The following is a 41,509-nucleotide window of genomic DNA, read 5'->3' as shown; positions in this document are numbered from 1 at the left end:
GCACCCGGCCGCCGCTGCCCGCCGGCAGCGCGCCTCCCGCCGGCCCGCCCACGCCGCCGCATTCCGCAGGCCCGCCTGGGACGCCGTACCCCGGGGGACCTCCCGGGGCGGTCTACGCGGGGCCGGCGTCGCCGGGCGGCGGGAACGGTGAGCCGCGGCAACGGCTGCACCCGCTCAGCCCGCTGCTGCACGGCGCCAAGTCGCTCGTAGTGGTGATCGCGGGCCTGTCCTGGTCGACGCTGTCGCGGGTCGGCTTCGGCTGGTTCGCCGCCATGGTGGTGGTGCTGGCGCTCGGCGCGACAGTGCTGTCGGTGATCAGCTGGTACAACACCGGCTACCACGTGGTGGGCCGCGAACTGCGCGTGCACGAAGGGCTGCTCTGGCGGCGTACCCGGGCCATCCCGTTGGAGCGGTTGCAGGCCGTGGAGGTGGTGCGGCCGCTGCTCGCCCAGCTCACCGGCCTGGCCGAGCTGCGCCTGGAGGTGGTCGGCGGGGGCAAGACCGAGGCGCCGCTGGCGTACCTCGCAGTGGCCGATGCGGCCCGCCTGCGCGAGCGGCTGCTGGCGCTCGCCGGGCGGACGACCCCGCCGCCTCCGCCCGGCGTTCCCGCGCTCCCGGCGGGACCCGGGACGCCGGCGGCCGCGCCGGGCCGGCCGCTGCACGCGGTGCGCAACCAGAACCTGCTGGTCAGTCAGTTGCTCACCCCGCAGGCGTTCCTGCTCCCGTTCGGCCTGGCGTTCGTCGTGGTGCAGTTCGTCACCGCCGGGTCGTGGTCCTTCGTCGCGGTGGCGAGCACGCTGACCGCGATGGCCGGTGTGCTGCTGCAACCGATCCGCCGGGTCCTCGACGACTGGAACTTCCGGCTGGCCCGCGACGGCGGCACCCTGCGGGTGCACAACGGCCTGCTGGAGACGCGCGCGCAGACCGTGCCGCTGGACCGGGTCCAGACCGTGCGGGCGACCTGGCCGCTGCTGTGGCGGGTCAACGACTGGCTGCGGCTGCGGTTGGAGGTGGCCGGCTACTCCGCGGCGGAGGCCGACGACCGCAACCGGCCGGACCGGCTGCTACCGGTCGGCGACCTGCCGACCGCCACGATGATCGTCGCCGAGGTGCTGCCGGGCGTACGCCTGGACGCGCTGACGCTGAGCCCACCACCGCCCCGGACGCGCTGGCTGCACCCGCTCGGGCGCGGCGCGCTCGGGGCGGGCCTGTTCGACCGGGTCTTCGCCACCCGGTCCGGACTGCTCACCCGGCAGTTGGCGATCGTGCCGTACGCGCGGATCCAGAGCGTGCGGGTGGTGCAGGGCCCGGTGCAGCGCCGCCTGGGCCTGGCGACCGTGTACGCGGACACCGCCGGCGGCTCGGGCGCGGCAGCCCAGGACCGCGACCTCACCGAGGCGTGGACCCTGGCAGCCGAGCTGACCACCCGAGCAACCAAAGCCCGCCGCACCCCCTAACCCCCACCCACCCGCTCTGGTGATCATAAAAGTGGTTATTGCCCCGACACGCCGAGCCGACGGGTAACAACTTCATGATCGACGGGGCGGGGCAGGGGTCCGTCAGTGGTCGGCGGGTATCGCTTGTTGGTCGTCTGGTGTGGGGTGCCTGTCGGCGGATGGTTCGGGGGCTACCGGCTGCCCTGGTGGTTTGTCGGCGGCCCCCGCTCGGCGGGCCCGCAGCGCCGCCCAGCCGCGTTCGGCCAGGCCGACGACCAGGTAGGTCAGCCCGACGTACGTCCAGCCCACCAGCACGTCGATCACGTAGTGCTCACCGGAGTAGACCAGGGTGAAGGTCATCGCCAGCGGGTACGCGAGCAGCAGCGGCCACCAGCGGCGACGGGTGGTGCTCAGGAAGAACAGCACCACGAACAGCGCCCACGCCGTGTGCAGCGACGGCATCGCGGCGACCGGGTTCGAGGCGATCTGGCCGGCGTTGAGCACGTTGCCGGCGCCGTGCATGCCGAACGCCTTCCAACCCCGCGTGGAGATCCGGGCGACCTCGGTGAGCAGGCCGTTCTGCGCGGCCCACCAGGGCGGGGCGGCGGGGTAGATGAAGTAGGTGGCCAGGCCGGCGGCGCAGAGGAAACCCCAGCGCCGCATGTAGGCGGCCCAGCGGTGCCGGTCACGCAGCCACAGCACCGCGGCGGCGGTCAGCGCCACCACGAAGTGCGAGAAGTACACCCAGCTCGCCGCGACGTCCCACCAGTGCACCTGCGGGCGGTACAGGTGCTCCTGCAACCAGATGGTGGGCACCTCCCCGCCGGTGGCCCAGCCGAACATGAACCGGTCGGCGACGATCAGCTCCATGGCGTGCGGGGTGGCCCCGTTGTCGGCGAACCCGCGCGAGAGGTTGTAGACGACGAACAGCAGCACCACCGGCACCCAGTCCCGGGCGAAGCGCAGATGGCTGCGCCACGGGCGGTCGCTGTTCCAGGCGATGGTCCCGAGCCAGATCCACACGAAGGCGTAGGCCGGGTCGGTGGGCAGCCCGATCGCCAGCCAGGCGGCGACGAAGGCGACCGCCCAGACCGTCATGGCGACGATGCGCCGACGGCCACCGTCCGGGGACGCGGGCGGGTCGGTCCGGGCGGGGGGTTGGGGGTCAGTCACGACGGCCATCGCGGTCAAGGTTAACGACGGGTCCGGCATCGACCGACGGGGACCACCCGCCGAAGCCGTGCGCGTGTGGGCGGCGGCCGGTGTGCGGATCGCCGGGCGCGTGCTCGACGGGCTCGGCGAGCACCTAGGCTGACGACCATGCAGGAGCAGCCCGAGCCGGCCTTCGCGCCGGGTCTGACCGCCCAGGTCGAACTGACCGTCACCGACGCGGACACCGCCCAGGCGGTCGGTTCGGGGGACGTACCGGTGCTGGGCACACCCCGGGTGCTCGCACTCGCCGAGGCGGCCACCGTCGCGGCCACGGCGGCCACGCTGCCGCCCGGGTCGACGACTGTGGGCACCCGGGTCGAGTTGGAGCACCTCGCGCCGACGGTGGTCGGGCGCACGGTACGGGCTCAGGCCCTGCTCGCGACGGTCGACGGTCGCCGGTTGTCGTTCGAGGTCACCGTCGCGGACGGCGACCAGACGGTGGCCCGGGGCCGGGTCGACCGGATCCTGGTGGACCGGCAGCGCTTCGTCGACCGGGCCGGGCGGTCGTCGTGAGCGCCGGGTTCACCGAGGTCGCCGACCGGGTGTACGTGCTGCCCGAGCCCCTGCTGCGGGTCAACGTCACCCTTGTCGTCGGCGACGACGAGGCGCTGCTGGTGGACACGCTCTCGTCGGCAAGGCAGGCCACCGAGCTGGCCGCCGCCGTCGGGCGGGTCACCGACCGTCCGCTGACGCTCGTCAACACCCACCACCACTACGACCACTGCTTCGGCAACGCCGTCCTGGCCGGCGATCCACCCCGCCCGGTGTACGCGCACGAGCGGGCCGCCGCGGCCCTGCGCGACGAGCCGGAGCGGCTGCGCCGGGAGGCGTACGAGGAGGTGCGCACGGAGCACCCGGAGCTGGCAGCCGAGCTGGCCGACACCCCGTTGCTCGCTCCGACGCACACGGTGCACACCGAGACCGAGCTCGACCTGGGTGGCCGGCGGGTGCTGCTGCGGCACCCGGGGCGCGGGCACACCGACGCCGACGTGGTGGTGCACGTGCCCGACGCGGACGTGCTCGTCGCCGGCGACCTGGTGGAGCAGAGCGGCCCGCCCGCCTTCGAGGACTCGTACCCCCTGCAGTGGCCGGACGCCGTCGCGGACCTGCTGCGGCTGACGACCCCGCGCACGGTGGTCGTGCCGGGCCACGGCGACCCGGTGGACATCGGGTTCGTCCGCGCCCAGCACGCCGACCTGGCGCGACTGGCCTGGCTGATCCGCGCCGCGCACACCGGCGACGCGCCACCGGAGCGGGTGGCCGCCGAGGCACCCTTCGGCGCCCGCGCCGCCCTGATCGCCGCCCGCCGCGGCTACACCGAACTAAACGGAACGCCCTAACCCGACCCCCCGACCCCCCAACCTCGCCGATCTTGCACTTCCTGCCGCGACATAAAGGGCAAGAGGGGGCCAACCGCCGACCGAAAATGCAAGATCGGCGGGGCAGGCAGGGCGGGGCATGGGGTAGGGCGGGGCTAGGGCCAGGGCGAGGGGCAGGGCCGGGGGTCAGGGTTTGAAGCGGCGGTCTACCTCGGTGCGGGTGGGCATGGCTGTGGCGCCGCCTGGGGACTCGCAGACTAGGCCCGCCACGCGCAGCGCGAAGGCCACCCGTTCGACCCAGCCCGCCGGCTCGTCGGGCTCGCCGTCGAGGAGCAGGTCGGCGATCAGCGCGGCCATGACCGAGTCGCCGGCGCCGGTGGCGTCGACGGCGTTGACCTTGGGGGCCGGCACGCGTACCGGATCCGCGCCGGCGGCGGCCAGCACCGCGCCCGCCGCACCGAGCGTCACCACCACGGTGGTCGCGCCCAGCTCACGCAGGTACGCGGCCACTCCCTCGACCGGTTCGTGCGGGTAGAGCAGTTCGGCGTCGGCGGTGCTCAGCTTGACCAGGTGCGCGCCCGCGGCGAACTCGGCCACCACCTCGCGCAGCCCGTCCAGCGCGGCGGGACCGTCGAGCAGGCGGGGGCGTACGTTCGGGTCGAAGACGCGCAGTCCGGGGGCGAGCGACCAGGCGCGGCGCGCGGCGGCCAGGGTGCGCGGTTTTGCCAGCACGATCGAGCCGCAGTAGAGCACGTCCGCGCCCTCCAGCAGCGCCAGGTCAAGATCGTCGGGGCCGAACAGGCTGTAGGAGGGCGGTTCGCCGTAGAAGCGGAAGTCGGGCTCCGGCCCGGCGTAGGTGACCACCGCGAGCGTGGTCGGCGTCGGTGCCGTGACAGCACCGGCGAGACCGACGCCGACATCGGTCAGGAAGCCACGGATCCGCCCGCCCAGCACGTCGTCGCCGAGCGAGCCGACGAACTGCGCCGCGCCGCCGAGCCGGGTCACCCCGACGGCGACGTTGAGCGGTCCACCGCCGATCGCCTGCCGGTAGACCCGTTCCCCGTCGCGCTCGGTGTCGAGCAGGTCGACGAGCGCCTCGCCGAACACCACCGCGTACCCCATCGAAGTCCCTTCGTCGTCAGCCGGCAGCGCGCCGGCGTGCCCACGCCGGGCCGCCGCGGGCGATCGGGCGGACCTGGTCGGCTGGGATCAGGCTGGCACAACGAACGCCCTGCTGGGCGGCGAAGAGGCGGTACGGCCTCAGCCCGGGTGGTGGATCGGCCCGTCGAGCGCGGACAGGGGCCGACCGCTGCCGCCCCAGCGGGCGGCGACGATCTGCGCGGCGACGCTCACGGCGGTCTCCTCGGGCGTACGACCGCCGAGGTCCAGCCCGATCGGTGAGGCGAGCCGGTCGAGCTGCTCCGGGGTGAGCCCGGCCTCGCGCAGCAGCTTGTGCCGCTCGTCGTGGGTGCGCCGCGACCCCATCGCCCCGACGTACGCCAGTGGTTGGCGCAGGGCCAGCGCCAGCAGCGGCACGTCGAACTTCGGGTCGTGGGTGAGCACGCAGACGACTGTGCGCCCGTCGATCCGGCCGGCGTCGACCTCGGCCCGCAGGTAGCGGTGCGGCCACTGCACCACCACCTCGTGCGCGTCCGGGAAGCGCCGGTCGGTGGCGAAGACGGCCCGGGCGTCACAGACGGTCACCCGGTAGCCGAGGAACGCGCCGATCCGGGCCACCGCGGCCGCGAAGTCGATCGCCCCGAAGACGATCATCCGGGGCGCGGTGGCGTACGCGGCCACGAAGAGGCTGAGCCCGGCGCCGCGGCGCTGCCCCTGGTAGCCTACCGGAGCACGCCGCTGTGCCCGGCGGCGAGCAGTCCGAGCGCGTCGTCGGTAGCGGCGTCGTCCAGCCGGTCGTCGCCGAGCGAACCGGTCACCTGCCCACCGGTCAGCACCAGCCGTCGGCCCAGTCGCCCGGCCGGGTCGGTCGGGGCCGCGCCCGGGGGGTCGCCGGCGTCGGCCGCCACGCAGGTGACGACCGCGGCCGGTTCGCCGGCCCGCCGCGCGGCGGCGACCGCGTCCACCTGCGCGCGGGCGTCGCCGTCGACCCGCTCCACGAACACGTCGAGCATCCCGCCGCAGGTCAGGCCCACGGCGTACGCCTCGTCGTCGCTGACGCCGTAGTGGACCAGCTCGGGTACGCCGGTGGCGAGCACGTGGCGGGCACGCTCGTAGAGGTCGGCCTCGACGCAGCCGCCGGAGACGCTGCCGGTGACCGTGCCGTCGGCGGCCACGAGCATGGCGGCGCCGGGCGGCTGTGGCGCCGATCGCCAGGTGGCGACGACTGTGGCCAGGGCGACCGGCTCGCGGGCGCGGCAGCGGCGGTGCAGGTCGTCGAACACGTCGGGCACGCGCTGCCGCCTCCTTCGTCCCGTCGCCGGCCGGTCCCGCCGTACGGCCCGGCACGGCGACGTGCGCCGCCCCGACGCGGGAGATCCACCCGGACGGCAGTCGTCGCCGTGGGGATGCAGACCATCACTATAGGAGAGAACCCGCCGATCCGATCCGGAGACGGGTGAGCCGACGACGGCACGGTCGACCGCGCCAGCCGCGATTCGCACATCGAGGATCGACTATTGCGCAGGCGGTCGGCGACGTGGTGGGATGGCGCATACCGGGCGGTGCGAGGGCTGCCGCGCCGCCGGTTGCCGGGTTGGTTCGACGCGAGGGCACCGGTCCAGGACAGGACCGTTGATGGCGTGTGTCCGCTGGCCGCACTTCGGCCGGGGCACGTCACAGTGATCGCCGCATCCGCCCCCGCGGCGCTGCGACGACACCACAACCCCACCCGATTGCGGCGGGGCGGCTCGGGCGGCACGCCTCGCGAGTCAGGAGAACCCGTGAACCGTTCCCGTACGGCCGCGTTACTCACCGCGGCCCTTACCTTCGCGCTGGGCGCCGTAGCGCTTGCGGCCAGTCCGCAACCGGCGGCCGCGCACGGCGCGGCGATGACGCCGGGCGCCCGGACCTACCTCTGCTGGCAGGACGGCCTCAGCCAGACCGGTGAGATCAGGCCGAACAACCCCGCGTGCGCCGCCGCGGTGGCGCAGAGCGGGACGAACTCGCTCTACAACTGGTTCAGCGTGCTGCGCTCGGACGCCGGTGGCCGTACCACCGGCTTCATTCCGGACGGGCAGCTGTGCAGTGGTGGCAACACCGGCTACCGGGGCTACGACCTGCCCCGCACCGACTGGCCGCTGACCCACCTGACCTCCGGCGCGCGGCTGGACTTCCGGTACAGCAACTGGGCGCACCACCCGGGCACCTTCTACTTCTACGTCACCAAGGACAGCTGGAGCCCGACCCGGGCGCTGGCCTGGAGTGACCTGGAGGAGCAGCCGTTCCTGACGGTGACCAACCCGCCGCAGCGCGGCAGCGTCGGCACCAATGACGGTCACTACTACTTCAGCGGCAACCTGCCGTCGGGTAAGAGCGGCCGGCACATCATCTACTCCCGCTGGGTGCGCTCGGACTCGCAGGAGAACTTCTTCGGCTGCTCCGACGTGGCCTTCGACGGCGGCAACGGCCAGGTGACCGGTGTGGGTCCGGGCGGGTCGAACCCGACCACTCCGCCGCCCACCACGCCGCCGCCGACCACCCCGCCGCCCACCACGCCGCCGCCGACCACCCCGCCGCCCACGACGCCGCCGCCGACCACCCCGCCGCCGACCACGCCGCCGCCGTCGACAGGTGACTGCATGGCCGTCTACAAGGTGACCAGCGCCTGGCAGGGCGGCTTCCAGGGCGAGATCACGATCATGAACCACGGCAGTACGCCGTTCGCCGGCTGGACCGCGAGCTGGACCTGGCCCAACGGGCAGGCGATCAATCAGATCTGGAGCGCCACCCAGACGACGTCCGGCGCCTCGGTGACGGCGACGAACGTCTCGTACAACGGCACTGTCGCACCGGAGGGCACCACCACGTTCGGCTTCCTGGCCAGCAGCACAGGAACGAACGGCATCCCGACGGTGACCTGCGCCCGCCGCTGAGGTTCCCTGAAATGATCAAGAGGTTTGCGTCACCCGGAGTCACTCGGGTGACGCAAACCTCTTGATCGACGGGGTGGGGGTCGCCGGTCAGCGGACCATGGAGCCGACCACCGGCTTCGTCAGCAGAGCCGACTGGTTGCGCTGGATGCCCGGGTCGAGCGTCTTGGCCACGAAGATGGCGTGCCAGATGCAGAAGATCAGCACCGTCCACACCTTGCGGGAGTGGTCGGCCTCCTCCCGCTTGTGCTCGTCGAGCAGCCGCAGGGCGTACGACAGGTCGAGCAGGTCACCCGCGCCCGAGGTGCTCAGCACGTGCCGGGCCCACTCGTACATCTCCCCGCGCAGCCACACTCGGGTGGGCGTCGGGAAGCCCAGCTTCTTGCGGTTGACGATCGCCGGCGGCACGACACCCTGCAACGCCTGACGCATCGCGTACTTGGTGGCGTCGGAGCGCGGCGGCAGCTTGAGGTCCACCGGGATCTTCGCCGCGACGTCGAAGACCTCGCGGTCGAGGAACGGCACCCGCACCTCCAGCGAGTGCGACATCGAGATCCGGTCGGCCTTGACCAGGATGTCGCCGCGCAGCCAGGTGTAGAGGTCGACGTACTGCATCTTGGTGACGTCGTCCAGCTCGGTGCACTCGGCGTAGATCGGGGCGGTCACGTCCGTGTAGCGCACCGAGGGGTCGTAGCGCCGCAGCAGGTGCTGCTTCTCCTCCTCGGTGAACATCCGGGCGTTGCCGTAGTAGCGCTCCTCGATCGGGGTCGTGCCACGCTCCAGGAAGCTCTTGCCCTTGACCCCCTGCGGGATCGCCTTGGAGACCGCGCGCAGGCCCTTCTGCACGCCGCCGGGCAGGCCGTTGACGGTGCCGAGCGACAGCGGCTCCCGGTAGATCGTGTAACCGCCGAAGAACTCGTCGGCCCCCTCGCCGGAGAGCACCACAGTGACGTGCTCGGCGGCCTTCTTCGCCACGAAGTACAGCGGCACCAGCGCCGGGTCCGCCACCGGGTCGTCCAGGTGCCAGACGATCTTCGGCAGCGCGTCGATCATGTCCTGCGGACCGATCTTGGTGGGGATGGTGGTGACGTCCAGGTGCCGGGCCGACTCCTGCGCGACGTCGATCTCCGAATATCCCGGCACGTCGTAGCCGACGGTGAAGGTCAGGATGTTCGGGTTGAACTCGCGGGCCAGCGCGACGACAGCCGTCGAGTCGATGCCGCTGGACAGGAACGAGCCCACCGGCACGTCGGAGCGCATGTGCATGCGTACGCTCTCGCGCAACGTCTCCCGGATCTCGTGGTAGAGCTTCTGCTCGTCGTCGACCGGCGCGGGCCGGAACACCGGCCGGTACCACCGGCGCACGTCGATCCGCCCGCCCGGGGACCAGGTCAGGTACTCCCCCGAACCGATGCGGCTGATGCCCTTGTGCAGGGTGCCGGGCTCGGGAACGTACTGCAGCGTCAGGTAGTGGCTCAGGTTCGCCGCGTCGACACCCGCGTCGCCCTGGTAGCTGCTGTGCGCGAACGGCAGCAGCGCCTTCTTCTCCGACGCCAGGTAGAGGCCGTCGGCGGTCTCCAGGTAGTGCAGCGGCTTGATGCCGAAGTAGTCGCGGGCGCCGAACGCGCGCCGCTCCTGCCGGTCCCAGATGACGAAGGCGAACATGCCGCGCAGGCGGGTGAGCACCTGCTCGCCCCAGTAGTGGTAGCCGGCGACGATCACCTCGCCGTCACCGGCGGTCGCGAACTGCGCGCCGAAGTTCCGGACGAGCTCGTCGCGCAGCTCGATGTAGTTGTAGATCTCACCATTGAAGGTGAGCAGATAACGGCCGTTCGCGTAGGGCAGCGGCTCGTGACTCGACGCGACGTCGATGATGGCGAGCCGCTTGTGGGCGAACACGCCGTCCGCGTACCGGCCGGAGGCGTCACCGACCACCTCGACCCCTGTCTCGTCGGGGCCGCGGTGGTGCAGGCATTCCAATGCTCCGGCGATGTGGTCGCGGTGCGCGGCGGCGTTGCCGTTCGCGCTGAAGAAGGCCAGGAGTCCGCACATGGTGGTCATCTTTCCACGCGGTCCGTCGGGCCGTCGCAGCCGTCCGTCGATCCGGAGCGCTCCCGGCCCCCACCAACACGAACCGGGCACGCGGTACCGTCGGGACCAGCAACGAAGCGGAAGGGAGCGGCGCAATGACCGAGGAAAGCACCGACGGTACGCCGACAGACGGCACGGAATCGCACGATCCGGACTTTCCGGAGGCGTTCCTGTCCTTCATGCGGCAGGGCTGGCGAGACACCGAACTCCCGGTCACGCCCCGTCCCGAGGCGCCCAACTACGCCAAGCGCCGCGCCGCGCTCTCGGCCGCCTTCCCCGGCGAGACACTTGTCATCCCGACCGGCGGCGAGAAGGTCCGCGCCAACGACACCGCCTACCCGTTCCGGCCGGGCAGCGACTTCGCCTACCTGACCGGCGACCACGACCCGGACAGCGTGCTGGTGCTGCGCCCGAACGGCTCGGGGCACGACGCGACGCTGTACATGCGGCCCCGCTCATCCCGCGAGACCGACGAGTTCTTCCGCAGCCGGCACGGCGAGCTGTGGGTCGGCCGGCGACACACCCTCGGTGAGAAGTCCACCGAGCTGGGCCTGCCCACCGCCGACCTGACCGGCCTGGAGGCGGCGCTCGCCGACCTGGCGCCCGGTCGCACCCGGGTGCTGCGCGGCTTCGACGCCCAGGTCGACGCGGCCGTCCGCCCGTACGACGGGGTCCGCGCCGACGGGCAGCCGCCCCGCGACCGGGAGCTGGCGATCGCCATCTCGGAGCAGAAGCTGGTCAAGGACGAGTGGGAGATCGGCCAGCTTCAGGACGCCATCGACGCCACGGTGCGCGGCTTCGAGGACGTGGCCCGCATCCTCCCCGCCGACCGCGCCGTCTCGGAGCGCCTGCTGGAGGGCATCTTCGCGCTGCGCGCCCGCCACGACGGCAACGACGTCGGGTACGGCTCGATCGTCGGCGCCGGCGAGCACGCCACGATCCTGCACTGGGTGCACAACCACGGCGCCACCCGTCCGGGTGACCTGCTGTTGATGGACATGGGCGTCGAGGGACGCAACCTCTACACGGCCGACGTGACCCGGGTGCTGCCGGTCAACGGCCGGTTCACCGCCCTGCAACGGCAGGTCTACGACATCGTGTACGCCTCGCAGCAGGCCGGCATCGACGCCATCCGCCCCGGCGTCAAGTTCAAGGACGTCCACCTGACCTGCATGCGGGTGCTCGCCGAGGGCCTGTCCGACCTGGGCCTGCTGCCGGTGAGCGTGGACGAGGCCATGGACGAGAAGTCCTCGGTCTACCGGCGCTGGACGCTGCACGGCTTCGGTCACATGCTCGGCATCGACGTGCACGACTGCTCGAACGCCCGCAAGGAGACCTACCGCGACGGGGCCCTGGGCGAGGGCTACGTGCTCACCGTCGAACCGGGCCTGTACTTCCAGCCGGAGGACGAGCTGGTCCCCGCCGAACTGCGCGGCATCGGCATCCGCATCGAGGACGACGTCCTGGTCACCGCGACAGGTGCGGTGAACCTGTCGGCCGGCCTGCCGCGTACCGCCGACGAGGTGGAGACCTGGCTGGCTCAGCAGCGCGAAGCAGGCCCCCGCCTGCCCGCCTGACCCCAGGTCCCACTCCCACCCCCGACCCCGGAGGTCGCCGCCTCGGCCTCGGCCCGGACCTTGCCCCGGACAGGGCAGGTCCGGGCCGTCCCTTGCCCGGCTCGTCCCGGCGCTTTGATCCACTCGACTTCCGTGCTGTCGGGGTGTCCGAGGCGCCCGGACAGCGCGTCTTCCTGGAACCCGAGTCGATCACGCCCAGCGACACCGAGGCGCCCCACGCCGGATGGCGAGGGGCGCCTCGTGGTGTTTGGGCTGCTCACGCCCCTTCCTGTCCTGCCGGACCGTTATGGGCTCCTGCCCTAACCTGAGGCGTATGCGGGGTTTTCTCAGATACGTCCGCCTCGCGAAGATAGTTCTCATACGGTGGGCATCAGAGGCTGCAACCGATTTGTGGCTGGTCGTGGCGCTGCGGGCGGTGCGACCCCGTCTGGTAGTAGGAAGGGCGGAAGGCTCTGATGTCCAACGACGTAACGAGTACCGACGGCGGGGCCTCGACGGCTCCGCCGACACGACGACGACGGGCCCTGTGGGTTGCCGGCGTCGCCGGCCTGACCGGGGTGGTCGGCCTGGCCGCCCTCGGTGGCGTGGCCGCCCGGGACGACAAGCCCACCTCCGACCGGGTGTCCGATGCCCAGCCGTCGACCAACCGGCAGAACGTCAGCGACGCTGGCGCGAACGCCGACGGCGGCACGGAGAACGGCGGCAAGGAGAGCGGCACCGACGACGAGTGGAGTGGCGACGACTGGAGTGGTTTCGACTACCGCTCCGGTAAGGACGACAAGCGGGACGAGAAGGACCGCACCAGGCAGGTGCCCTGCGACTCGGACAAGTTGATCCAGGCGATCACCTTCGCCAACAACGGCGACGGCGGTGTGCTGGAGCTGGCCAAGGGCTGCACGTACACCCTGTCCCGCAACCAGGACGGCAACGGCCTCCCGGTGATCACCGAGAACATCACTCTCAAGGGCGAGCACACGACAATTGGTCGTGAGGCCACCGCCGACTACTTCCGCATCCTGAACGTCGGCGCGGGTGGGCAACTCACCCTCAAGGGCCTGAGCATCAAGGGTGGGCAGACCATCCAGCGGGCGATGACCGTGGAGCCGGCGACGGTCTGGGGGCCGTACTCGACCTCGGTGCGGACCACCGCGGCGACGGCCAAGCCGGCGGCCACCACTGCAGCGGCCACCACTGCAGCGGGCACCACTGCAGCGGGCAGCGCGGCCCAGCCGGCAACGGCGGCGGCAGCGAAGCCGGCGGCGTCCACCGACCCGGCCACCGCGGCAGCGGCGGCCAAGCCGACCGCCGCCAAGGCGGCCACGACCAAGGCGGCAGCGGCCAAGGCAGCGACTGTCAAGGTGGCGGCGGCCAAGCAGGCTGCGACTGCCAAGCCGGAAGCAGGCAAGGCGGCGGACCCGACGGCAGCGGCCAAGGCGGCAGCGGACGCCAAGCAGGCAGCGGCGACCGCCAAGGCGGCCACGTCGACGAAGGTAACCGCCGCCAAGCCGGCAGCAGCTACCGCGGCCAAGCCGGCAGCAGCCAAGGCTCCGACGACGGCGGCCGGAGCGGCGGTTGTGCCGCTGGTGGAGGAGCCTGGATTCAACGACGGCGCCGGGGTGCTCGTACAGCCTGGGGGCCGGGCGGAGATCCTGGACAGTGAGCTGCTCTACAACCAGTCCGGCGGCAACGGCGGCGGGTTGGCGAACTTCGGCAGCGCCCGGCTCAGCAAGAGCACCGTCGCGCACAACACCGCCTTCTTCTTCGGCGGGGGCATCTTCAACGCCGGTGTGCTCCAGGTCGACGAGTCGAAGATCAAGGACAACACCGGGATCATCGGCGGCGGCGGCATCGCCAACGGCGCGGCCGAGATCTTCACCGAGTCCGTCGACGGCGGTGCGGTCTGGGTCTACAAGAGCGAGGTCACCGACAACGAGACGCTCGGCTTCGGCGGCGGCGTCCTGGACGTCGAGGGCACCACGACCCTGCACGACACGAAGGTCACCGGCAACACGGCGCTCCTGGACGGCGGCGGCGTTGCCGTGGCCGACAGTCAGCTCACCCTCAAGCACGCCACGGTGGCCAGGAACAGCGCTGGCCGCCAGGGTGGTGGGGTGGCGGTCGTCTCCGACAGCACCGCGACGATCGAGGACACCGCCATCGCGGACAACACCGCTGGGTCCGGCGGGGCCGGACTCTTCAACGAGGACAGCCGCACGACGCTGCGCGACAGCGAGGTCGTCGGCAACCGGGCCATCGGTCCGTTCGCCCGCGGCGGCGGCATCCTCAACGCCGAGGGGAGCGAGGTCAGGCTCTACCGGACGACGGTGGCGCACAACTTCTCCACCCTTGAGCCGGGGGGCATCTTCAACAGCCTCGGCGGCACCGTCCTGCTGGACGACGAGTCCGCGGTCACTGCCAACCGCCCGACGAACTGTTTCAACGTTCGGGACTGCTTCGCCTGATCGGTGGGGCTGAACCACATAGAGGGCACGCCTCTCCGAGCCGGTCACGGCACGGAGGGGCGTACCCATTTGGGCTGCTCACAGGCCCGACGGCCCGGCTTGGGGACGGCGTACCCGCCCGGGGTGTCCCGGCCACCAAACGCGCGAACGTGAACCTAATGTGGGGTTGTTTCGGATACGCCCCCGAGGCGAGGAACATTCTCATACGGTGGTTTTGGGAGCTACAACCGATTTGTAGCAGGGGACGCCCGCCGGAGGGCGGCGACCCTGTCTGGTACGAGGAGAGGGCAGAGAGCTCCGATGTCCAACTACCTAACGAACAATGAAGCCTCCGGGCGGGCGACGGCCAAGCGCCGCCGCAAGCTCTGGCTCGCCAGCGGCGTGGCCGGTCTGACGGGTGTGATCAGCCTCGCGGCGGTGGGCGTCGCGGGCAGCGCCGGAGCGGTTGGCCTGAACTGGAACACCGCGCAGGTCAGCAAGGACGGCGACCAGCACGGCGAAGAGGGCCGCGACTGGGACAAGGACCGGGACAAGGACAAGGACCGGGACAAGGACCACGAGCGTGGGAAGGAGGTGCCCTGCGACACCGACAAGCTGATTCAGGCGATCGTGTTCGCCAACAACAAGCACGGCGGTGTGCTGGAGCTGGCCAAGGGCTGCACCTACAACCTGAGCCGCAACGACTACCAGGGCAACGGGCTCCCGGTGATCACCGAGAACATCACCCTCAAGGGTGAGCACACGACGATCGCCCGGGAAGCCACCGCCGACTACTTCCGGATCCTCAACGTCGGCAGCGGTGGTCACCTCACCATCAAGGGCCTGACCATCAAGGGTGGCCAGACCCTCGAGCTGTTCGACGCCGTCGAGCCGGCGGCCGTCTGGGCGTCCTACTCGGACTCCGAGGCGATCGCGGCGCAGGTGAAGGCGGGCGTTCCGCTGAACCAGGCGCTCGCCACGCGGCAGGCCAACCCGAAGGCCGGCCTCAAGGCCGCGCCCAAGGTGACGCCGAAGGCCACGACGAAGGCAGCGCCGGGCGCCGTCACGCCGCTGGTCGAGGAGCCGGACGAGAACGACGGTGCCGGCATCCTGGTCCAGCCGGGCGGCACCGCCGAGATCATCGAGTCCGAGGTCGCCCTCAACCAGTCCGGCGGCAACGGCGGCGGCGTGGCCAACTTCGGCACCACGAAGATCTGGCACAGCACCGTCACCCGTAACACCGCCTTCTTCTTCGGCGGCGGTGTCTTCAACGCCGGCCTGCTCAAGGTCGAGGAGTCGAAGATCACCGACAACACCGCAGTCATCGGTGGTGGCGGTATCTCCAACGGTGCCGCGCCGATCTTCACCGACGACGTCGACGGCGGGACCGTCGAGTTGAAGAAGGCCGAGATCACCGACAACGAGACGCTGGGCTTCGGCGGCGGCTACCTCGACATCGAGGGCAACACCACGGCGTACGAGACCAAGTTCGTCTCGAACACCGCGATCCTCGCCGGTGGCGGTCTGGCGGCGGCGGACAGCCAGCTGAACCTGTACAACGTCTCGGTCGAGAAGAACAGCACCGCCGGTGTCGGTGGTGGTGTGGCCATCGCCTTCGACAGCGCGGTCACGTTCGAGAAGAGCAGCATCAAGGACAACACCGCCGGCTTCTTCGGCGGCGGGCTCTTCAACGCCGGCAGCGTCACCACGCTGCGCGACAGCGAGGTCGTCGGCAACCGGGCCATCGGCCCGATCGGGGTCGGCGGCGGCATCTTCAACATCTTCGGCGAGGTCAACCTGTCGAAGACGAAGGTCGCCTACAACTTCTCGACCTTCGCGCCGGGCGGTGTGTTCACCTTCTTCGGGCCGGTGAACGTGGACGACAAGTCCGCGATCACCGCGAACCGCCCGACGAACTGCCTGGCCATCCCGGGCGGCGCCATCGAGAACTGCTTCGCCTGAGCAGGAGCACCACGGCACGACGCACCACAAGGGCCGGCCCCCTTCCGCGCGACGCGGAAGGGGGCTGGTCCCCGCTCACCTGCGGACGAACACCGCCACGCTGCGCGCCGGCACCGTGAAGGTGCCGGCCGCCCGGTCGAACGACGCCGTCCGCAACGCCGGGTCGGCCGAGTTCACCAGCACCGGGTGCAGTGCCACGTCCGCGCCCCGCAGACCGGTCACGGTCTGCTTCGCCGTCGCCGGCGTGCCGTTGAAGACCACTGTCAGCGACGTCCACTGCCCGCCCAGGCCACGGGCGTCCAGCGTCATGGTCAGCACACCCGGCGTCTCCGCCTCGCCGGAGAGCGGGAACGCCACCCTCCGCTGCACCTGCTCGGCGGTGCTCAGCCCGAAGACCGGCGAGGACGCCCGGATGCGCAGCAGCTCGGCGTACCGGACGTCGGTGGTGTCGATCGCCGCGCAGTCGGGCACCAGGGCCGGGTCCGCGAGCAGTGGCTTGGCGTACGGCCACTTGTCCTCGTTGTCCTGTGCCGGCGGCAGGCCGGCGCCGAACCCGTTGCCCCGCTCGCAACCCCAGCGGATCTGGTTGAACCAGTCACCGGAGTTGAACGAGTTGCGGTCCAACGACTTCGACCGCAGCCGTTCGCTGCCGGCGGTGACGAACCCGGTGCCCTGCCCCAGCGCCACAGTGCTCAGCGCCAGCACCTGCATCCGGGAACGGTCCACCGGGCTGGTGGCCTGCGGCAGCTTGTACGCCAGCGCGTCGTACAGGATCTCGTTGTCGTGCGCGTCGACGTAGGTGACTGCCTCCCCGGGCGCGGCGGTGTAGCCGGCCGGGGAGCCGTTGTAGTCCACCTGCGCCCCGGTGACCGTGCGCCCCGAGGTGTCGGTGAACCGGTAGTCCCGCAGGTTGCCCGTGAGACCCACCTTGATCAGGTCGTGGGCGTGCAGCAGGCGGGCCTTCTGCGCCGCCGCCGACCCGTTCACCGGGTCGCCGTTGGGGTCGGTGTAGAGGCCGGAGGCGAAGCCCTGCGCGCGGGGGTTGGCGTCGAACGGCCCGCCGCCGCGTACGGCGTCACGCAGCCGGTCGTTGAACGTGCCGATGCCGGTGCCGGCCATGTTGGCCTGGGTGGCCTGCACGAACCGGGCGTCGTTGGCGACCTCGCCGAAGTTCCAGCCCTCGCCGTAGAGCATGATCGCCTTGCCGTCCACCCCGTCGCGGGCGACGGTCAGCCGGTCCAGCGCCGCACGTACGGCCAGGATGTTCGCCTTCGGGTGGTGGCCCATGAGGTCGAACCGGAAGCCGTCCACCCTGTACTGCCTGGCCCAGGTGACCAGCGAGTCGACGACCAGCTTGCCCATCATCGCGTGTTCCGGCGCGGTGTTGGCGCAGCAGGTGGAGTTGGCCACCGTGCCGTCGTCGAGCAGCCGGTGGTAGTAGCCGGGCACGACCTGGTCGAGCACCGACTTGTCGTCGACGCCGGCCGCCGAGGTGTGGTTGTAGACCACGTCCATGACCACCCGCAGGCCGGCCTCGTTCGCCCCGGCGACCATCCGCCGGAACTCGGTGGTCCGCGCCGCGCCGACCGGGTCGACGGCGTACCCGCCCTCCGGCACGGTGTAGTGCAGCGGGTCGTACCCCCAGTTGTAGCCGTCGGTCTCGGCCACCGCCGCCACGCATTTCTGCTGCTCCGCCGAGTCCGGCGGCAGCGCCGCCAGGTCGCAGGCCGGCTGGCGCTGGTCGGCCCGCTTCTCGGGGATCGTGGCGAAGTCGAACGCCGGCAACAGGTGCAGGTGCGTCACACCGGCGTCACCTAACGCCCGCAGGTGGGTCATCCCGGCGGTTTTCGGGTCGGTGAACGCCAGGAAGGTGCCCCGGCGCTGCGCCGGCACTGTCTCGTCGGCGATGGAGAAGTCGCGCACCGACAGTTCGGAGATCTGCGCCTTCGACGCCGGCACGGCGGCCGGCTTGCGCAGCGTGCGCCAGCCCGGCGGGGCCAGCGCCGGATCGTTCAGGTCGACCAGCTGGCTGTGTGTGGAGTCCGCGGCGAGAGCCACCGAGTAGGGGTCGGTGACCGACGCGGTGACCATCCGCTGCGCGGCCGGCTGCCACGCCTGCACCTGGTAGCGGTAGTACTTCCCCGTCCAGGCGTGGCTACCGCGCACCGACCAGACACCGGTGCGGTCGTCGCGGCGCATCGGCACCGTCTTCGCTGCCGATGTGGGTGAGTCGAACAGTTGCAGCGCCACCGTCCGGGCGGTCGGCGCCCAGAGCGCGAGGCTCGGCGTACGACCGGCGAAGGTCGGACCGAGCGTGACCTGGGTGGCCCGGGAGTACACGTCGTCGAGCACGCCGGGGATCTGCACGCCTGTCGCGGCGAGCAGGGCGCCCGCCGCGTCGCGCTCGGTGACCAGCAGCTGCCCGCGCAGCGCCGCCGGCACCTTCGCCAGGTCACCCCGATCGAGGGTGAAGGCCCGGTAGGACCACAGATGCGGGAACGCCGCGCGCTGGGCCTCGGTGAGCCCGTTGCGCTGCGCCCGCAACGGCAGACTGGTGTACGTCCCGGACAGCTCGCCGTCGACGACGCTCACTCCGCCGGTGGGGGCGGCCACCAGGGCGTACACCCGACCGTCGGTGGGTGGGGTCTGCCAGGCCACTGTGGACCTGTCGATCCAGTGCGCCTTCTGCTTGCCGATGTCGGTGTCCCCGCCTGCGCTGGTCGCGGTCGACGGCAGCAGCCGCCCCGGGGTGGCGGCGAGCAGCCACACCTCCCGGCCGGCGCTGGCGAAGTCGAGCCGCTGGTCGTCGGGCAGATCCTTGGTGTCGCCCTTGTGGATGATGTAGTTCAGCCCGGTGGCACCGGCCGCCAGAGGCACCCGGAACACCGCGCCGAACGCGTCGATCGACGTCGGCGCGAGCGGGGTGGCCCACTCGGTCGGGTTGGCCGCCCCGTCCCACAGGTGCAGGCCCCACCCGTCGTAGTTGCCGTCGGCCCGCCGGTAGTGGATGACCGCGGTGCCCTCCTCGACCGACGGATCCGGTTGACCGGTGGCCGCCTGCCTGCTCGGGTAGATCGCCGGGTCACCCTGCTTGAGCCAGACCTCACCGGTGGCGCTCACGTCGATGCTGCGGTCCTGGGCGACGTCCTTGGTGCCGTTCTTGTCGACCACCACGAAGCCCACCGACTTCGCGCCGGGCTTGAGCTTCACCCAGGCGAACCGGCCGTAGGAGTCCTCCCCGGCGAACGGTTGCCCCTTGGGCCACTCGGTGACGTACGCCGGGTCGATGTCGCCCCAGGCGTACAGCCCCCAGTCGTCGTACCCCCCGGCCGGACGCTGGTAGTGCACCACCGCCCACTCCCGGGACCCGCCCTGCTCGGGCGTGCCGACGACGGCGACGGATCGCGCCGTCGCGGTGCGGCCACGGCCGTCGCGCACGACGGCGCGGTACTCGATCCGGGTGCCGCCGGCCAGGCCGTCCAGGTCGTGGTGCACGGTGTACGGCGCGTGGTCGGCGCTGCCCAGCAACGTCCACCTGCCGCCGGCGACCCGGGCCGCCACGGTGACTGTGGCGAGCGGGTCGCCGGTCACCTTCGCGGTCACGGCGGCGCGGGTGGCCACCGACGCGTCCGGCGCGGGGGTGGTGATGCTGATGGTCGGCGTGCCGCTCGGCCGGGCGATGGGGGTGCCCGCGCGGTACACGGCCGCCGACAGCGGCGGCACGGTCAGGGTCAACCTGCCGTCGCCACCGGCCTGTTCCACGCCCGACCCGCCGTAGATGCCGGTGAACGTGGCGCCGGCCGACCAGGTGTCCACGGTGACAGTCTGCGCGGTCTCGGCGTTGTTCACCGCAACCACGTACTCGGTCCGGTCGGCGGGGGCGATCCGGGAGGCGGCGAACACGCCGGGACCGTCGGCGGCGTACCGGGTGACCTGGATGCCGTCGCGCAGCGCGGGGTGCGCCTGGCGCAGCCGGCCCAGCTCGGCGATCGTCCGGTACAGCGGGTGGCCGGTGTCGAACTGGTCGCTGGCGTGGGTGCGGTCGGTGCCGAGCAGGTCGTCGTCGAGGTAGTCGGGCACTTTCGAGGCGAACATGTCCTGCCGGGCGTCCTTGTCCCCGCCGGGGCCGGTGAAGCCCTGCTCGTCGCCGGAGTAGACCACCGGCTGGCCACGGGTCAGGAACATCAGCTGGTGGGCGAGCTGGTCCCGCCGCAGGTGGCTGGCCGGGTCGGTGCCGCCGCCGGCGATGAACGACCCGATCCGACCCATGTCGTGGTTGCCGAGGAAGGTGGTCAACCGGCCCGCGTCGGTGTCCCGGGCGGCGTACAGGTCGTCGCGGGCGTACACGTCGGCGAGGGCCTTCGCCGATCCGGCGCCCGCCGTGTAGCCGCGCGCGGCCTCCTGGAACGCGAAGTCGATGGTGGCCGGCAGACCACCGCGGCGCACGTACGTCGACGTGATCTCCGGGTTGGCGCTGTAGACCTCGCCGAACAGGAAGAAGTCCTTTTTGCCGGCCTTCTCGGCGGCCCGCTCGACGCCCCTGGTGAACTGCGGCCAGAAGTCCATGTTGACGTGCTTGACGGTGTCCAGCCGGAATCCGTCGACGCCTGTTGCGCCGATCCAGTCGCCGTACGCCTTCGTCATTCCCCGGACCACCTCGGGACGCTCGGTCCACAGGTCGTCGAGGCCGCCGAAGTCGCCGTACTCGCTGTTCTCACCGGAGAAGGTGGAGTCCCCCCGGTTGTGGTACATGGTCGCGTCGTTGAGCCAGGCCGGCACCTTCGCCGTGGCGTCGCCGGGTTCGGGGAAGACCGGCGTGTACGGGCCGGAGTTCCTGTCGACGGTGGGGAAGTCACGGCTGCCGTCGGCGTAGTTGCGGTCCTCGAAGGCCCGCCCCTGCGCGTCGACGTACGGCGAGGTGGCCTTGTCCACGTAGGCGTAGGAGTCCTCGGCGTACTTGATGACGTCGGCGGTGTGGTTGACCACGACGTCGAGGTAGACCTTGATCCCCCGCCGGTGCGCGAGCGAGACCAGCTCCTTGAGCTGCGCGTTGGTGCCGAAGTGCGGGTCGACCTGGGTGAAGTCGGTGATCCAGTAACCGTGGTAGCCAGCGGAGACGTCGTCGCCCTTGCCCTGCACCGGACGGTTCTTGAAGATCGGGGCGAGCCAGATGGCGGTGGTGCCCAGACCCTGGATGTAGGCAAGCTTGTCGATGACGCCCTTGAGGTCACCGCCGTGGTAGAAGCCCTTGTCGGTCGGGTCGAGCCCGGTACGCAGCCGGCCACCGGTCAGGCCACCGGAGTCGTTGCGCCGGTCGCCGTTGGCGAACCGGTCCGGCAGGACGAAGTAGAACTGCTCGGCACGCGCGGTGCCGTCGCCGGCGGCCAGCAACGCCTCGGCGGTGGGCTCGTCGCGCCACTGGACGGCGCCGGCCGCGGCGAGGGGATCGGTGCCGGCGGGTCGGGGGTCGGCGTCGGCGCCGAGGGGCCGCGTGGAGTCCGGCGTACCGACGAGGGTGAAGGTGAGCAGGCAGACGAGCGCGAGCACTGCGGTACGCGGGATCGACGGGGGTTTCATCGACGGCCTTCCTCTGGTCGTGATTGGCCGCACGCTAACCCTTGCCGAAACAATCTGCAATACCTTGCAAACAAAGTCGTAACCAAGCAAGGTCCTTGCGGAAACACAGCTCAGAACCCGCTGCAACGCACTCCGTCGACTGTGCAACCCCGCGGCGTCGTGGACGCCCGCTCCAGGTGGAACCGCAACGCCACCGACCCGCCGGCCGGCACGTCCACCCCGCTGACGTACGTGAAGCTCCCGTCGGACTGTCGCAGCGTCCCCTGTGGCACCCCCTCCACCCAGGCGGTCACCAGCCGCCCACCGGAGAAGTCGAACCGCACCGTCCAGCCACGGTCCGCACCTGACGCGTTGACGATCAGCACCTCGCCGATGAAGCCCCCGTCGAAGCTCTGCATGACCCGGTACCGCCCGCTCACCGCAGGCGGCCGCTGCGGCGAGGTGCCATTCGACGGTCGCACCGGGGTCGGCGCCACCGTCGGGCCGACCGCCGGTGGCCGCGACATGGCAGGTGTGCTCGGGGGCGGCCCGCTCGCCCGCGGCGACAGCCCCGGCCGCACCGGCGCCCGCTCCGGCAGCGGCGTCGACGACTGATCCGACGGCGCGACCGGCGCCTGCGGCAACGGCAGCCCCGCCGGCGGCGGGCCGTCGTCGGAGGCGGGACTACGCCCCCGGTACGCGCCCAGGGCCACGAAGAGCAGAACCACCATCACGACGAGGCCGGCGCACGCCACGATCCACGGCGACGACGCGATGGCAGCCGGACCGTGCGACGGTCGCGGCGCGCGACGCATGCCGGACATGTACCTCCCTCAGCGGGCCGTCCGGGCAGCGTAGCGATCGACGGCCCGACTCGAAAGCGGCGACGGCCGCCACCGACGCCCGTTCAGCCGAAGCGGCAGTCGACGCCGTTGACCGTGCACCGCACCGGCCGCTGCGCCGACCCGTCCCAGGCCAGCCGCAACCGCAACGTCTGCGTGTCACCCGGATCCAGCGCCACCCCGCCGCTCACCACGAACTCGCCGGCACCCTGCGCCGGGGTCGACTCGTTCGTCAGCGACAGCACGGCCTCCGTCGCGTTCCAGCCGTCCGTACCGACCTGGTACCGGGCGGTCACCGCGCCGTTCGTCGGCGCCACCGCCCGGGCGCTCGTCCGGGCCGGCGACGGCAAAGCCGTGGTGGCGCGCGGCGACGGCGTCCGGCTGCTGCGCGACGGTCGCGGCGACGCCGTGCGCCGCTCCAGCCCACCCGGCGTCGGCCCCGACGACGCCACAGCCGGCACCGTCGGCAGGAACACCGGCGGCGCGGCCTGCGGCGCGCTCTCCCGCTCCCGCGTACGGAACGACAACAGCGCGATCACCAACAGCACCACCAGCGCGCCGATGCCGAGCAGCACCACGATCCACGGCACCGACAGCAGCACGCGCGCCGTCCGCGGACCTCCCGCACCGTCCGGCCCCAACGCCATCAGGTCTCCCCTCGTCCCACCGACGCGACAGCGTAGCCAGCGGCGGCCGGACCGAACACCTCGCGGGTACAGATCGGACCGACCGGCCCACCCGACGCGGAAAACGGCTCGCCGGCGTGGACGGTTTGCCAGCGGTCAGGCCGTCCGGACAACGGTGCAGATCAGCGGACCCTCACCCGACGTACGCAGCAGATAGCGGTACCGCTCCCCCGGCACCGCGTACCCCCGGCTGTCCAGGAACTCCCACTCCACCGACACCATGGTCAGCAACGCCGACACCGGCTGCACGTCCTCGATCCGAGCGTGCGCGGCGATCAGCTCCCGGTCCTGGTAGTCGGGCGCGGCGCCCACGAAGGACAGCGCGACAGCAGCGAGGGAGGTGAACGAGAAGCTGTACGTGTCGGCCACCACCAACCCGGGCAGGGCGTAACAACCAGCGAGCGACGGCAGGTCGCCGGAGGTCATCGCGGCGCCGTACCTGTCGAAGAAGCCGGTCAGCGCGTCGAGATCGGTGGAGGCGTTCACGCGACAGCAATTGCCGCTCACGGGGCGGGCCAAACCTCAGCGGGGCGGAACCCGCACCTCGATCTCCGCACCCAACCGGGCGCCACCGGTCAACCCCAGATCGTCACCACTCCAGAACCGCCCCGGGTCGTACCAGTTCGGACGCTTACCGGCGGGCAGCAGGCCCATCGCCTCGTAGGTCACCGCCACGACCTCGGCGCAGTACGCCGTCTCCAACGCCCGCTCCCGCGCAGCAGCGCTGGCCGGAGCGGCAGAGTCGCCCCGGGTCGCCTGGGCGGCCCGCGAGACGGCTCGCAGCGCGGCCCGGCCGGGACCCGGCAGCGACGGCACCCGACCGCGCACCCACCGCCACGCCAACTGCGCGGTCGACGGGAACGGCGTGCCGTCCAACCGCGCGACGGTCCGCAGCACCGCCCGCTCCATCTCCCCGGCGGCCGGCGGGTCGAGCTGCCGCAGCCAGGCCCGCTGCCCGTACCGGTTGGCCCACACGCAGACCGCGTCCCGCAGGTCGTGCAACTGCACACCGCGCTGGTGCGTGCCCGACCACAGGTCCGGCAGCGACCTGCCCAACTCCGCGTGCCACATCAGCGGCGGCATGTCGTCCAGCACCACAGCCATCCCGACGTGATTGACCGGGCTGTTCGTGGTGAACTGGATCGCCCGGTCCGGCACGCTGCGACCCCGGAACACCCACACGTCACCGGTGCGGGTCAACTCGACGGCCTCATCCAGGCTGATGCTCATGAGGGACTAGCCTAGGCCGATGCGGCAAGGATTGCGGTGGTGGAAGGTCCTCGGGCTCGCCGGCCTGGCCGGGGTCGCGGCGTCCGGCGTGGTGATCGCCCGGGCCGAGCGGCGCCGGCGCGCGTACACCCCGGAGGAGATCCGGCAGCGGCTGCTGGAACGGCACGCCCAGGCCGGCGACGCCACGAAACCCATCGACCCAGCCTGACCCACGAGCCCGCAGCTCCGCGGCTGTCACCGGTAGGGCGCCGTCAACCCGGCCGCGCCACGTCAGTGGCCGCTGCCGGCGCGGACCGGCTCGGCATCGTCGGTGGCGTCGGTCGACGCGAACCGGTGCGCCCGCCGGCGCAGCCACCAGGTGCTGACCAGGCCGGCGAGTACGGCGAGGACAAGTCCCGCCCAGGAGATGTCCTTGAGCCAGTGCTCGGCCGCCCGACCGACGCTGTACAGCAGGTACGTGGTGCCGAACGCCCAGACCAGGCCGCCCGCGGCGTTGGCCAAAAGGAACCGCCGGTAGGGCACGTGCAGTGCTCCGGCGAGCGGACCGGCGAGGATGCGCAGCAGCGCCACGAACCGACCGAAGAAGACAGCCCAGACGCCGTACCGGGCGAAGCTCCCCTCGGCCCGGGTGAGCTGCGCGGGGCCGAGATGGCGCGGGAAGCGCCGACCGAGCCTGATCAGCAGTGGACGGCCGCCGCGGCGGCCCACGGCGTACCCGATGGAGTCGCCCGCGATGGCGCCCACGGCCGCCGCCGTGGCGACCCACTCCGGCTCGACCACGCCGGTGGCGGCGAGCAGCGCGGAGCTGACCAGGACGATCTCGCCGGGCAGCGGAACACCCATGCTCTCTACGCCGATCACCGCCGCGACGATCAGATAGACCGCCAGCGGCGGCAGCGCCACGAGCCAGTGCTGTACGTCGACCATGGCTGTCGTGTCCTCTCCCGGTCGGTCCGCCCTCGAACCCTACCCGGGGTCTGGAGATCCGGGCGTTCCGCCAACCGACAGGTCACCTTGCCCGGCCCTCGACGACCAGGTCCTCACTCATGACCAGGCTGGGGTTGCGACGAAGGGCGCTGGCGATCCGCTGTGGCTGCCGGCCGAGTCGATGTGCTGCTGAACGGTATACCTCAGAGGTATGAATATGACTCTGAGGTATACCGCTCACGACCCGCGTCCGCCTCCACGGAGGTGACCGAGGGTCACCGCCGGTCGCCGTGGGGCCTGGGCGGGCGTGCCCGGCGGGAGCGGTCCGTCACGCAGTGGCGGGGATGTCCGCGCAGCCGCCGAAATGGTGGTCGGCACGGATCTGATAGGCGTCGACGATGTCGAAGATCCACCAGGTGGAGCCGTTGGTGCAGTCCTGCCGGTACAGCGCGAGGTCCGTCGACCCGTTGCCGTTGTAGTCGCCGGGGGCCGGGATGTCCTTGCAGCCGCCGTACTTCAGGCCCGACTGGATCGCCCCGCTCAACCGCACGTTGTAGATCGACCAGGACGAGCCGTTAGCGCAGTCCTGCCGATACAGGGCCAGGTCGGTCCACTTGTCGCCGTTGTAGTCACCCGGCGCCGGGATGTCCTTGCAACCGCCGTACTTGAAGCCGGACTTGATCGCGCTGGAGTTCTTCACGTCGTAGATCGACCACGACGAACCACTGGCGCAGTCCTGCCGGTACAGGGCCAGGTCGGTCACACCGTCACCGTTGTAGTCACCCGGCGCCGGAATGTCCGCACAGCCCCCGTACTTGAAGCCGGACCTGATCGCGCTGGAGTTCTTCACGTCGTAGATCGACCACGACGAACCACTGGCGCAGTCCTGCCGGTACAGGGCCAGGTCGGTCACACCGTCACCGTTGTAGTCACCCGGCGCCGGAATGTCCGCACAGCCCCCGTACTTGAAGCCGGACCTGATCGCGCTGGAGTTCTTCACGTCGTAGATCGACCACGACGAACCACTGGCGCAGTCCTGCCGGTACAGGGCCAGGTCGGTCACACCGTCACCGTTGTAGTCACCCGGCGCCGGAATGTCCGCACAGCCCCCGTACTTGAAATCGGCCTTGATCTGCGTCGTCTTGTCCCGACCGCTCTGGATCCACCACGCCGAACCGTTGACACAGTCCCGGCGGTACAACGCCAGATCCGCCACCCCATCACCGTTGTAGTCACCCGGCGCCGGGATGTCCGCGCTCCCGCCGTAGTGGTGATCGGCGAGGACGATCTGCTCGGTGCTGGGGCTCTGCACCCACCAGGCCGAACCGTTGACCGGGTCCGGTCGGTACAACGCCAGGTCGGTGGAGCCGTCACCGTCGTAGTCCGCGAGTGCGGAACTCACGGACCCCCACATCGCCGTCGCCAGCCGTTCCCCGTCCGCTGCCTGTGGCTGGTACGCGTCCGGGGTGCCGGAGATCTGTACCGCCTGGCAGATCTCGCCCACCGGTGCGCTCTGCCAGGGGAACCTCTCCATCTTGATGAGGAAGGAATTGGTCGAGTACACCGGGTCCAGGATCTGCGCCTGCGTGCCCCAACCTGTGCTGGGGCGCTGCTGGTACAGGCCGAGACTGTCCCGGTCGCCGTAGGGGAGGTTCTGGATCGTGCTCTCCACGATCGCCGTGGTCAGCGCGATGGTGGCGGCGCGGACGGGCAGCTTGCGCGCTTTCACCACCTGGACGATCAACCGGGCGCACGCCACCCGGCTGGGGGTGAGGGCGGCGCCGCTGAGCTTGCCGGTCAGCGTCGGGCCGACCCGGGCGGCGAAAGCTGCGTCGGCGCTGGTGGGTGCGGCCGCCGTACAGTCGGGGATGACGGCGGCCCGGGCGACCGGCACGTCGAAGGCCAACGCGGCGAACGTCGCCAGGGCGGCGAGGCCGGCGAGTGCACCGTGGAAACGGAGACGTCTCACACCTTGCTCCTTGCGAAACGGGGATGGGCGGCGAGGGTGGGGCCGCCCGCGGAGAGCGGAACGGCCCCACCTGAGCTGTCAGGCAGTCGCGGGGATGTCCGCGCAGCCACCCCAGTGGTGGTCGGCGAAGATCTGGCTGTTGTCCGTGATGTCAAGGACCCACCAGGTGGAGCCGTTGGTGCAGTCCCGGCGGTACAGAGCCAGGTCGTTGATGCCGTCCCCGTTGTAGTCACCGGGAGCGGGGATATCCGCGCAACCGCCGTACTTCAGACCCGACCTGACCGCGTTGGCCGTGACGATGTCGAAGATCGACCAGGACGAGCCGTTGGTGCAGTCCTGCCGGTACAGCGCGAGGTCCGTCGACCCGTTGCCGTTGTAGTCACCCGGGGCGGGGATGTCGGCGCAGCCGCCGTACTTGAGGCTCGACTGGATCGCCCCGCTCAACCGCACGTTGTAGATCGACCAGGACGAGCCGTTAGCGCAGTCCTGCCGATAGAGGGCCAGGTCGGTCCACTTGTCGCCGTTGTAGTCACCCGGTGCCGGGATGTCCTTGCAACCGCCGTACTTGAAGCCGGACTTGATCGCGCTGGAGTTCTTCACGTCGTAGATCGACCACGACGAACCACTGGCGCAGTCCTGCCGGTACAGGGCCAGGTCGGTCACACCGTCACCGTTGTAGTCACCCGGCGCCGGAATGTCCGCACAGCCCCCGTACTTGAAATCGGCCTTGATCTGCGTCGTCTTGTCCCGACCGTTCAGGATCCACCACGCCGAACCGTTGACACAGTCCCGGCGGTACAACGCCAGATCCGCCACCCCATCACCGTTGTAGTCACCCGGGGCCGGAATGTCCGCGCTCCCGCCGTAGTGACGATCGGAGAAGATGCTCTCGCGCGAGTTGGAGCTCTCCACCCACCACGCCGAGCCGTTCGTGGCATCCCGCCGGTACAGCGCCAGGTCCGTCTGGCCGTCGCCGTCGTAGTCCCCGGTGACCATCCTGGTCGCGGTGGGACTGTCGACGATGTTCTTGTATCGCAGCGGTCGGTTGTGGGTGATGTCGTAGTACGAGATGTCGCCGACCTGGTTGTGGCTGTTCGGGACCGGCCCCTTGGCCCAGTCCTGGAAGGCCGGACCGTTCAAGGAGTAGGTGAACGCGCCCTTGCTGTGGTCGGCGCCGTCCTTCCATCGGGCGAACAACTCGATGTGCCCACTCGAAAGGATCGCGTCACCAGGCTTGAGCGAGTCCGCGCTGATCGAGTCCGTCACCGACCCGATCGAGTTACGGAAGTCGTCGGTCGTCGGGCTGCTGGAAAGGTGCCACGCCATCGAGACCAGGCCGGAGCAGTCCGTCCGGTACTGCTTACCGCCGGGGTCCGACGATTGTTGGGTCGAGATCACCCGTCCGGTGCCGTCGTAGACCGTGCCGTAGACCACGTTCTTGTCGACCCAGTACTGGGCGCGGGCGAGCACCTCGGACCGGGTGATCTGGCCGCCGATGCTGCTGGCTGCCTGGGCCGGAGCGGCGGACGCCACCACCTGGATCGCGGTGAGCGCGGTGGCGGTGGCGGCCAACGCCAGCGCTCCGGCCACGATGCGACCGGCGCGCTGACGTAACCTTGTTCTGGTCATCGGGATCCCTTCGACTGGCCAATTCCTGCCAGTGAGGGTGCTCTGGCTCCCTTCAGGAACGCTGCAGCTCGACGCCTCGGCAGGTACAGCGGATCTGGAGCTTCTCTGCAGCGCACACGGCGCCGAGGCCAGGCGACGGTCGCCGCCTGGCCGCGCCGGTGTGGGTCGACGGATATCGCCCGTCCGGGCCCGAGGAGGTCGAGCCGGCAAGGGCACCTGCCACCTCACAGGCCAGGTCGTCCAGCCGGTACGCGGCACATGCGGTGACCACGGCGTCGAGCGTCGCGCGCTCCCGGGCGAGCCACAGCGCGGGGTGGGACAGGGCCGTCTGGACTGCGGTGCCGAACGGGGACCCGTCCGCCGGTAGATGCCAGGCGAGGAACTCTCCGGTCGGCGCCGGGTGCGACGCCGCGCCGACCAGGTGCAGGCCGGCAGCGGCGATCGCCCCTATCCCTTGACGCAGCAGGTCGTCCGGGTCCTCGATCTCGGCCCGTTCGCGCGCGAAGAGCCGAACCAGCTCGTGCAGCCGGTACCGGGGCTGCTCGCGGCTTCCGGTCGGTACGACGTCGACCAGCCAGGCGTCGACGAGCCGGTCGAGCAGTTGCTCTCCCGCCGTCTCGGACAGGCTCAGCGCGGCAGAGACCGTCCACGAGGCGAAGTCCGGTGCCCCGAGAACTGCCAACAGCCGCAGGGCCGCCTGCGCCGACGGGTCCAGGGTCTGGTAGCTGAGGGCGAAGCTGGCCCGAACCTCCTGGTCACCAGCGGCGAGCTCGTCCAGCCGGCGGCGCTCGTCGGCAAGCCTGCTGGCCAGGACCTCCAGCGGCCAGTTCCGCCGGCCCACCAGCCGGGCCCCGGCCACCCTGATCGCCAGGGGCAGGCCGCCGCAATGCTCGACGATGGCCCGTGTCGCGTCCGGCTCCTGCCGGGTACGGCCGCTGCCCACGATCCGGTCCAGCAGCTCGGCGGCTTCAGCCGTCTCGAGCACGTCGAGTTCGGTCAAACGGATCCCGTCCAGTCCGCCGAGAGCGGTGCGGCAGGTCACCAGCACCGCGCAACCGGGAGCCGCGGGGAGCAACGGTCGGAGCTGACTCTCACTGCCCGCGTCGTCGAGCAGCACGAGTAGGCGCCGGCCGGCGGTACGGGTCCGGTAGAGCTGGACCCGCTCCGCCAGGGTCTCGGGCACCGCCTCGGCGGCGACGTCGAGTGCCCGTAGAAAGCCACCGAGGACGTCAAGAGGTTCGAGCGGAGTGTCGCTGAGGCCGCGCAGGTCTGCGTACAGCTGCCCGTCCGGATAGTGGTCGCACGCCTCGTGACCGACGCGCACCGCCAGCGCCGATTTGCCCACGCCGCCTCTGCCGACGATGACCTCGACCGGCCGGGTGCCGCGGCCGACCGGCGCGGTGATGGTCTGCACGAGCGACTCCACCACGGCACGCCGGCCGGTGAAGTCCACGGGCTGCGGCGGCAGTTGCGCGGGACGGATCGGCGCTGCGCGGGTGCCGTCGGGGTGGTTGGTCGCCGCGGTGGTGGTGATCCGCTGCTGCTGTCCGGGGTATGGCGCTGGCGGCGGCGCCTCGTCCTCGCGCAGCAGCAGCTCGTGGATGTTCCGCAGTTCGGGGCCTGGTTCGATGCCCATCTCCCCGATCAGCAGAGCCCGTGCCTCCCGATAGACCGCCAGCGCGTCGGAGCGGCGTCCCATCATGGCCAACGCCGTCATCAGGTGGCCGCGCAGCCGTTCCCGGTAAGGATGGCTGCCGACCAGGCCGGTCAGCTCGGCGCACGTCTGTTCGACGTGGCCGAGGGCGAGCTCGGTGGCGACCCGTTCCTCGACAGCCGTCAGCCGCAGTTCCTCCAGCCGCAGCACCTCGCCGGAGAGCGCGTGGTGATCGACGTCGTCGAGTGCGACACCTCGCCAGATGTCATCGGCGGCGCGCAGCCTGCGGATGCCCTCGCCGGACCGACCGTGCGCCAGCGCCGCCCGACCCAGCCCCACCTGCCGTTCGAAGACGTCGCGGTCCACCGTCTGAGGGTTGACCTGAAGGAGGTAGCCGGAGGACTGGGTGACGATCGCCGACGCCCCGTCCGGCCCGATCAGTGTCCGGCGCAGTGCCGAGACGTACGTTTGTAGAACGCCACGGGCGGTGCCCGGGGGTGCGGCACCCCAGACGGCATCGACCAGTTTCGCGGTCGATACCACCCGCCCGTGCTCGACCAACAGTGTGGCGAGCAGGGTTCGTCGTTTGCGTCCGCCGAGCGGTATGAGCCGCCCGTCCCCCAGCACCTCGACCGGCCCAAGCAGACGGAATTCCACGCCAACCTCCCCCGAAGCAGCCGGCAGTAGCCGGGCAGACAGGCTAGGTCCGCAAGGCGCACGGGAGGAGTCCGGCACGTCGACGGGAGGTGACGTGATTCCGGCAACGTTCGTCCCGAGACCTGGGCCGAGGTTGCGCGAATAGCAAGACGGACGTACGGTTTTGTTGAAGAGCGGAATCGGCGGTAAGTGTCACCTAACCTCGGCGGCACCCCGGCCGGTGCGACAGACTGCTCAGGACTACTCACGGTCGCTGGTGTGAAGGAGTACGACGTGGCGAGCCTCGACACCTTCGGTGCGAAGACCCAGCTACGCGTCGGAGACGCGAGCTACGAGATTTTCAAGATCGACAAGGTGGACGGCCACGAGCGGCTGCCGTACAGCCTGAAGATCCTCCTGGAGAACCTGCTGCGGACCGAGGACGGCGCGAACATCACCGCCGACCACATCGAGCAGCTCGGCGGGTGGGACCCCACCGCCGACCCGAGCGTGGAGATCCAGTTCACCCCGGCGCGGGTGCTCATGCAGGACTTCACAGGCGTGCCCTGCGTGGTCGACCTGGCCACCATGCGCGAGGCCGTACGGGAGCTGGGTGGCGACGCCACCAAGGTCAACCCCCTCGCCCCCGCCGAGCTGGTCATCGACCACTCGGTGATCGCCGACCTGTTCGGCCGCGAGGACGCGTTCGCCCGCAACGTCGAGCTGGAGTACGAGCGCAACAAGGAGCGCTACCAGTTCCTGCGTTGGGGCCAGACCGCGTTCAACGAGTTCAAGGTCGTCCCGCCGGGCACCGGCATCGTGCACCAGGTCAACATCGAGTACCTGGCCCGCACCATCATGGAGCGCAACGGCCAGGCGTACCCGGACACCGTGGTCGGCACCGACTCGCACACCACGATGGTCAACGGCCTGGGCGTGCTGGGCTGGGGCGTCGGCGGCATCGAGGCCGAGGCCGCGATGCTCGGTCAGCCGGTCAGCATGCTGATCCCGCGCGTGGTGGGGTTCAAGCTCTCCGGTGAGATGCCGGCCGGCACCACCGCCACCGACCTGGTGCTGACCATCACCGAGATGCTGCGCAAGCACGGTGTGGTCGGCAAGTTCGTCGAGTTCTACGGCCCCGGCGTGAGCGCCGTGCCGCTGGCCAACCGCGCCACCATCGGCAACATGTCGCCCGAGTACGGCTCCACCGTGGCGATCTTCCCGATCGACTCCGAGACGATCCGCTACCTGGAGCTGACCGGCCGCGACGCCGCGCAGGTCGCGCTCGTCGAGGCGTACGCCAAGGAGCAGGGCCTCTGGCACGACCCGGACGCGGAGCCGGCGTACTCGGAGCGCCTGGAGCTGGACCTGGGCTCCATCGAGCCGTCGCTCGCCGGCCCGAAGCGCCCGCAGGACCGGGTGCCGCTGGGTGCCGCCAAGACGCTGTTCCGCTCGGCGCTGACCGACTACGTCGCCGACGACTCCACCGTCGAGCGTGACCTCAAGCCGGGTGTGCCCCGTGAGGAGCTGCCCCGCGGCGCGAACGGCCCGGCCGACGAGGCCAGCGCCGAGTCCTTCCCGGCCAGCGACCCGCCGGCCAACGACTTCAGCGACCCGGCCGACGAGCCGCGCGACCTGGAGACCGCTGCGGTGGGCGCGGGCGGCCGGGCCACCAACCCGGTCCGGGTCACCGGCGCCGACGGCGTCGAGTACGAGCTGGACCACGGCGCCGTGGTGATCGCCGCCATCACCTCCTGCACCAACACGTCCAACCCGCAGGTGATGATCGGCGCGGCCCTGTTGGCCCGTAACGCAGTGGAGAAGGGCCTGACCCGCAAGCCGTGGGTGAAGACCACCCTGGCCCCGGGCTCCAAGGTCGTCATGGACTACTACGAGCGGGCCGGCCTGACGCCGTACCTGGACAAGCTCGGCTTCAACCTGGTCGGTTACGGCTGCACCACCTGCATCGGCAACTCGGGCCCGCTGCCCGAGGAGGTGTCTGCCGCGGTCAACGAGCACGACCTGTCGGTCGTCTCGGTGCTGTCGGGCAACCGGAACTTCGAGGGCCGGATCAACCCGGACGTCAAGATGAACTACCTGGCGTCCCCGCCGCTGGTGGTGGCGTACGCCCTCGCCGGCACGATGGACATCGACCTGGCCAACGAGCCGATCGGTGAGGACAGCGACGGCAACCCGGTCTTCCTGCGGGAGATCTGGCCGAACAGCGCCGAGATCCAGGACGTCATCGCCCAGGCGATCGGCGCGACCGGGTTCAGCGCCGCGTACGCCGACGTCTTCGCCGGTGACGAGCGGTGGCAGTCGCTGCCTACCCCGACCGGCGACACGTTCGCCTGGGCCAGCGACTCGACCTACGTGCGCAAGCCCCCGTACTTCGAGGGCATGCAGCAGGAGCCGAGCCCTGTCGTCGACATCTCGGGCGCGCGCGTGCTGGCCAAGCTGGGTGACTCGGTGACCACCGACCACATCTCGCCGGCCGGCGCGATCAAGGCCGACTCGCCGGCGGGCACGTACCTCGCCGAGCACGGTGTGCCGCGCCACGAGTTCAACTCGTACGGCTCCCGCCGGGGAAACCACGAGGTGATGATCCGGGGCACGTTCGCCAACATCCGGCTGCGCAACCAGCTGGTGCCCGGGGTGGAGGGCGGCTTCACCGTCAACCACCTCACCGGCGAGCAGACCTCCATCTACGACGCCTCGATGGCCTACCAGGAGGCCGGCATCCCGCTGGTCATCCTGGCCGGCAAGGAGTACGGGTCGGGCTCGTCGCGGGACTGGGCGGCCAAGGGCACGATGCTGCTGGGCGTCCGGGCGGTCATCGCCGAGTCGTACGAGCGGATCCACCGCTCCAACCTCATCGGCATGGGCGTGCTGCCGCTGCAGTTCCCGGTGGACGTCACCGCCGAGTCGCTCGGCCTGACCGGCACCGAGATGTTCACCATCACCGGTGTGACGGCCCTGAACGACGGCGACACCCCGCGCACGGTGACGGTCACGACCGACACCGGCGTGGAGTTCGAGGCAGTGGTGCGGATCGACACCCCGGGTGAGGCGGACTACTACCGCCACGGCGGCATCCTGCAGTACGTGCTGCGCCGCATGATCGCCAACTGACGTACCGACGCGCCAGGCTCCTTTCCGCAGAAGCGGAAGGGAGCCTGCGTCGTCTTCCCGCCGCCCCATCGCGCCAACCACGAGATCTTGGACAGTTTCCGTTCGACGCGAACGGAAACTGTCCAAGATCTCGCGTCCCGTGGCTCCATGGCACCGGCCGGACCGGCCCGGCAGTCTGGACCCGGTTCCTGGTGCGGGGGCAGGCGCGGCTGACCCCCACGTCCTACGGGATGAGTTCGTCTGCCCGGTCCAGCAGCGCGCTCCGCTCGGCGGCCGAGTCGACCGCAGCCGCGGCCTCCCGGAACAGCGCGGCGGCCCGCGGCCGGTCACCCTGCCGGGCGACCAGATCGGCCCGTACCGCCACGGCGAGCGGGTTGCCGTCCAACCCTCCCCCGGCCTGCGCCGCGTCGAGCACGCCCAACCCGGCGTACGGCCCGTACGCGTAGCCGTGCGCGACGGCGCGGTTGAGCGCGACCACCGGCGAGGCCCGGATGTCGGCAAGCGCGTCGTAGGCCCGCGCGATCGTCGGCCAGTCGGTGTCGTCGGCAGACGGCGCGGTGGCGTGGCAGGCGGCGATCCGGGCCTGCCACGCGTACGGCCCGTCATCGCGTACCCGGGCAAGGGCCGCCTGGCCCTCGGCGATGGCCGCATGGTCCCACCGCGCCCGATCCTGGCGCTCGAGGGTGAGCAGGTCGCCTGCGGCGTCCCGACGGGCGTCCCGGCGGGAGTGCTGGAACAGCAGCAGCGCCAGCAACGCGGCGACCTCGGACTGCTCCGGCATCAACACCTCGAGCAGCCGGGCCAGCCGGACCGCCTCGTCGGCGAAGGCCGGCTCGCCGTCGACGGCGTAGCCCCGGGTGAACAGCAGGTACAGCACGGCGAGGACGCCGGGCAGCCGTTCGGCCAGCGCCGGCCCGCTCGGCACCCGGTACGGGATCCCGGCCTGCGCGATGCGGGTCCGGGCGCGGGTCAGCCGGCGGGTCATCGTCGACTCGCTGACCAGCAGGAGCCGGGCGATGTCGGCGGTCGGCACCCCGCAGACGGTCCGCAGGGTCAACGCCACCCGCGCCTCGATCGCGAGCGCGGGATGGCAGCAGGTGAAGATGAGCCGCAGCCGGTCGTCCACCACGTCCCTTCCCGCCGGGGTCTCGGGCCACGCGTCGTCCGGCGCGAGCACCGCCAGTTCGTGCAGCTTGCGGCGCTCGACGGCGGTCCGGCGCAGCACGTCGATCGCCCGGTTGCGGGCGACGGTCAGCAGCCAGCCGCCCGGGTTCCCCGGCACGCCGTCGCCGGGCCAGCGTTCCAGCGCGACAGCGAGCGCCTCCTGCGCGCAGTCCTCGGCCAGCGCCCAGTCGCCGGTCAGTCGGATCAGGGTCGCGACGATCCGGGGGTACGCGTCCGCGCCGGCGGCCGCGACGGCCTGCGCCGCCGCGGCCGCGCCGACGCTGTCGGGCGCACCGGTGGTGGTGTCGGTGCGGCTCATCCGATCAGGCGGACAGGTCCGCGTACGGGCGCAGTTCGAGCCGCCCCTCCCGCGCCATCGGGTGGGTGCGCGCCACCTCGATCGCCTCGTCGAGGTCGGCGCAGTCGAGCAGGTCGAAGCCCACGATGACCTCAGTGGTCTCGGCGAACGGCCCCTCGGAGACGAGCAGCTCGCCGTCGCGGACGCGGACCATGGTGGCGGCGCTGGTCGGCGCCAGCACGTTGCCGGTGAGGCGTCGGCCACGGGAGTCGTTCTCCGCCACCCACTTGTGGATGTCGGGCAGCTCGGTCGGGTCCGTGTCCGGTGCGGTGTCGGTGCAGACGAACATCATGAACTTCATCTGGCGCTCCCTCGTGTGTCCGGGTGTCGCCAGCATGACGAACGGGCGCAGCCGTTCCGGACAGCCTCCCGAAAAAAACTCCGTCAGTCCGTGCCGGCAGCCCGCCGGCGGGCCTCGCGGGTCTTCATGGCGTGCTCCATGAGGGTCACGAGCACCTCCTTGCTGGATTCGCGCTGACGGGCGTCGCAGAGCAGCACCGGCACGCCCGGGTCCAGGTTCAGCGCGGTCTGCACCTCGTCGAGCCGGTACTTGCGGGCACCCTCGAAGCAGTTCACCGCCACGACGAACGGGGTGCCCCGGCCCTCGAAGTAGTCGATCGACGGGAAGCAGTCGGCCAGTCGGCGCGTGTCGGCCAGCACCACCGCGCCGATCGCGCCCAGCGCCAGCTCGTCCCAGACGAACCAGAACCGGTCCTGCCCGGGTGTGCCGAACAGGTAGAGCACCAGGTCGTCGCTGATGGTGATCCGACCGAAGTCCATCGCCACGGTGGTGGTGGTCTTACCCTCCACCCCGGACAGGTCGTCGATGCCGACGCCGGTCTCGGTCAGCACCTCCTCGGTGCGCAACGGCCGGGTCTCGCTCACCGCGCCGACCATTGTGGTCTTGCCCACGCCGAAGCCACCGGCGACCAGGATCTTGATCGCGGTGGGCAGTGGCGTCGCTCCCGCCGGCCGGTCAGAGTGCCCGTAGTCCATTGATTACCGCCTCGAAGATGCTGTTGTCGGGAAGACCGGCCGTGGTCTGGGGTTCGCGTACCTGCACGAGGTTGCGGGCCGCCAGGTCGCCGAGGAGCACCCGGATGGTCCCCACCGGAAGGTCGAGGTGGGCGGCGATCTCGGCGACGGACTGTATTCGCTGGCACAGGCCGACGATCGCCAGGTGCTCGGGACCGAGACCCACCTCCGGCGTCACGTCGGCTCGGGTCGCAGTGACCAGGGAGATCAGGTCGAACGTGCCGGTGACCGGGCGGGCACGCCCGCGTGTCACCGCGTACGGGCGCACCACCGGGCCCGCATGGTCATCCACCCACTGATGCTCTGCGGACTCCCCCTGCACCGTCATGGCCGTTACCTCTCGCCAGCCGACTGTTCGGCGCCCCGCGACGGGGAGGCCACGTACTTGCCGACCCGGGTGACGAGCATCGCCATCTCGTACGCGATGAGACCGACGTCGGCGTCCTCGCTGGCGAGAACCGCCAGGCAGGCGTTGCGGCCGGCGGCCGTGACGAACAGGAACGACGACTGCATCTCGATGATGGTCTGCTGCACCTGCCCGCCGCCGAAGCGCTTGCCGGCACCCCGGGCCAGGCTCTGGATGCCGGCCGCCATCGCCGCGAGGTGCTCGCCGTCGTCGCGGCTCAACCCCTGCGAGGAAGCCATCAACAGCCCGTCGGTGGAGAGCGCGACCGCATGCTCGGCCTGCTTCACCCGGCCCACCAGATCATCCAGCAACCACGTCAGGTCGGCACTCGAAGCCGTCTTCTGGGCCACTTCGTCGTCCTCTTCTCGCCCGGCAGTTGCGCCGTATTCGTCTTGGGCTTGACCGTCACACCGCGCGGAACCCGCAGCACCGGTGCTCGGTCAGGTGGCTTGTGGTTCCTCGCCGGTCGGCTCGGGCGTGCCGCTCGCCGAGGCGTCGGACGCGCCACCGAGCAGTCGCGCCGCGTCGGTCCGACCGCGCCGGGTGCCGGTCTGATACGAGCTCATCATCCGGCGTACCTGCTCCGGTGGCCGTGCCACGTCCTCCTCGTCGGACTCGGTTGCCGCCGGGTCGTCGCGCAGCTCGGGAACGATGTTCGCCTGGCGGACGCGGACCGGCAGGCCCGAGTCGGTCCGGTCCGTCTCGGCCCGCGCCGGGGCCGGCCCGCCGTCGCCGGCCGGCTCGCTGCCGCCGCCGCTCGGGCCGACCCGGTCCACAGCGGGAAGGCCGGTGGGCACCGTCGGGCCCTCCAGGGCCGGCTGGCCGAGGCCACGCCGGGCCCGGGTGGGCAGCTCCGCCGCCGGGGCGCCCAGGGTCGTCCGCTGCCGGGTGGGGAGTACGACCTCGGTGTCGGTCCCGTCCACCTGCTGCTCGGTCGGGGTGCTGCTCTCGGGCAGCACCGGGGCGGGGGTCACCGGCTGCGCCGCGCCCGGACCGCTCGTGTCCGTCGCCGTGGCGGCCACCGCGACCGACGAGAGGCTGGCGGAACGGCTGCCGTCGGCGGGACCGGCGGCGGACGGCCCCGACGGCAACGCGATGGCAGTCGGCCCGACGGGGAGCGCGCCGGAGTCCTCCGGGTCGGTCCCGTTCGCGGTGACCAGCTCCAACGGAATGAGCACGACTGCTGTGGTGCCGCCGTACGCCGATTCCTTGAGCCGGACCCGCACGCCGTGCCGCTCGGTCAGCCGGCTCACCACGTAGAGGCCGAGCCGGGCGGCGTTGGCGAGGTTCAGCTCGGACTGGTCGACGATGCGGTGGTTCGCCGCGGCCAGGTCCTCCTCGCTCATGCCGAGGCCCCGGTCCTCGATCTCGATGGCGAACCCGTTGGCCACGAGCTGGCCACGGACCTCGACCGTGGTGTGCGGCGGTGAGAACGACAGGCCGTTCTCGATCAGCTCGGCGAGCAGGTGGATGATGTCGCCGACCGCGCGGCCGGCGAGCGAGACGGGCCCGAGCGGCAGCACGTTGACCCGGGTGTAGTCCTCCACCTCGGCGACCGCGCCGCGCACCACGTCCACCATGGGGACGTTGCGCCGCCACGCCCGGCCCGGGGTGGAGCCGGACAGCACGATCAGGTTTTCCGCGTTACGCCGCATCCGGGTGGCCAGGTGGTCGACCCGGAACAGGTCCTCCAACTCCTCCGCGTCGTGCTCACGCCGCTCCATCGCGTCGAGCAGGGTGAGCTGGCGGTGCACCAGGGCCTGCGTACGCCGGGCCAGGCTGAGGAACACGTCGCGGACGTTGCGGCGCAGCTCGGCCTGCTCGACAGCGGTGCTCAGGGCGGTCTCCTGGACGGCGTTGAACGCCTTGCCGACCTGGCCGATCTCGTCGGTGCCGAACTCCAGCGGGGGCGCCTCGGTGGCGACGTCGACCTCCTCGCCGCGACCGAGCCGCTCGACCACCCGCGGCAGCCGCTCGTCGGCGAGCTGCCAGGCGGCCTGGCGCAGCCGTTCGAGCTGGCGCAGGAGGGTCCGGGCCGTGGTGATGGAGACGACGACCGAGGCGATGACGGCGAGCAGGCCCAGGCCGGTGGCGAGCACCAGCCGGACGACCACCATCACGGCCACGCCGGTGGCCCGGCCGACGATGCCCTCGCCGCCGTCGGTGACCGCGTCGTTCACCTCGGCCAGCGCCGGCTCGACGGTGCCGCGCCACTGCTCGGCGCTGACCGGCAACTGGGTGGCCGGCCGGCCCTCGCGGATGATGCTGTCCTGCACGGCGCGCAGCCGGGTGAACGCCTCGCCCCCGACGAGCTGCCGGTAACGGCGCTCGTCGGCGTCGGCGAGCCGGGTCCGGGTCTCCTCGCCGAGGAAGCGCTCGGCACCGACCAGGCTGACGTAGCGGGCGTACTCCGGGCCACTCATCCGGCCGTTGCCGAAGAGGCCGCTGAGCAGCGCGTCCTCCTGGGAGATCAGCTCCTTCATCCGGTTGAGCTGGATCAGGGCCGCCGCGTCGGCGGCGATCTCCTTGTCGTCCAGGCCGCCGGTGACGTCGTAGATCCGGAAGATCGATCCGATGGCGCCGGTGTAGGCGTCGGCGGCGGAGATCCGGTCCACCTTGCGGGCGAGCACGTCGGCGCGGGTCTGCTTCAGGCCGTCGATCTGCACGATCGTGGCGTCCAGCTGGGCGTCGAGCGCCGAGCTGCCGGCCACGTCGACCTGCCAGTTGCGGACCGAGTCGGCGAAGTCCTCGGCCAACTGCGCGGCCTTGCGCTGCTCGGCCTCCAGCGTCGCGCGCTGCTCGGCGTCGGGGTTGCTCAGGTACGCCTGGGTCAGCCGCCGCTCCAACTGGAGTTCCTGCAGCAGCGGCTCACTGGGCGTGTAGACCTTGCTGTTGAGCAGCTGGACACCGAGCAGGTTGAAACCGTCCCGCAGGGTCACCCATGCCGCGAACATCCAGAGCGCGACCAGGGAGAGCAGCAGGGCGACAACCTTGGTGCGGATACTCGTACCGCGAGAACGCATTGAACCGTCCCAGGCCGGGGTTGACTCAGCTCATCAACGGGTGATCATGAAAGACGACGTCCCGCCACAGCGGGGCGTACGGGGCTGAGGCTCTGCGTACGCTAGCAGTGTCCACACAACCCCTCAAGTTGTTGTTTTTGTTGCCGGGTAACCACAATCCACCACCGAACGGTCGGCATCCGCCAAATGGACGGACGCCAGACGGCAGGCGGCCAGCACCGCCGCGCGGACGATCGCAGTAGGACAGTACAGCTCCTTGCCGTACCACAGTGGACGGTCGATCCGGCCGGACGGCAGGTGCAGGTAGGCGTGGCCGCGCGCCACCGCGTCGTCGACCCGGGGCGCCCCGGTCGGTGCGGCCAGCAGCACCTGCAGGGCGTACGCGGTCTCCTCGACCGTGCCGCCCCACCGTCCCCACGAGCCGTCGGCGCGTTGACTGTCCAGCACCCAGCGCGCCGCCCGGTCCACCGCCTCGGCTGCCACGCCGCCTCTACCGAACTCCGCCAGCGCCAGCACGCAGCAGGCCGTGGCGTAGTACGGCGAGGCGTGCCACCGGTCCTGCCACGGGCCGTCGGCGAGCTGGTGTGCGGGCAGCACGACGCTGAGCCGCTCGACCGTCCGGTGGTAGCGCGTGTCCGCGCCGGGGTACGCGGCCACGTGCTGGCCGAACGCGTCCAGCACGTGCGCGTTGGTGGTGACCGAGAAGCCGTCCTCGCTCCCCGGCCAGGTGCAGAAACCGTCCGCCGTCTCGTACGCCCAGAGGCTGGCCGGGTCGGCGGGGTGGCCGAGTCGGGCCAGCGCGTCGAGCGTGACCGATGTGGTGTCGGCGTCGGTCGGCAGGCCCTCGCCGGTGGCGACGCCCTCGGCGGCGGTGGCGGTGGCCAGGGTGCGCAGCACGGTGGCCGGCGGGTTGACCGCGACACCGGCGCGACGCAGCCCGCTGAGCACCCAGGCCCGCTCGAACACGGTGATCGGGGTCGGACAGGGCACCGGTCCGTCACCCTCGCGGATCAGCTGCCGCAGGAAGGCGTGCGCGGCGGGGCCGGCGTCCGGGCCGGCGGCGGTCAGCCAGGCGGCGGTCGCCGCCGGCGAGGCGCCGACGGCGGTGAGGGTCGGCCCGGCGTCGGCCGGAGTCGCGTCCAGCAGCTCGTAGAAGTGGGCCAGCTTGGTCGGCA

The 41,509-nt window shown here is 71.3% G+C and carries 29 protein-coding genes and 1 pseudogene; 9 read left to right on the top strand and 21 right to left on the bottom strand.

The genetic code is table 11. The features are described from left to right. Window positions 1–14: 14 nt before the first annotated feature. Window positions 15–1,457, top strand: coding sequence for a PH domain-containing protein (locus B0E54_RS24105; RefSeq protein ID WP_374109310.1), 1,443 nt, complete (start codon window positions 15–17; stop codon window positions 1,455–1,457). Between the two features lie 102 nt (window positions 1,458–1,559). Here the strand turns inward: B0E54_RS24105 and B0E54_RS24100 are convergent, their stop codons facing one another. Continuing rightward, window positions 1,560–2,618, bottom strand: coding sequence for a phosphatase PAP2 family protein (locus B0E54_RS24100; RefSeq protein WP_305076148.1), 1,059 nt, complete (start codon window positions 2,616–2,618; stop codon window positions 1,560–1,562). A gap of 138 nt (window positions 2,619–2,756) precedes the next feature. Here B0E54_RS24100 and B0E54_RS24095 point away from each other — a divergent pair, with 138 nt between their 5' ends. Together B0E54_RS24095 and B0E54_RS24090 are read left to right on the top strand one after the other, a co-directional pair. Then, window positions 2,757–3,161, top strand: coding sequence for a thioesterase family protein (locus tag B0E54_RS24095; protein ID WP_234588250.1), 405 nt, complete (start codon window positions 2,757–2,759; stop codon window positions 3,159–3,161). Continuing rightward, entirely contained in the window at window positions 3,158–3,988 is an 831-nt protein-coding gene (locus B0E54_RS24090) for an MBL fold metallo-hydrolase (RefSeq protein ID WP_234588248.1), read from the top strand. The genes B0E54_RS24095 and B0E54_RS24090 overlap by 4 nt, the downstream gene beginning before the upstream one ends. A gap of 165 nt (window positions 3,989–4,153) precedes the next feature. Here B0E54_RS24090 and B0E54_RS24085 read toward each other — a convergent pair whose 3' ends face one another. The 3 genes from B0E54_RS24085 to B0E54_RS24075 all read right to left on the bottom strand — a co-directional run bounded on the left by B0E54_RS24085 (window position 4,154) and on the right by B0E54_RS24075 (window position 6,378). Next, window positions 4,154–5,089: a carbohydrate kinase gene (locus B0E54_RS24085; RefSeq protein ID WP_234588246.1), complete on the bottom strand. Its 936-nt coding sequence runs from the start codon at window positions 5,087–5,089 to the stop codon at window positions 4,154–4,156. Window positions 5,090–5,227: 138 nt separating this feature from the next. Beyond that, window positions 5,228–5,767: an XdhC family protein gene (locus B0E54_RS24080; RefSeq protein ID WP_234588244.1), complete on the bottom strand. Its 540-nt coding sequence runs from the start codon at window positions 5,765–5,767 to the stop codon at window positions 5,228–5,230. Between the two features lie 41 nt (window positions 5,768–5,808). Then, window positions 5,809–6,378 carry an XdhC family protein gene (locus tag B0E54_RS24075; protein WP_234588243.1) on the bottom strand — a complete coding sequence of 190 codons (570 nt, stop codon included), beginning with the start codon at window positions 6,376–6,378 and terminating at the stop codon, window positions 5,809–5,811. Between the two features lie 489 nt (window positions 6,379–6,867). Between B0E54_RS24075 and B0E54_RS24070 the strand changes: the two genes are divergently transcribed. Then, a complete protein-coding gene (locus B0E54_RS24070) occupies window positions 6,868–8,019 on the top strand; it encodes a lytic polysaccharide monooxygenase (RefSeq protein ID WP_234588242.1) in 1,152 nt (383 codons plus the stop codon). 87 nt (window positions 8,020–8,106) lie between these two features. Here B0E54_RS24070 and asnB read toward each other — a convergent pair whose 3' ends face one another. Then, window positions 8,107–10,068, bottom strand: coding sequence for an asparagine synthase (glutamine-hydrolyzing) (gene asnB / locus B0E54_RS24065; protein ID WP_234588241.1), 1,962 nt, complete (start codon window positions 10,066–10,068; stop codon window positions 8,107–8,109). Window positions 10,069–10,202: 134 nt separating this feature from the next. Between asnB and B0E54_RS24060 the strand changes: the two genes are divergently transcribed. The 3 genes from B0E54_RS24060 to B0E54_RS24050 all read left to right on the top strand — a co-directional run bounded on the left by B0E54_RS24060 (window position 10,203) and on the right by B0E54_RS24050 (window position 16,087). Next, window positions 10,203–11,684: an aminopeptidase P family protein gene (locus tag B0E54_RS24060; RefSeq protein WP_234588240.1), complete on the top strand. Its 1,482-nt coding sequence runs from the start codon at window positions 10,203–10,205 to the stop codon at window positions 11,682–11,684. Between the two features lie 455 nt (window positions 11,685–12,139). After that, complete coding sequence (locus B0E54_RS24055) at window positions 12,140–14,146, top strand: right-handed parallel beta-helix repeat-containing protein (RefSeq protein WP_234588239.1); 2,007 nt, start codon at window positions 12,140–12,142, stop codon at window positions 14,144–14,146. A 300-nt stretch (window positions 14,147–14,446) separates the two neighbouring features. Then, window positions 14,447–16,087: a hypothetical protein gene (locus tag B0E54_RS24050; protein ID WP_234588238.1), complete on the top strand. Its 1,641-nt coding sequence runs from the start codon at window positions 14,447–14,449 to the stop codon at window positions 16,085–16,087. Between the two features lie 75 nt (window positions 16,088–16,162). On the opposite strand, the gene pulA is transcribed toward B0E54_RS24050, so the two are convergent. The 5 genes from pulA to B0E54_RS24025 form a co-directional block, all read right to left on the bottom strand. Continuing rightward, entirely contained in the window at window positions 16,163–21,664 is a 5,502-nt protein-coding gene (gene pulA / locus B0E54_RS24045) for a pullulanase-type alpha-1,6-glucosidase (RefSeq protein ID WP_234588237.1), read from the bottom strand. A gap of 110 nt (window positions 21,665–21,774) precedes the next feature. After that, window positions 21,775–22,467, bottom strand: a complete 693-nt coding sequence (locus B0E54_RS24040; protein WP_234588234.1) for a cellulose binding domain-containing protein — start codon at window positions 22,465–22,467, stop codon at window positions 21,775–21,777. A gap of 83 nt (window positions 22,468–22,550) precedes the next feature. Then, window positions 22,551–23,132: a hypothetical protein gene (locus tag B0E54_RS24035; RefSeq protein WP_234588233.1), complete on the bottom strand. Its 582-nt coding sequence runs from the start codon at window positions 23,130–23,132 to the stop codon at window positions 22,551–22,553. A 135-nt stretch (window positions 23,133–23,267) separates the two neighbouring features. After that, on the bottom strand, window positions 23,268–23,657 hold the full coding sequence (locus tag B0E54_RS24030) for a hypothetical protein (RefSeq protein WP_234588232.1): 390 nt from the start codon (window positions 23,655–23,657) through the stop codon (window positions 23,268–23,270). Window positions 23,658–23,693: 36 nt separating this feature from the next. Further along, complete coding sequence (locus tag B0E54_RS24025) at window positions 23,694–24,401, bottom strand: hypothetical protein (protein ID WP_234588231.1); 708 nt, start codon at window positions 24,399–24,401, stop codon at window positions 23,694–23,696. A 19-nt stretch (window positions 24,402–24,420) separates the two neighbouring features. Between B0E54_RS24025 and B0E54_RS24020 the strand changes: the two genes are divergently transcribed. After that, window positions 24,421–24,609 (top strand): hypothetical protein, encoded by a 189-nt coding sequence (locus tag B0E54_RS24020; protein WP_234588230.1) that lies wholly within the window; start codon window positions 24,421–24,423, stop codon window positions 24,607–24,609. Between the two features lie 62 nt (window positions 24,610–24,671). Here the strand turns inward: B0E54_RS24020 and B0E54_RS24015 are convergent, their stop codons facing one another. From B0E54_RS24015 to B0E54_RS24000, 4 genes are all read right to left on the bottom strand, one after another. After that, entirely contained in the window at window positions 24,672–25,328 is a 657-nt protein-coding gene (locus B0E54_RS24015) for a DedA family protein (RefSeq protein WP_234588229.1), read from the bottom strand. A 328-nt stretch (window positions 25,329–25,656) separates the two neighbouring features. Beyond that, window positions 25,657–27,297 (bottom strand): VCBS repeat-containing protein, encoded by a 1,641-nt coding sequence (locus B0E54_RS24010; RefSeq protein ID WP_234588228.1) that lies wholly within the window; start codon window positions 27,295–27,297, stop codon window positions 25,657–25,659. 78 nt (window positions 27,298–27,375) lie between these two features. Next, window positions 27,376–28,926, bottom strand: a complete 1,551-nt coding sequence (locus B0E54_RS24005) for a VCBS repeat-containing protein (RefSeq protein ID WP_234588227.1) — start codon at window positions 28,924–28,926, stop codon at window positions 27,376–27,378. A 52-nt stretch (window positions 28,927–28,978) separates the two neighbouring features. Beyond that, complete coding sequence (locus B0E54_RS24000) at window positions 28,979–31,237, bottom strand: AfsR/SARP family transcriptional regulator (protein ID WP_234588225.1); 2,259 nt, start codon at window positions 31,235–31,237, stop codon at window positions 28,979–28,981. A gap of 258 nt (window positions 31,238–31,495) precedes the next feature. Between B0E54_RS24000 and B0E54_RS23995 the strand changes: the two genes are divergently transcribed. Next, complete coding sequence (locus B0E54_RS23995) at window positions 31,496–34,348, top strand: aconitate hydratase (protein ID WP_234588223.1); 2,853 nt, start codon at window positions 31,496–31,498, stop codon at window positions 34,346–34,348. A gap of 223 nt (window positions 34,349–34,571) precedes the next feature. Here the strand turns inward: B0E54_RS23995 and B0E54_RS23990 are convergent, their stop codons facing one another. The 7 genes and pseudogenes from B0E54_RS23990 to B0E54_RS23960 form a co-directional block, all read right to left on the bottom strand. Beyond that, window positions 34,572–35,831 carry an RNA polymerase sigma factor gene (locus B0E54_RS23990; protein ID WP_234588221.1) on the bottom strand — a complete coding sequence of 420 codons (1,260 nt, stop codon included), beginning with the start codon at window positions 35,829–35,831 and terminating at the stop codon, window positions 34,572–34,574. A gap of 4 nt (window positions 35,832–35,835) precedes the next feature. Beyond that, window positions 35,836–36,171, bottom strand: coding sequence for a YciI family protein (locus B0E54_RS23985; RefSeq protein ID WP_234588219.1), 336 nt, complete (start codon window positions 36,169–36,171; stop codon window positions 35,836–35,838). Window positions 36,172–36,254: 83 nt separating this feature from the next. Then, complete coding sequence (locus B0E54_RS23980) at window positions 36,255–36,866, bottom strand: ATP/GTP-binding protein (RefSeq protein WP_234588218.1); 612 nt, start codon at window positions 36,864–36,866, stop codon at window positions 36,255–36,257. Beyond that, a complete protein-coding gene (locus B0E54_RS23975) occupies window positions 36,847–37,233 on the bottom strand; it encodes a DUF742 domain-containing protein (RefSeq protein ID WP_007462630.1) in 387 nt (128 codons plus the stop codon). The genes B0E54_RS23980 and B0E54_RS23975 overlap by 20 nt, the downstream gene beginning before the upstream one ends. A gap of 5 nt (window positions 37,234–37,238) precedes the next feature. Further along, window positions 37,239–37,661: a roadblock/LC7 domain-containing protein gene (locus tag B0E54_RS23970; protein ID WP_234588217.1), complete on the bottom strand. Its 423-nt coding sequence runs from the start codon at window positions 37,659–37,661 to the stop codon at window positions 37,239–37,241. Window positions 37,662–37,751: 90 nt separating this feature from the next. Further along, window positions 37,752–40,334 (bottom strand): nitrate- and nitrite sensing domain-containing protein, encoded by a 2,583-nt coding sequence (locus B0E54_RS23965; protein ID WP_234588216.1) that lies wholly within the window; start codon window positions 40,332–40,334, stop codon window positions 37,752–37,754. A 123-nt stretch (window positions 40,335–40,457) separates the two neighbouring features. Beyond that, a pseudogene (locus tag B0E54_RS23960) lies at window positions 40,458–41,509 on the bottom strand (prenyltransferase); the annotation flags it as partial.

This window comes from Micromonospora sp. MH99 (genome assembly GCF_021442385.1).
In the GTDB taxonomy this organism is placed as follows: domain Bacteria; phylum Actinomycetota; class Actinomycetes; order Mycobacteriales; family Micromonosporaceae; genus Micromonospora.
This window is presented reverse-complemented; position numbering and strand designations above follow the sequence as displayed.

Coding starts and splice junctions, on each gene's coding strand:
- B0E54_RS24100 (WP_305076148.1), bottom strand. CDS start 2,618: ATGGCCGTCGTGACTGACCCCCAACCCCCCGCCCGGACCGACCCGCCC.
- B0E54_RS24095 (WP_234588250.1), top strand. CDS start 2,757: ATGCAGGAGCAGCCCGAGCCGGCCTTCGCGCCGGGTCTGACCGCCCAG.
- B0E54_RS24085 (WP_234588246.1), bottom strand. CDS start 5,089: ATGGGGTACGCGGTGGTGTTCGGCGAGGCGCTCGTCGACCTGCTCGAC.
- asnB (WP_234588241.1), bottom strand. CDS start 10,068: ATGTGCGGACTCCTGGCCTTCTTCAGCGCGAACGGCAACGCCGCCGCG.
- B0E54_RS24060 (WP_234588240.1), top strand. CDS start 10,203: ATGACCGAGGAAAGCACCGACGGTACGCCGACAGACGGCACGGAATCG.
- B0E54_RS24055 (WP_234588239.1), top strand. CDS start 12,140: ATGTCCAACGACGTAACGAGTACCGACGGCGGGGCCTCGACGGCTCCG.
- B0E54_RS24050 (WP_234588238.1), top strand. CDS start 14,447: ATGTCCAACTACCTAACGAACAATGAAGCCTCCGGGCGGGCGACGGCC.
- pulA (WP_234588237.1), bottom strand. CDS start 21,664: ATGAAACCCCCGTCGATCCCGCGTACCGCAGTGCTCGCGCTCGTCTGC.
- B0E54_RS24040 (WP_234588234.1), bottom strand. CDS start 22,467: ATGTCCGGCATGCGTCGCGCGCCGCGACCGTCGCACGGTCCGGCTGCC.
- B0E54_RS24035 (WP_234588233.1), bottom strand. CDS start 23,132: ATGGCGTTGGGGCCGGACGGTGCGGGAGGTCCGCGGACGGCGCGCGTG.
- B0E54_RS24025 (WP_234588231.1), bottom strand. CDS start 24,401: ATGAGCATCAGCCTGGATGAGGCCGTCGAGTTGACCCGCACCGGTGAC.
- B0E54_RS24020 (WP_234588230.1), top strand. CDS start 24,421: ATGCGGCAAGGATTGCGGTGGTGGAAGGTCCTCGGGCTCGCCGGCCTG.
- B0E54_RS24015 (WP_234588229.1), bottom strand. CDS start 25,328: ATGGTCGACGTACAGCACTGGCTCGTGGCGCTGCCGCCGCTGGCGGTC.
- B0E54_RS24005 (WP_234588227.1), bottom strand. CDS start 28,926: ATGACCAGAACAAGGTTACGTCAGCGCGCCGGTCGCATCGTGGCCGGA.
- B0E54_RS23990 (WP_234588221.1), bottom strand. CDS start 35,831: ATGAGCCGCACCGACACCACCACCGGTGCGCCCGACAGCGTCGGCGCG.
- B0E54_RS23985 (WP_234588219.1), bottom strand. CDS start 36,171: ATGAAGTTCATGATGTTCGTCTGCACCGACACCGCACCGGACACGGAC.
- B0E54_RS23980 (WP_234588218.1), bottom strand. CDS start 36,866: ATGGACTACGGGCACTCTGACCGGCCGGCGGGAGCGACGCCACTGCCC.
- B0E54_RS23975 (WP_007462630.1), bottom strand. CDS start 37,233: ATGACGGTGCAGGGGGAGTCCGCAGAGCATCAGTGGGTGGATGACCAT.
- B0E54_RS23965 (WP_234588216.1), bottom strand. CDS start 40,334: ATGCGTTCTCGCGGTACGAGTATCCGCACCAAGGTTGTCGCCCTGCTG.